At 38.1% G+C, this 42,969-nt stretch carries 31 protein-coding genes and 2 pseudogenes; 20 read left to right on the plus strand and 13 right to left on the minus strand.

The annotated features are described in order from the left end of the window. Positions 1-218: 218 nt before the first annotated feature. The 6 genes from H6G59_RS25070 to H6G59_RS25095 form a co-directional block, all read right to left on the minus strand. A complete protein-coding gene (locus H6G59_RS25070) occupies positions 219-1,703 on the minus strand; it encodes a glycosyl hydrolase family 57 (protein ID WP_190720232.1) in 1,485 nt (494 codons plus the stop codon). A gap of 122 nt (positions 1,704-1,825) precedes the next feature. Continuing rightward, complete coding sequence (gene rsmH, locus H6G59_RS25075; protein WP_190720235.1) at positions 1,826-2,728, minus strand: 16S rRNA (cytosine(1402)-N(4))-methyltransferase RsmH; 903 nt, start codon at positions 2,726-2,728, stop codon at positions 1,826-1,828. A gap of 34 nt (positions 2,729-2,762) precedes the next feature. Then, a complete protein-coding gene (locus H6G59_RS25080) occupies positions 2,763-3,215 on the minus strand; it encodes an HNH endonuclease (protein WP_190720152.1) in 453 nt (150 codons plus the stop codon). Positions 3,216-3,217: 2 nt separating this feature from the next. Next, positions 3,218-3,448, minus strand: a complete 231-nt coding sequence (locus tag H6G59_RS25085) for a hypothetical protein (RefSeq protein WP_015213125.1) — start codon at positions 3,446-3,448, stop codon at positions 3,218-3,220. Positions 3,449-3,734: 286 nt separating this feature from the next. Next, entirely contained in the window at positions 3,735-3,914 is a 180-nt protein-coding gene (locus H6G59_RS25090; RefSeq protein WP_199332155.1) for a hypothetical protein, read from the minus strand. 74 nt (positions 3,915-3,988) lie between these two features. Beyond that, positions 3,989-7,183: a type ISP restriction/modification enzyme gene (locus H6G59_RS25095; RefSeq protein WP_190720155.1), complete on the minus strand. Its 3,195-nt coding sequence runs from the start codon at positions 7,181-7,183 to the stop codon at positions 3,989-3,991. A 371-nt stretch (positions 7,184-7,554) separates the two neighbouring features. Between H6G59_RS25095 and H6G59_RS25100 the strand changes: the two genes are divergently transcribed. The 5 genes from H6G59_RS25100 (at position 7,555) to H6G59_RS25120 (ending at position 13,901) form a co-directional block, all read left to right on the plus strand. Continuing rightward, entirely contained in the window at positions 7,555-8,739 is a 1,185-nt protein-coding gene (locus H6G59_RS25100; RefSeq protein WP_190720158.1) for an NAD(P)H-quinone oxidoreductase subunit H, read from the plus strand. Between the two features lie 456 nt (positions 8,740-9,195). Further along, entirely contained in the window at positions 9,196-9,735 is a 540-nt protein-coding gene (locus tag H6G59_RS25105; RefSeq protein WP_190720164.1) for a GAF domain-containing protein, read from the plus strand. Positions 9,736-9,920: 185 nt separating this feature from the next. Further along, positions 9,921-11,276, plus strand: a complete 1,356-nt coding sequence (locus tag H6G59_RS25110; RefSeq protein WP_242038974.1) for a dicarboxylate/amino acid:cation symporter — start codon at positions 9,921-9,923, stop codon at positions 11,274-11,276. A 215-nt stretch (positions 11,277-11,491) separates the two neighbouring features. Beyond that, positions 11,492-12,697 carry a class I SAM-dependent methyltransferase gene (locus H6G59_RS25115; RefSeq protein ID WP_190720167.1) on the plus strand — a complete coding sequence of 402 codons (1,206 nt, stop codon included), beginning with the start codon at positions 11,492-11,494 and terminating at the stop codon, positions 12,695-12,697. Positions 12,698-13,022: 325 nt separating this feature from the next. Beyond that, positions 13,023-13,901: an NAD(P)-dependent oxidoreductase gene (locus H6G59_RS25120; protein ID WP_016949074.1), complete on the plus strand. Its 879-nt coding sequence runs from the start codon at positions 13,023-13,025 to the stop codon at positions 13,899-13,901. An 88-nt stretch (positions 13,902-13,989) separates the two neighbouring features. On the opposite strand, the gene H6G59_RS25125 is transcribed toward H6G59_RS25120, so the two are convergent. The 3 genes from H6G59_RS25125 to H6G59_RS25135 form a co-directional block, all read right to left on the minus strand. Beyond that, the gene (locus H6G59_RS25125) at positions 13,990-14,523 is read right to left on the minus strand and encodes a single-stranded DNA-binding protein (protein WP_190720170.1); all 534 of its coding nucleotides are present in this window, start codon (positions 14,521-14,523) and stop codon (positions 13,990-13,992) included. A gap of 63 nt (positions 14,524-14,586) precedes the next feature. Then, positions 14,587-14,928, minus strand: coding sequence for an RRXRR domain-containing protein (locus tag H6G59_RS25130; RefSeq protein ID WP_242038975.1), 342 nt, complete (start codon positions 14,926-14,928; stop codon positions 14,587-14,589). 496 nt (positions 14,929-15,424) lie between these two features. Continuing rightward, positions 15,425-16,639: an FAD-dependent oxidoreductase gene (locus H6G59_RS25135; RefSeq protein ID WP_190720173.1), complete on the minus strand. Its 1,215-nt coding sequence runs from the start codon at positions 16,637-16,639 to the stop codon at positions 15,425-15,427. A gap of 162 nt (positions 16,640-16,801) precedes the next feature. On the opposite strand from H6G59_RS25135, the gene pheT reads away from it, so the two are divergent. The 3 genes from pheT (at position 16,802) to H6G59_RS25150 (ending at position 20,312) form a co-directional block, all read left to right on the plus strand. Continuing rightward, positions 16,802-19,237, plus strand: a complete 2,436-nt coding sequence (pheT, locus tag H6G59_RS25140; protein ID WP_190720176.1) for a phenylalanine--tRNA ligase subunit beta — start codon at positions 16,802-16,804, stop codon at positions 19,235-19,237. Positions 19,238-19,363: 126 nt separating this feature from the next. Next, positions 19,364-19,567, plus strand: coding sequence for a type II toxin-antitoxin system HicB family antitoxin (locus H6G59_RS25145; protein ID WP_199332156.1), 204 nt, complete (start codon positions 19,364-19,366; stop codon positions 19,565-19,567). Positions 19,568-20,090: 523 nt separating this feature from the next. Further along, the gene (locus H6G59_RS25150; protein ID WP_190720179.1) at positions 20,091-20,312 is read left to right on the plus strand and encodes a hypothetical protein; all 222 of its coding nucleotides are present in this window, start codon (positions 20,091-20,093) and stop codon (positions 20,310-20,312) included. Between the two features lie 100 nt (positions 20,313-20,412). Here H6G59_RS25150 and H6G59_RS27505 read toward each other — a convergent pair. Then, positions 20,413-20,589 (minus strand): annotated as a pseudogene (locus tag H6G59_RS27505) (ParM/StbA family protein); the annotation flags it as partial. A gap of 855 nt (positions 20,590-21,444) precedes the next feature. Between H6G59_RS27505 and H6G59_RS25160 the strand changes: the two are divergent. Further along, complete coding sequence (locus tag H6G59_RS25160; protein ID WP_190720185.1) at positions 21,445-21,714, plus strand: YciI family protein; 270 nt, start codon at positions 21,445-21,447, stop codon at positions 21,712-21,714. Between the two features lie 42 nt (positions 21,715-21,756). Here the strand turns inward: H6G59_RS25160 and H6G59_RS25165 are convergent, their stop codons facing one another. Continuing rightward, positions 21,757-21,948, minus strand: coding sequence for a hypothetical protein (locus H6G59_RS25165; RefSeq protein ID WP_127051966.1), 192 nt, complete (start codon positions 21,946-21,948; stop codon positions 21,757-21,759). Positions 21,949-22,648: 700 nt separating this feature from the next. Between H6G59_RS25165 and H6G59_RS25170 the strand changes: the two genes are divergently transcribed. Next, the gene (locus H6G59_RS25170; RefSeq protein ID WP_190720187.1) at positions 22,649-25,177 is read left to right on the plus strand and encodes a mannose-1-phosphate guanyltransferase; all 2,529 of its coding nucleotides are present in this window, start codon (positions 22,649-22,651) and stop codon (positions 25,175-25,177) included. 305 nt (positions 25,178-25,482) lie between these two features. Further along, positions 25,483-27,054, plus strand: a complete 1,572-nt coding sequence (locus tag H6G59_RS25175) for a synaptonemal complex protein 1 (RefSeq protein ID WP_190720191.1) — start codon at positions 25,483-25,485, stop codon at positions 27,052-27,054. 6 nt (positions 27,055-27,060) lie between these two features. Here H6G59_RS25175 and H6G59_RS25180 read toward each other — a convergent pair whose 3' ends face one another. After that, positions 27,061-29,124, minus strand: coding sequence for an NAD(P)/FAD-dependent oxidoreductase (locus H6G59_RS25180; RefSeq protein WP_190720195.1), 2,064 nt, complete (start codon positions 29,122-29,124; stop codon positions 27,061-27,063). A 173-nt stretch (positions 29,125-29,297) separates the two neighbouring features. Between H6G59_RS25180 and H6G59_RS25185 the strand changes: the two genes are divergently transcribed. The 7 genes and pseudogenes from H6G59_RS25185 (at position 29,298) to H6G59_RS25215 (ending at position 36,095) form a co-directional block, all read left to right on the plus strand. After that, a complete protein-coding gene (locus H6G59_RS25185; protein WP_190720197.1) occupies positions 29,298-29,531 on the plus strand; it encodes a hypothetical protein in 234 nt (77 codons plus the stop codon). 216 nt (positions 29,532-29,747) lie between these two features. Then, positions 29,748-29,930, plus strand: a complete 183-nt coding sequence (locus H6G59_RS25190) for a hypothetical protein (RefSeq protein WP_190720200.1) — start codon at positions 29,748-29,750, stop codon at positions 29,928-29,930. A 361-nt stretch (positions 29,931-30,291) separates the two neighbouring features. Next, positions 30,292-31,998 (plus strand): circadian clock protein KaiC, encoded by a 1,707-nt coding sequence (gene kaiC, locus H6G59_RS25195; protein ID WP_190720203.1) that lies wholly within the window; start codon positions 30,292-30,294, stop codon positions 31,996-31,998. 257 nt (positions 31,999-32,255) lie between these two features. Further along, positions 32,256-32,564, plus strand: coding sequence for a circadian clock KaiB family protein (locus H6G59_RS25200; protein ID WP_190720206.1), 309 nt, complete (start codon positions 32,256-32,258; stop codon positions 32,562-32,564). Positions 32,565-32,657: 93 nt separating this feature from the next. Further along, positions 32,658-33,017 (plus strand): annotated as a pseudogene (locus H6G59_RS25205) (circadian clock KaiB family protein). A 93-nt stretch (positions 33,018-33,110) separates the two neighbouring features. Then, complete coding sequence (locus tag H6G59_RS25210) at positions 33,111-35,708, plus strand: PAS domain S-box protein (RefSeq protein WP_190720209.1); 2,598 nt, start codon at positions 33,111-33,113, stop codon at positions 35,706-35,708. Between the two features lie 6 nt (positions 35,709-35,714). Next, positions 35,715-36,095, plus strand: a complete 381-nt coding sequence (locus H6G59_RS25215) for a response regulator (RefSeq protein ID WP_190720211.1) — start codon at positions 35,715-35,717, stop codon at positions 36,093-36,095. A gap of 149 nt (positions 36,096-36,244) precedes the next feature. On the opposite strand, the gene H6G59_RS25220 is transcribed toward H6G59_RS25215, so the two are convergent. Then, positions 36,245-38,110, minus strand: coding sequence for a response regulator (locus H6G59_RS25220; protein ID WP_190720214.1), 1,866 nt, complete (start codon positions 38,108-38,110; stop codon positions 36,245-36,247). Positions 38,111-38,671: 561 nt separating this feature from the next. On the opposite strand from H6G59_RS25220, the gene H6G59_RS25225 reads away from it, so the two are divergent. Both H6G59_RS25225 and H6G59_RS25230 read left to right on the plus strand, forming a co-directional pair. Beyond that, entirely contained in the window at positions 38,672-42,331 is a 3,660-nt protein-coding gene (locus H6G59_RS25225; protein ID WP_190720226.1) for a GAF domain-containing protein, read from the plus strand. Between the two features lie 27 nt (positions 42,332-42,358). Next, positions 42,359-42,736 carry a response regulator gene (locus H6G59_RS25230; RefSeq protein WP_190720229.1) on the plus strand — a complete coding sequence of 126 codons (378 nt, stop codon included), beginning with the start codon at positions 42,359-42,361 and terminating at the stop codon, positions 42,734-42,736. The last annotated feature ends 233 nt before the right edge of the window (positions 42,737-42,969 follow it).

The following is a 42,969-nucleotide window of genomic DNA, read 5'->3' on the forward strand; positions in this document are numbered from 1 at the left end:
ATTTATTTAACATTAATTTCAGAAAAATATTTTAGCGATGCCTGTTTTTAACTTGGCGATCGCACTTTTTTTGCCCCACCTCACAAAATCGCGTTGCTCCCGTTCTGTTTTGTCATCTGTTCAGTAATACTGTTTTCATACTGAGTCAATCATTAAATCAAGCCTACAAGCGGAAACCGAAGAAAATCGGTAACTCAGTTATAGGCTTTTTGTTTTATCTAATCTAAAGCTTGTAGTAAATCTTTACCACGTTGGTAAATTTCCCGTGCGTAATCAGTCCAAGCACCTTGTCCCCAATATCGAAAACAACTTGTTTGCAGCAACAAGTTATGTAATAAAACTTGGCGGTAGTGAGTTTGTCTGGTGATAGGTTTATCTGAGTTGGTAGACAATAACTGCTCAAATTTATGATGAAATAATTTGCTTAATTCATACATGGGAGATAAAACATTTTCGTATCCTTGCACCCAACTAATATGATTAGTCCATGACGCGCCATCCAGATGAAAATTGGGGTTAATCTGTTTTATTTCTTGAATGGCATTTTCTACAGCCTCTGGTTGAAAATTATCTGCTGAAATTCGCTGCCAAATTTGATGTTGTCCTACTGGTTGACAAGAGGGAAAGTCTTCAGGTTGACAACCAGCCGCAGCCAATAATTCTAAATATTCTGTTCCACAAACCCCGACAACACCTGTTTTACCTATTTGTCCCCAAGCTTGTTTGAAACCGCTGGGAAATTCATTCATCATCACACCTCCATTTTCACCATCACCTATTTGGCTGACGATTGGTGGTACTAAAACATTTCCTAATTGTTGTTTAGATAAGGTTTTAGCTTCATAGTATGGCTGCATTTGAGCAACTAATTTAGTATCTGAACCTTGGGTTTTAATCAAGGCTGTAATACTAATTGTTTCCCCTTGGGAATTACGAGCGATTAAACGATGTGGTAGATGTTTTTGGGTGATAGGTTCACCACTGATTTGTTCTATCGTATGTTCTTGAACAAGTAACCAGCGATATCCACATTCTTTGAGGGCTTTGATAAATGCAAATAAGGTATCTGGGTGATTTGGTAGGTGCATTTCTGGAGGTGAAAATCCTTTCACTCGTCCTAATGCTTCCCAACCAAAAATTGCCGCAAACTGATGTTGCCAAGCGATGATGTGCAGTTTAATATCTGGTATGGGGGTGGAAGGAATGACGGCATGACTCCACATTGTTCCCAACCACTCTACATAAGGCTGATAAGTAAAATCACAGGTGATGCGTTTAAGATTGTCGAGAATGTCACTCCGTCCCATTTGCCGAAGTCCCCACAAAAGATTACCAGAATAGTCCAACATCACACGGGGGTTACAGCCTTGATTGACTAATTCAGGAATAAAGTCTCCCATACGGCTGTAACAATTGGCAAAGGGTCCAGCATTATGGTTGTCTCCTTCGTGCTGATGTTCAAACATATATTGCAGATTGCTGATGTATGAACCGTTATGTCCAGCTGGTATAGTTGGTTGGTGCATATGCAGTGCGATCGCAAATACAGCATTGACATCTGCTAATTTGATATTAGTTGTTGGTAAAAATACGGGCGCGTCATGATTAACTACAGAAAGCACTTCTGTTTCCCAACCAGAAATATTTGGTAAATCATCGATGATTTCGGGTAAAGATGGGAGATTGGTAAGGAGTTTCAGCATTTCTGGTTTTTCCGCAACGATGTCTAACTCCCAGATATTCCCACCTTTGGGTTCTACTTCTTGATGAAGTTTGTTTACCAATAAGTCTCCTCTTCTTTGCGTCCCTCCCCCCGCGTCTCTTCTTAAACAGCCACTACTCTTTCTGCTATCCTTAATTTAGCGGAGCGCGATCGCACATTTTGAGAAATTTCTTCTTCACCACCAATAATTGGCTTTTTTGTCAATACTTTTAACATGGGAGAATTTCTTAACCCGTGTTTCACTAATCTATCTTCCAAACTGTGAAAACTAATAATGACCATTCTTCCACCGGGAACCAGTGCTAATGGGGCTTTTTCTATCAAGGTTTCTAGCACTTTTAACTCATCATTGACAGCAATTCGCAAAGCTTGAAAAACGCGGGTAGCGGGGTGAATTCTCCCATGACGGTATTTAGGGGGGACAGAATATGCGATCGCATCAGCCAATTCTGTAGTAGTCTGAAATGGGCGTTTCTCCACAATTCGTCTCGCAATCCGTCGAGAAAGTCTTTCCTCACCATATTGAAAGAAAATATCTGCTAATTCTTTTTCATCCCACTCATTAATAATATCCCCAGCAGTAAGCGTCTGTTGCTGGTTCATTCGCATATCTAAATTTGCAGTATTTCTAAAACTAAAACCTCTGTCTGCATTATCTAAATGATAGGAACTCACACCTAAATCAGCTAAAATACCATCACAAGTATTGTCTGGAAAATGATAATTAGCAAAATTGCTGTGAATAAAATTCACCCTATCTCCAAATTCGGATAAATTATCTTTTGCCGCTTTTAAAGCATCTAAATCTTGATCAACAGCAGTTACTTTTACATCTTCAGCAGCTTCTAAAATTAACCGACTGTGGCCACCACCACCAACAGTTAAATCTAAATAATGTCCACCAGGGTGGATATTTAAACCTGTAATCACTTCTTGACTGAGAACAGGAATATGAGAAAATGTAATTTCTTCTGAATCTATTAGGGTTTGTAAATCTGATTGCATCATTTATTTATTAATAATATAAATTAAGCATTTTTTATTTTTCTTGACATGGATCATCTATAGGTGGATGCCAACCGGCTGTTAACCAAAGTTGGCGAGAACTTAGAATAAACCCATCATCATGATTTTGATCATTAAAATCAAAACGATTACAAGTTGCACGACCTATAGGAGTTGTCCCAATGATATTTAACCCATTTTTTGTCCATATAAAATGATCTGACCAATTTTGATTTCTAGGATTAAATAATGGAACTTCTGTTTGTGTTTCTGTATCAATCCCAGTTCTAAAATTATATCGCCTTTGATTACAACGATGACAAGCTAAAGCTAAATTATTCAGGTCATCTGATCCCCCTAAAGATTGGGGAATAATATGATCAATGGTAAATGGTGTTGCATTTGAGCGTTCTGGTGAGTGACAATATTCACACAAGTATTTTGCCCTTTTGCGGACGTTTAAACGAACAAAATTATTAATAACCACAATTAAGAAGCAAGTTTAGCGTTGATAAAACTGAAGATTTTTTCTAATTCCAATAAACCAGCTAATTCTGCTTGTTCATCTGGATTCAGTAAATTTTCTTTATTCTTTTCTAAGAGTTCCTCTAAACGAATCTGTAACTCTTCAGTAAAGGAAAAAGGTCGAAATTGATCTGAAAGATTCAAGTTTATTCCATTTGGAAGCCAAGATGATGGTTGTTTCATTAATTCTTTCATAGAAATCTCCTTAATTGACAATTTTGGTTAGCTAAGTTTAGATAATACGTTTGACTTATTAAACTGTAACTGCTTTTTGCTGTGCAATGACAGGATTGAAATCAATTTCCTTCCAATCTTTAAATAATTCAGCAATTTTTTTCAGGTGTAGTAAAATCTTTTGTGAAATTTTGATAATGAGTTAGTAGGGTGCGTTAGTGATAACGTAACGCACCGTCTTTAGTTATGAAACTTCCATGAAAAAGCTGTTAAAGGTCTATCAATCCTGTATTTATTCATCCAATGTCTATTTATTATTTTGCTGTTTGATTGCTTGTTTTACCACTTCGATATCTAACTCAAATATCCGAGCAATTTGTTCTACAGTTAGTCCCTCATTTAACAGTTTAGGAATCGTTTCTAACTTCGTTTCTTCTTTTACTTCCTGATAAAATCGAGTTTGCTGCCATTCTGTTAATCCAAACATTGCTTCTAACTCCTGACGGCTATTGGAGTAATGTGTAAAATATCGTGTCTGTCTTCATATCTTGTTGTTAACTATTATTCTAACGGAAAACCGCCATATTTTTCAATTATTTTATCAACATCTGCCATCGTCTTGATAGTTTCCGATATTATAGAAATAATATTTTGATAATGAGTAAGATCATCAAAAGTTAATTCTCTCCCTTTCCTATCTTTCAGCCATTTTTGACAAACTTGATAACCACCTATATAAAAATTCCATATTTGTGGCGGAACTTGATCAAAATACTGTTCAGAATTTATCCAAACTCGTTGATTAGGTTCATTATATTTAACTTGTTCTACAATATTAGAACCAGCAATAGGATAAGTAGAAATTTCTAATCCTGCTTCTTTCATTAGATGTAATTTTACTAATTTATCTCCTTTTCCGACTAACTCCCAAAAAAGCACAGAATTGGAAGTTAAAGGAACACGGGGAAAATCAATTTTCAAAAATTCAGCGTAGCGTTGTCGGTAAGCAGGAGAATGAAAGACAGCGTAAATGTAATTTAAAATATCCTCTGGACCAAAGGTTTTAGATTTATTACCTTTTCCATCAAAAATAAATTCTAAACCTAGTTTTTGGGAAAATTCTGTGATAAATTCTGGTGATAAATTTGGTCTACGTCCTCCAGGTGCATTAGTGGGTTGGTGGTCAAATAAAGTTGGAGTATCGGTTGGGTAAAGGTAGAGAGGGAAAATATTTGCATTATCCAAAGATGAAATTATACATTTATCGGTAATCTTATCACTAACAAAAAAGTTAGCAGCAATTTCATTTCGTGGTCTTCTTAAAGTGGCTAAAGCCAAGTTTTCACTTTTAATCATATGATTCATAATATCACTTCTAGGCATACAGTGAAAGCCTCTACTTTTTCCTGTATAGTAAGTAAATCTATTATCAAATGGTCGATATAGGATTGGAAAAATTTGTGATTTAGATAAGCCTGAATCTTTAATGTCTTCTCGTGCTAAAATTATTGTCCAGTCTCTTGCATCTTTTTCTAAATCAAAGTGAATTCTAGCATCCTCTGGTGATAGTTCAACAAATTTATTTATAGTTTTCCAAAGTTGATCTTGTGTAAAGTGAATCGCCAATTTATCTCTTGCTGTATATAAACCTACTGAATTTTTGGAAATAATTTCAGTTATGCTTAAGTTTCGATTATATTCAATTTGTAAATTAATGTCGTTGGTTTTAAATAAATAAAATTTAGTATCAATGTGCAATTGCTCCCAATCAGTCGAATTAATATCATTTTCTGCTAACCAATGATACTTACCACCAACTAACTGTTTACTTTCATTATAAATCTCTCTCACACCCCACAAATCAGCATGATAAACCGTTGCTGACTTTTGCTGACTATTTTGATATTTAATAAAAATACTGATTGCTACACCTTGCTGAATATCAAAAACGTTTTTATCCGGTGAACCGTCAGGACAAACTTCTTTCTTCTTACTATTACCATGTAAATCTAAAACATAAATTTCATCAAAAGTTTGCATCAAATTTTGACGCATACCCCGAAACGTTGGATTATCTAAATAACCATGATTCGTAATTAAAGCCACAATACCATAACCAGTTTCCGAAACTCGATGTTGAGCAAAACGGATAAACTTTACATAATCATCTAATAATCCTTTAGGGTTTCTTTCTCCTAAAGGTTTCCCGTCTACTTGATAATAATCCCTAACTAATCCGACAATCCAAGGGTCAGTATTTACAGATTCATAAGAATAAGGTGGATTTCCTAAAATTACCATGACAGGAACATCTTGTTTTACATCCTTTGCTGCTTCTGCTTCGTCTCGAATCCTGTTCATAAAACCATCAGCAGGTGGAATCTGAAAACCTTCTTGTAAAGTATTAGTTAAATAAATCCTTAACCGTTCATCAGAACTAAAATCATAACCCAACTCTTGCAACTGTAGCCCTAACTTCATGTGTGCTACAGTATAAGGAGCCATTAATAATTCAAACCCAAATAATCGGGGTAATAAATGCTGACTCACATAACTTGACCACATCCCCTTTTGAGATTTAAAATTATCATAAATATAATCAATAATACTGTGCATAAAAGTTCCCGTACCCACAGCAGGATCGAGAATCAAAACTTGATGAGTTTCCATAGTTCCCTCACCTTGAGGATTAGGAACTTTAATCTTTTTAGAATCTGCTAAACCCTTACTAATATTAAACTTATTTTTGAGAATATAATCAACACTTTTAACCATATAAGAAACCACAGGTTCAGGAGTATAATAAACCCCGCGTGATTCCCGCATTTTCGGATCATATTCCGCCAAAAACGTTTCATAAAAATGAACAACAGGGTCTTCTTTGCGGCTACGTTTACCAAAATCCTTCAGAATTTCTGCCATTTCCGTTTGGTGCAGAATATTCGCTAAAGTATCCACAGCCCAATTAATTCTTTCATCTAAATCTGGTCCAGCAATTTGTCCAAATATACTTCTTAGAAACGGGTTAGTTTTTGGTAACTTAAACGCTGCTGTTTCCCGTGAAAAATTACTGGAATTATCCGTATTACATCTGGCTGCAAACAACCCATAACAAATAGTTTGGGCGTACATATCTGCAAATTGTTCCCCAGTTAAATCCTTAATTAATACTCTTTCAAAAGATTCTAACTGCTGACGTAACATTCCCCCTTTATCCACATCATTTAACGCCGTTTTAATCGCATCTCGAATCAACTGCGCCAAACCACCCATCCGTTTTGCTAAATCCTTCGGAGTTGTAACTTTAGGAACTTTAGTTAATAAAAATTGCCGCAAAAGTTGCTCAACTTGTTGCATCCCTTTAGCATCAACTTTGATTTTCTTATTTTTATCAATTATTCCCAAAGATGCAGATAACCTTAACTCTCCCTGGACATACCAACGAAATTCCAAATAATCAGTTAAAATCAAATTACCCAAAGCATGAAAATAACGCCCCAACTGCGTCGTTTTTTCAACTTTCTTAAGAGAAATACCAACATCTTTAGCCTCAATATGCCCAACTTCCAAACCACCTTGCATTACCACAAAATCCGGCGCACCGCAAGCAATTCGTTTAGGTTCATTAATAGCTTGAATACTAGAATCTAAAGACTCTATTAATTTATTCAAAGCTGGACGATAACTATGCTCAGTAGCATTTTGACCTTGATAAATTTGATTAACTTCTTGAAAGTATACTTGCAAATAATTCATAATTTGATCACAACTATTAAAAAACTCTGCTTCTCTTACTTTGCGCCTAACGTACTTCGTACTTCGCTTCGCTAATGCGCCTTTGCGTGAGATAACAAAATTTAGCCAATTTACTATATCCCACAGGTAGAAGAAAAAAATCAGCACTCTTGATCGCTTATAGATCAGGCTTACCTATAATAATTTAAGAAGTGCAACACGATAAAACATCAAGTACAAATCCGACCCTGCTATCCTCTCTTCAACATCACCCTGTAGAGACAGCAAGATTATCCCTACAAGCTAAATTTTGGCAGATCCGATAAATCTTGTCTGGTTAGCATCTTGGCGGTTCAATTCAAAAATGGCAATAACGGGAGAACAGCAAATCTATGAGTAGAATAGAAACCCGCACTGAACCAATGGTGCTAAATATGGGGCCTCATCATCCCTCAATGCACGGAGTTCTGCGGCTAATTATGACACTGGATGGCGAGGATGTCGTTGACTGTGAACCAGTCATTGGCTACCTGCACAGGGGAATGGAGAAAATTGCCGAAAACCGCTCAAATATCATGTATGTCCCCTACGTCAGCCGTTGGGACTACGCTGCGGGGATGTTCAACGAAGCAGTCACTGTTAACGCACCGGAAAAATTAGCAGGTGTGGCAGTTCCTAAACGCGCCAGCTACATTCGCGTGATCATGCTGGAACTAAACCGCATTGCTAACCACTTGCTATGGTTTGGCCCTTTCCTCGCTGACGTTGGCGCACAAACTCCCTTCTTTTATCAATTCCGGGAACGGGAGATGATTTATGATTTGTGGGAAGCAGCCACAGGTTATCGGATGGTAAATAATAACTACTTCCGCGTTGGTGGTGTAGCTGCTGATTTACCCTACGGTTGGGTAGACAAGTGTTGGGAATTTTGCGAATATTTCATCCCTAAAGTTGATGAGTATGAACGCTTAGTTACCAATAACCCGATCTTCCGTCGCCGTATTGAAGGTTTGGGTATTATTACTCGCCAAGAAGCAATTAACTGGGGACTTTCTGGCCCCATGTTACGCGCTTCGGGTGTGAAGTGGGATTTGCGGAAAGTTGACCACTACGAATGTTACGACGACTTCGACTGGGATGTACAGTGGGAAACGGAAGGTGATTGTCTTGCCCGTTACATGGTACGGATGCGAGAAATGCGCGAATCCGTGAAAATCATCAAACAAGCCATCCAAGGTTTACCGGGCGGACCTTACGAAAACCTGGAAGCCAAGCGGTTAATGGCTGGGAAGAAATCTGAGTGGGATGCTTTTGATTATCAATTCATTGGTAAGAAAGTTTCACCTTCATTTAAAATTCCTACAGGTGAAATCTACTCCCGTGTAGAAAGCGGTAAAGGTGAACTGGGAATTTATTTAGTTGGTGATAATAACGTTTTCCCCTGGCGGTGGAAAATTCGTCCAGCAGATTTCAACAACCTGCAAATTCTCCCTCATTTATTACGGGGGATGAAGGTTGCCGACGTGGTGGTAATTCTCGGTAGTATTGATGTGATCATGGGATCTGTTGATAGATAATTAATCACCGCATTAAGCCACTGTTTACTTTAGTAGAGACGTGTTCACTCGCGTCTCTATGTTTTTTGTATAAAAAATATTTGTATAGCAGGAGTCAGGAGTAAAACCCTCTTGTAGTGCGAGTTTCATTATCAATTGATGTCCTAACCACCCTGTCCACGGCTATGCTTTAAAATACGGTTATATTGTTTAATATAAATTAATGTACTGAAATTAATATGTAAATCAATTTGAGAATGGACACCAAAATTTAATATTTATATGGATAAAGATTAATGCTAATAAAATTAATTATTTTTTAATATTTAGGAATATAATTGATATTAAGCCATAAAAATAACACACTTCACTACTGTATAAGACAACTTATATTAGGTTCTGAGTGATTTTTTCTGAAAGGTCTGATAAGTTACTATATAAATTCGAGAATCTTTACTCAATAGTTATTTTAGACCTGTGCAAATTCACCCTCACTCAAAATTTGAACATATCTCGAATCGGCATAATCAACAGGGTATGCAAAGATTGCTGAATCGCCTTGTGAGAAAAATGCAGCGGGATGAGTTAGTTCGACAAACAACAAATCAACTCCGAGAATCACTCCAAGTTGATCGCGTAGTCTTATATTACTTTTATGAGCAATGGCATGGTCAGGTGACATTTGAATCTTTGATTTCTGATGAATTTTCAATTTTGGGTTCAACGGGAGCCGATGATTGTTTTAACAATGAATACGCCGCTTTGTACTTAGGCGGCAGGGTAAATGCGATCGCTGATATTGAGTTAGAACCTATTGCACCTTGTCACCGCGATTTCCTCCGCAGTTTGCAGGTGCGCGCCAATTTAGTCGTACCGATTTTGATTCCTAGAGGTTTATGGGGACTACTAATAGCTCATCAGTGTCATAAAACTCATGCTTGGTCGCCAGTAGAGATAGAATTAATGCAAACAGCCGCCCACACACTGGCTACAGATCCTAACATCTTAGAAAGTTAACACCGTCTGCAACTTTTTGAAAACCTTGAATTTAGAAGCTAAAAGTTGTCACTCCTGTGAAAGTGTAAAATTTTGTAACCGATTAGATAAGTGATGGGATTTGGACAGACAAACAAATCGAAGGGGTGCTTTAAACCACTTCTGTCAGATTCCAAATCACAAACCTGATCTGCGGGAAACCAAGCATGGATAAAGTGGCGCTGAAAAAACACCTTTCATGGAAGCATATTCCTTTAGCATTGCAAATAGCGATCGCAATTATCCTGGCCGTAATCATAGGAAGTTTACTGAGTAGTCAAGCCACAAATAATGCCGACTATATCAACCATTTAGCAATTCCCTGTAACTTAATACTCAAGGCGTTGCGGGCTTTAGCAACACCACTAATTATGTTAGCCGTACTCCACGCCTTTCTCACCGCTGATATTCCAGGTAGATCCGGTCGTCGTCTAACAGTGCTACTACTGACCAATACCACTGTAGCCATTTTCATCGGTCTTCTCGTCGCCAACGTTTTACAACCAGGTTCATGGGGTCGTCTTTCTGCACCCTCTAGCACCGAAGCATCTAGCAAAACTCTCGACCCTTGGGGACTAGTTCAGGACATCGTACCAGATTCTATCCTCAAACCTCTGGTTGACAACAATGTCATTCAACTAATTTTTATCTCCTTGGCTTTCGGTGTAGTTTTGCGTGCCTTGAAAGCACAACAAATAGCTGAAAGCAAAACATATTACCAGGCAATAGAGGGCGTAATTACAATATTATTTGAGGCAGTCATCCGCATCCTGCACTGGATTATAGCTTTAGTGCCATTAGCAGTCTTTGGCATCGTTGCTAAAACCGTTGCCCTTCAAGGCTTTGCCCCCTTTAAATCCTTAGGAGCATTTATTTTAGCAGTATTGTTAGCTTTAAGTTTACAAGCCTGTTATTACTTGCTGCGAGTGAAATTTGGTTCTTGGGTAACTCCCAAAAACTTCTTAGCAGGGGGTTCAGAAGCTTTATTAACAGCTTTTTCCACAGCTTCCTCAACAGCCACAACACCAATTACTTTTGAGGCTTTACTATCTAAAATCGGTTTGCGGGAATCTTCTGCTTCTTTGGGGGCGCTAGTTGGTAGTAATTTTAATAATGATGGAACTGCCCTCTATGAAGCAATGTCAGCGCTATTTATTGCCCAAGTATTAGGTTTACATCTTTCTTTACCACAGCAGTTGATTGTTGTCATCACAGCTATTTTTGCTTCTGTTGGTGCAGCAGGTATACCAGAAGCTGGTTTAGTAACAATGACCCTTGTATTTACTTCCGTCGGTCTGCCTACTCAATACATAGCATTGCTAGTGACAGTGGATTGGTTTTTAGATCGTTGTCGCACTGCTATTAATGTCATGGGCGATATGACTGTTAGCTGCCTACTTGACGGAAAGAAGCCTCTAAATACTCATATCGACACTTACAGCAGGGAACAGGTGACCGAAGAGGACGCGGAGAGTCGCCTGTGTCCGACGTTCGACGCAAATGGTTTCAAGCCCCCGACTTGAGTCGTGGAGGAGAAAAAAGACATTCCTTGCTGGAATCCCCTGGCTTTAGACATGGGGTGTCCCCGTGTCTTCTTCAAAGGTGACTCTTGACAGAGTTGAAAGGCTATTTGTGTTTTTGCGTCTGTCCATTTGTATCAACCTTATAAATGATAAACACTGTCTGTGCGTCCCCTACTCCCCGCGTTCTTTAACTTTTACCTGAAATTGCAAATTTTATGGATTCCCATCCCGCACTGTGTCAAGCTATAGCCAATCGCATTGTCACCAATCCTCAGAAACGAATTACCTTTGCTGAATACATGGATATGGTGTTATATCACCCCGAATATGGCTACTATTCCAGTGATACAGTCAAAATCGGGTTTCAAGGTGGTGATTTTTTCACATCTTCCAGTCTTGGGAATGATTTTGGCGAATTACTGGCTGTGCAGTTTTTCCAGATGTGGCAGATTTTAGGGCAACCAACGCCTTTTTCTTTAGTGGAAATGGGAGCAGGTTTTGGTATTTTGGCATCTCACATTCTCAATTACCTAAAATTACAGCACCCAGATTTTTTTACCGTACTCGAATACATCATTATTGAGAAATCGCCAAGTTTAAGGCAAGAACAGCAGCAAAGGTTACAAGACCAAAATGTTCGTTGGTGCAATTTGGAAGAAATAGCTCCCAACTCAATTATTGGTTGCTTTTTTTCTAATGAATTAGTAGATGCTTTTCCCGTTCATCAATTCACTCTAGAAGCAGGAGAATTGCGGGAAATTTATGTGACTACGTCGCAGAACCTAACCCCCGAAACCCCTTCCCTGTTAGGGGAGAAGTCAAATATTGAATTTATTGAAGTATTAGGTGAACCATCTACGCCGCAGTTAGCAGCATATTTTGATTTGGTGGAAATTGAATTAAGCCAAAGTACTTATGCAGATGGTTATCGCAGTGAAATTAATTTAGCTGCTCTTGATTGGTTGAGTATAGTGGCAGACTGCTTGCAACGCGGGTATGTGTTAACAATTGATTATGGCTACCCTTCCAGCCGTTATTATAACCCCAGGCGATCGCAAGGAACATTACAGTGCTACTACCATCATCGTCATCATGATAACCCTTACATCAATATTGGGCGACAAGATATCACCGCTCATGTTGATTTTACAGCTTTAGAATCTTGGGGTAAAAAGTGCGGTTTAAATTCAGTTGGTTGGACACAGCAAGGTTTATTTTTGATGGCGTTGGGTTTAGGTGAACGACTAGCCACCCTTTCATCTCAAAACCAACCTCTATCACAAGTGCTAAACCGACGGGAAGCATTACACCAACTAATTTCACCCACGGGACTGGGCAGTTTTGGAGTTCTAGTTCAAAGCAAGGAATTAACGGCAAAACAAGCCTTGCAATGCTTGAAGGGATTAACCATACCAGGGTAGAGGTTAAGGTAAAAGGTTAAAACTCTATTTAAGAATCCTGTATTAGTCTTTATTAGACTAGCATAACAGTGATTACCTTCAACTCTCAAACCTTAATTTAGTAATAACTATGACTGCTCACGACCTACTTGTGCTAGTAACTCTACTTAGTCCCGGACTCCTGCTTTCAATTATAATCATGGCTACTTTTGCCGCAGGTGGCTGATGTCTGGAACATGAAAAGATGGGGAAATGGCGCGAATAAATAATTAAATAATTACTTACTTCCCGGTTCCCATTCCCCAATGACCAATGACTAATGACCAATGACAAAGGAACGTAAAACATGAAGGTTGCATTTCTGGGAACTGGATTGATGGGACTACCGATGGCTCAAAGGTTATTAGCCGCAAATGTAGAGCTAGTGGCCTACAACCGCACCCCAGAAAAATTAGCACCACTACAAGCAGCAGGGGCAGAAATTGTCACAAAACCACGTCAAGCAATTCGCTCTGCTGATTGTATAGTTCTTATGCTATCTAATGCCGCAGCTATTTATCATGTCTTGCTCACAGATACTTCTTGGCACACTTTATCAGGGCGCAGTGTCATCCAAATGGGGACGCTGACTCCTCCAGAAAGCCAAGAAATCAGAGATGCAGTAGTTGCAGCAGGTGGTGAATATATAGAAGCGCCCGTACTCGGTAGCATCCCGGAAGCTGAAACGGGTAAGTTAATTGTGATGGTAGGTGCGGAACCAGAACAATATCAACGTCACGTCAATTTACTTCAACATTTTGGACCAGAACCATTACACATCGGTCCTGTGGGATCTGCCTCAGCCCTGACACTGGCACTAAATCAACTCATTGCTTCCCTCACTACTAGCTTTGCTCTCAGTTTGGCTTTTGTCCAGATGCAAGGCATTGATATAGACTTGTTTATGCGAATCCTGCGCGATAGTAAACTGTACGCGCCTACCTTTGATCAAAACCTGAAACGGATGTTAGATGGCAATTACACTAAAGCGAATTTGCCCACAAAACAATTGATCAAAGAAATAGATTTATTTATCTCTGAAGCTAAATCCCTTGGTTTGAATCTCAGCAGTATTGAGGGTGTAAGGCATATCTTACAGTCAGCAATGAAAATGTCATATCCAGAAGATGATTACTCTTCCGTCTTTCCCGCAATTCGGGAATGGGGTGAAGTTAGTGGTGGGTGATTGAAGGCAGAAGGCAGAAGGCAGAAGGCAGAAGGCAGGTAATAAAAATCAGTAGAAGTTATTCTCCCCCTCTGCCCCCCTGCTCCTCTTAAAATGGAATGTCGTCGGGATCGGGTTCGGCTTCTGTGACGGGCTGATAGGATTGACGTTCAAAATTTGCCGGTTGATAGGTGGGTTCGGGGGTGATTGGCTGGGGTACTGTACCTGTAAAAGTTGTCGCTGGGGTTGGTGCTGGCTGGGTTGATTGGTATGTTTCTGGAGGACGCTGTGCTGGTGGTGCTACAGTCGCCACTGGTTGTGGACTCGGATTCGGATTCATACTTTTGCCGATAGCATGAATACGTTGTACTGTCAACTCAGCACGTTTTTCTTTGAAACCTTCGGGACGGTCAAAAGTATTCATCCCTAAGCGCCCTTCGATGATCACGCGATCGCCTGATTGGTAAGTTTGATGAATTTCTTTTGCTAAATTACCCCAGCCGACAACTTTCAAAGGGTGTGAAGGGTCATCTGGTCGCACTCCCGGAACATGAACGATCATTTCCGTAACTTCTAACCCATCGGGTGTGTGACGCAGTTGGGGCGCGTCATAAATTTCTGCCATTAAAATACAACTGTTCATTTTGTTTTCCGCGAGATACCCCATGTTCAGCGAAGCAACATGAGGAGGGATAGCGTGTTTAATTTAATGGTTCGATGCCATTAAATTAAACATTTTCCGAGTTGACAACACGATTAATCCCGTGTTTCGCTGTATCAATCGGACTTTCTTAGCTGTACATTGCCCAAACCTTTTCCAGTTACAATCACTAACTGAAACGTGTTTTTCTGTGTCGCCGCTTACCCAACCAAAAAATGATTTCTTTTGAGTCTGAATATCAGATGGTTCGGCTATTAATTGAACATAAAAAATACCTAGTTTGTTAAATTTGCCAATTGCAATACCAGATTTAATCCAACGTCTAGCGCGACTTGGCTTTGTTGGCATTAACGGAATATTTTTTGCTGCAATCACAGGTACTCGCATAAAGAGATAATCCTTGGAGTAAGCGAAAAACGCGGTCTTGGGCTTTGCCCAAGTGGAGCGATTTTCCCAGACAAGTTTAAGTCCCCTCGCCCAATCAATCCAGAATGTCTTGTCTTTAAACAACGACTGAACAAACAGTCTTGCAGATAATCCAAACTGGGGAAGTATTTGGAAGTGCGTATCAGGATTGATCTCAGTGGGCTAGTCAAACACGTAAGATTTGTTTCTTACAAGCCCCATCCCTCTTCAGGGTGGGGTTATTGACATATTTCTCCTCATCAGTCAAACTTTACAATATTTCCACATCATAGATTTATCTATGGGGTTACTTAAGGATTTAGCACTTCTAAACTTTATAGCAGGAGATTAAAACCACATTTGATCACAAAAGTCAAGTGAGAACTTTGAACAACTATAAACAGCTGTTCATGAACTGCACCTGACTGAAACGAGCATTTTATTCTGCATTGAGTAGTACTAATTTACCATTAAAAGATTAAATCTGGACATGAACTGGAAAAACACCTAGAGCAATTAACCTTGCCGGCAGGTCACGTAAGATAGGTAAACGCAGCAGCCAAGGCGGTTGAAATGTTTGATTTTCCGTAAGAATGGGGGTAAAAATCTGTTTTTGAATTAAATTTTGAAAAGCTTGAATCAGACGTGTTGGTAACTCTCGACGCTGCTGTACTTGGGCTAAATCGCTGACTTCTACATAACGTTGCTTGAGTGATTTACTGAGGACATTGGCAGTCACCACAGCATCTTGAATTGCGTAGTTTATGCCTACACCACCTACAGGGGACATGACATGGGCAGCATCACCGATGAGTAGCAGTCCGGGAAGATACCAGCGTTGAACACGGCTAGACTCTACTGAGAGAAAAGCTACCTGTGACCAATCTTGTAAATTTTGGATACGATTATTTAGTTCTGGGATTATCTCCACAATAGACTTTCTCAACGCCTCTAAACCAGCGGTACGCAGTTGTTGATAACCACCTTTAGGAATAACATAGGCGATTTGCCATTCTTCACCACGATTTAGCATAACGACAATGTGACCAGCAGCAAAGCGCCCCATTCCTCCCGCAATTTCTTCTGACTGACGGGGAAGACGAAACCAAAGCACATCCATTGGTGATGAAGTTTCAATTGACTCAAAGCCGCCTAATTGCCTTAAGCGTGAGTGTCGTCCATCTGCACCAATTGTAAGTATGGCTCGGACTTCATGCCAGCCACCTTGTCCACGATAACGCACACCTTGAATTACACCATTTTCTGCAATTAGTTCTTGGACATTTGCTCCCATGACTAAGTGAAAATTAGGGTATTTTTGGGCTTCTTGGGTGATGAACTCCAAGAATTTTACTTGGGGAAGCATCATGATATAAGGGTAGCGGGTTTTCAGGCGGCTAAAATCTGCTAAAGTCACAGTATCTTGGGGAGTTTGTATCTGAAGGCGGTGCATTTTCGTGTGAGGTAGTTGTAAAATGCGATCGCTCAAACCCAACTCTTCCATAATCTGCATTACCGACGGGTGAATAGTATCACCTCGAAAATCCCGGTCAAAATCCTTGTGTGCTTCTAACAGCATCACAGAAATCCCCTGACGCGCTAACAGCAGAGAAAGTACAGCCCCCGCCGGTCCACCACCAACAATGCAACAATCAGTAGTTATTACGTCTACGATCTCGTGAGCATCATTCATAAAACCTCCTGAAAACTAAGGAGGGAAACTTCCAATTATACCTTGTCACAATAATTTTAATAAATTAGACCTTGGCATCTGGAGCATGAGATAAAAACCTAATCATCTCCACCTAACATATAAAATTAAAGCAAAAGACAAATCTGAACAAAATCACACTCCATGCGTATTTCTCTAAATTGGCTACGGGAACTAGTAGAAATAAAACTTACTCCAGAAGAACTAGCCGAAACCTTGACAATGGCAGGTTTTGAAGTTGAAGATATTGAAGATCGCCGAACTTGGGCAAATGGCGTAGTTGTAGGAAGAGTGCTTGAGCGTCAACCTCACCCCAATGCAGATAAACTCAGCGTTTGTACAGTAGACATTGGTGCAGATGAGACTTTAAATATTGTCTGTGGTGCTGCTAATGTCTGTGCAAATATTTTTGTCCCCATTGCCACTACAGGGACTTATTTACCAAATATCGATTTAAAAATTAAACCAGCCAAACTACGCGGTGTCCCATCTAACGGGATGATATGTTCTTTAAAAGAACTTGGTTTACCCACTGACATAGATGGTATTCATATTTTCACCGCAGACAATCTCACCTTGGGTAGTGATGTACGTCCCTTGTTAGGTTTAGATGATGTGATTTTAGATGTGACTGCGACTGCTAACCGTGCTGATGCTTTATCTATGGTGGGTATCGCTAGGGAAGTAGCAGCTTTAACAGGTGGAAAATTATCTATTCCCGAATCCACAAAAGTAGAAATTATCAAAGGTACAGGAAACTTAACTTTAAAAATCTCTGAACCAGAAGCTTGTCCGGCTTATATCGGTACGGTAATAGAACAGCTAAAAATTGCTCCTTCTCCAGAATGGTTACAACAGCGTTTGCGTTCTGCTGGAGTCAGACCAATTAATAATGTAGTTGATATCACTAACTACGTTTTGTTAGAACGGGGACAACCTCTCCACGCTTTTGATCAAGAACGGTTAAAATCTGTAGCTGGGGGTGAAAAATTAACTATTGGTGTGCGCTTTGCTGATGTTGGCGAAACTCTCAAAACCTTAGATGGACAAACTCGCAATTTATCAACTCAGAATTTGTTAATCACCGCTAATAACAAAGCAGTGGCTTTAGCCGGTGTTATGGGTGGAGAGGAAACGGAAGTTCATGAAGGTACGCAAAGCCTAGTTTTAGAAGCGGCTTTATTTGATTCTGTAGCTATTCGTCGTTCTTCTCGGAGTGTAGGGTTAAGAAGTGAGGCTTCGGGTAGATATGAACGCGGCGTAAATCGAGCAGAATTAGAAATCGCTTGTCACCGGGCTTTATCATTAATCAGTGAATTAGCAGCAGGTGTAATTGTTCAGCAAGAAACTGCTGATAGTCGTCCTGAATCTTCTACTTGGTTCCATTCTATCGCCCTGCGTTTAGATCGAGTCAATGACGTACTCGGACCGATTGATTTGGGAGAAGAAACAGGAGAATTGCAAGCAAAAGATGTAGAAAAAATTCTGACTGCACTAGGATGTGAGTTGGTGAATACTGGTGAACGTACTTGGAAGGTGACAGTACCTCCCTATCGTTACCGAGACTTAGAACGGGAAATTGATTTAATTGAAGAAATTGCCCGTCTTTATGGCTATGATAAATTCTGCGATACTTTACCAGAAAAAACTGAACCTGGTTATCTATCTTTAGATCAGGAGTTACTTCGGAAGTTACGCGCTTCTTTACGGGCTGAAGGTTTAACAGAATTAATTCATTATTCTTTAGTTAAACCTGGAGAAAGTCAGCAAATAGTTTTAACAAATCCATTGTTTGCCGAATATTCAGCATTAAGAACAGATTTGATATCTGGGTTAATTGATGCTTGTCAATATAATGTAGAACAGGGAAATGGGGCGCTAAATGGTTTTGAAATAGGGCGCATTTTCTGGCGCGAAGAAGATGGTTTGCAAGAAACTGATATGCTGGCTGGGATCATTGGTGGTGATGCCTCTTTGGGTAAATGGTCAAGAGGTGGTCGTGAAGAACCTATCACTTGGTTTGAAGCTAAAGGCATTTTAGAAAGTGTGTTTCAACAACTTGGGTTACAGGTGGAATTTCAACCAGACAACCGCGATTCTCGATTGCATCCTGGACGCACTGCTTCTTTGTGGGTGGGGGGAAACAGACTGGGGACTTTTGGGCAAGTTCATCCTCAATTGCGACGAGAAAAGGGTTTACCAGAAGCAGTTTATGTGTTCCAATTAAGTTTGGATGTGCTGTTGAACGGGTTGGATAATGATGATTTGCTAGTTCCTAAATTCAAGTCATATTCTACCTATCCAGCCAGCGATAGAGATATTGCCTTTTTCGCACCTGTGAAAGTCACAGTTTCGGAAATTGAAAAGGTGATTACCAAAGCTGGAAAAGGTTTATTAGATTCTGTCGAGTTGTTTGATGAGTATCGCGGTGAACACGTTCCAGTAGGACAGCGGAGTTTAGCCTTTCGTTTAGTCTATCGTGCCAGCGATCGCACTCTCACAGAGTCTGAAGTCCAACCAGTCCACGATAAAGTCCGTAGTGCTTTAGTAGAAAAATTCGGCGTAAGTCTGAGAAGTTAATACCTGGGTAATTGGTAATAAGTAATTGGTAATTAATTAGAATTGTTTGATTTTATTAATTACCAATTCTCATTATCATTGCTATGATAGATATTAAACAACTGCTAAAGCTAAGGAGGAAAAATTTTGTACACAGCAGTAATTAAACACTCTGGGGATTGGTGGTTGGGTTGGATTGAAGAAATTCCTGGTGTAAATTGTCAGGAAGCAACGCGAGAGGAATTATTAGAAAGTTTACGCATTACACTGTTAGAAGCACTAGAATTTAACCGTCAAGATGCTAGAGAAGCTGCGGGTAATGATTATGTTGAGGAAGCGATCGCACTATGAAGCGGGGAGATTTATTACGCCATTTACAGGAGTGCGGTTGTGAGTTTATTCGTGAAGGTTCTCAACATTCTTGGTGATGGAATCCTGATAAAAACAGGAGATCAGCCATTCCTCGACATCAAGAAATTGATGATATTCTGGCTAAAAAGATTTGTAAGGATTTAGGGATACCTTTTACCAAATGACAGGATAAGAAATTTCACCTAAATATAATGCTTGGGGAAAAATAACTACTAAAGAATCAATTCAAGCAGCAATTACAAGAATGCAGCAACTTAGAAAATAAGTTAATTTAGATAAAAGTTAAATTCGAGAAAAGATTGAGAAAGGAAGAAGATTTTAATGCAGTTTGTTTGAGATAGTAGAGTATTACTAAGTAAAATTCAACCTAAAAATTTGTTACTTAATTGGTTAAATTACGGAATTTTCGCTAGAAAATACGGTTAACCGTATGGCAGATGTATTAGATTTTATCTAGCATAGGGAGAGTAAATAACAAATCAAACTAAAGTAGGTGCAAATTATGATGGTGAAAAACCTTAACAAATATAAATTAATGGACAAAAAATTAGATGATGTAATTCAGTATTTAAAAAATGAGATATTAGAAGAATATGAGCTAAGAATTTCACTTTATGACGGTATTGATGATAATAAATTTCATAAAGAGCCACTAGAAAAACCTATTATTCTTTTATTGCATAGAGACAATATAGTTAAGTGGGTAGATATTTATTGTAATTAATGAACTTGCTCAAATAGAACTAATAGTTAAAGGAGATTAAACAAAAGTTCACACCCTTAACCGTTTGACATCAACAGTTAAGGGTTTATTTTATCATTGATCATTTTTCTGACCTAACAGCGCGAATCTGCCGTAATTGACCTTCTCCATAAAGATACTGCCCTAAAGCATTAGCTTGGCGAGAAGGTGCAGCTAAATACGCATTTACCTTCTTTTCTTTCAACAACCTTTGCAAATCTTCCCAGAAAAACTCTCCACCACCACCCGTAATAATTACATGGGATTTGCTTGATGTTAGCAGAAATAAATGCTACATTACCTGGCTCACGACTAACACAGGCTTTTGTGCTGGTTCTACCTAAGTCAATACTAAGAATATTTTTAAGTAATGGTTCTCTATGGTTATTCGTTACACTCTCTAAAAGAGTCTCATAATAATCATCAGGAATAATAATTAAGTTCTCTTCTATTTCTTCAAGTTCTGTCTGTAAATTGGTATGTCTATCAGTTAATTCATTAATAATTTTAGTTTTTTCTGTGATTAATTCTTTTTGCGTTGTATTTTCCGCAGTAAGTTCATCATATTTTTTCTGTAAATTATCATATTTAACGGTAAAATCAGTGATAAATTGTTTATTTCTGTTAATTAATTGTTGAGAATTAGCTAAATTATCAAGATGTTGTTTATTCTCATCAGCTACTTGATGATATTCTTGCTCTAGATTTTCATATCTACTCGTTAATTCATCAATAATTTGTGTGTTTTGTGCAATTACTTCCCTAGCCTGATTTAATTCATCAATCTTTTTGGTATTTTCATCAGTAAGTTGATGATATCCTTTTTCTAAATTGGTATATTTATCACTTAATTCATTAGCAATTTTTTTGTAATGTTTAGCTGCTTGTCTATTCTTACTTTCCGCAGCATAAGCAGCAAAAGCACCCATAGCAAGACCCATAACACCAAATAAAAAAGGAATCATCGGTATCATACAATTTTTAATGTATTATTTGCTATTTCTCCAGGAGAGATTAATACTATAAATTATACTAAATAATCCCTACTTATAATTGACTACAACTCACAATACATCTACAATAAATCTTTCACCAAGACAAAAATAACAACACCATGCCTAAATACATAATGTGGGGAACTTACTGCGAAGATGTCTTAGCAAAACGTGACCCCTATCGTCAAGACCATTTAGACGGATTAGCCAAACAGAAAGAAGCTGGTGTTTTGATTACCCTTGGTCCGACTAAAGATGTCACACAAGTTTTTGGCATTTATGAAGCCGAAGACGAAAACACCGTTCGTCAATTAGTGGAAGCTGATCCCTATTGGCAAAACGGTATTTGGACTGAATATTCTATTAAGGAATGGATTCAAGCTTTTTAGTCAATCATAATTCATAATTTGTAATTAATTACGAATTACGAATTATCCTTTAAGTGCTTTTCTAAAATTACGCCGATAGGATGGATTAGCAATAAACAAAGCTGGCCATAACAAAGAAAAACCAATGCGATTTGGCAGACTTTGATTAAAGTTAGTTTTATTGAATCCAGTCCAAAATTTCCAAGCCCCACCGACATAAACCACTATCAAGCCAAGAATAATTAATTTACCCATTTCCATCAACTCCCTTAGTAACTGACAGAATATTAGCTAAGTAGAAAGGCATAAATCAAGATAAATCTTGTGAGAAAGATGAACACAGTTCAAACTTTATGCCAATGCTCAATATTTACGCCGACTGACATAAGTATGCCTCACTTATGTAGGTTTTTTGTAGCCTGCATTAATCAGTCCTTTAGTTTGAGACTACTTATTTATCTGATTGTAGTGTAAGTTAATCTCATAAATTTCAGCTAGTACAAAAATCGGCGTTGCTGATTAAGAGTATGATTTTGTTTCACGCAAAGGCGCAAAGTCGCAAAGAGTAAAAGTTTGAAACCATTGATTTTTTAATTTCATACTTCAGTTCAGCAATGCCCAAAAATCTAATAGTTAAAAAATTCTCTCCTGAATCAAAGAGTATTGCTATAGTTTAATGAGTAATTAAACTTATTTCTCACTAGATGCATCTAGTGGAAGTTCCTCAAAGATTAACATCCATAGGAGACTTAAGTAAGTAGGCGAAAAGAAATCAAACTATGTTAATTCAGGTAACAAATTTTGAAATTGGCTCGTAGTCAGGGCTTCAGCCCTACTTGGAGGTCTAAAACCCTCTCTACAAACCTTTAATTATTTACGTTACTCTACTTAATAAAGAATAACATAAAGTTTATAACGGATACTAATGCAGTTCAAGCTGCAAATAGGAGGGTTTATGCGTGCAGTATTGATGGCAGGGGGTTCAGGGACAAGGTTACGTCCCTTAACTTGCGATTTACCAAAACCGATGGTTCCTGTATTAAATCGACCTATTGCTGAACACATCATTAATCTTCTGAGAAGACATAAGATTACGGAAGTAATCGCAACGTTACATTATTTACCAGATGTTTTACGGGATTACTTCCAAGATGGCAGTGATTTTGGTGTGCAGATGACTTATGCTATCGAAGAAGACCAGCCACTGGGTACAGCAGGGTGTGTAAAAAATATTGCTGAACTGCTGGATGAAACTTTTTTAGTGATTAGCGGCGATAGTATCACAGATTTTGATCTGACAGCAGCGATCGCATTTCACAAACAAAAACAGTCAAAAGCAACTTTGGTTTTAACCCGTGTTCCCAACCCGATAGAATTTGGAGTGGTGATTACTGACCAAACTGGAAGAATACAGAGATTCTTAGAAAAACCTTCCACCAGCGAAATTTTTTCTGATACTGTCAACACTGGTACTTATATATTAGAACCTGAAGTTTTAGAATATCTACCAGAATACACAGAATGTGACTTTTCCAAAGATTTATTTCCCTTACTACTCACCAGAAATGAGCCAATTTACGGTTATGTAGCTCAAGGTTACTGGTGTGACGTAGGTCATTTAGATGCATATCGGGAAGCGCAATATGACGCACTAGCTAGGAAAGTAAAACTTGATTTTCCCTACCAAGAAACTTCTCCTGGTGTGTGGATTGGTCAAAATACCTTTATTGATCCTACAGCTAGAATTGAAACACCTGCTGTAATTGGTGACAATTGCCGGATTGGGGCGAGAGTACAAATTGAGGATGGGACTGTAATTGGCGATAATGTCACCATTGGTGCTGATGCCAACTTAAAGCGTCCCATAGTTTGGAATGGCGCAATTATTGGCGATGAAGCCCAGCTATCGGCTTGTGTAATTTCCCGTGGGACTCGTGTAGATAGACGCGCTCATGTATTAGAAGCTGCCGTAGTCGGTTCCCTTTCCACCGTGGGAGAAGAAGCCCAAATTAGCCCCGGTGTGCGGGTGTGGCCGAGTAAAAAGATTGAGTCGGGTGCAATCTTAAACATTAACCTGATTTGGGGCAATACCGCGCAACGCAATTTGTTTGGTCAACGTGGTGTCCAAGGTTTAGCTAATATTGATATCAGCCCAGAATTTGCGGTGAAATTAGGGGCTGCTTATGGTTCAACTTTGAAACCAGGTTCTAAGGTAACAGTTTCCCGTGACCAACGTAATGTCTCACGGATGGTGACTCGTTCTTTAATTGCTGGTTTGATGTCCGTAGGTATTGATATTCAAAACCTTGATTCTACAGCTATTCCTATTACCCGCACAGTGATCCCCACTATGGGAGTAGCTGGGGGTATTCATGTGCGTGTACACCCGGATCGCCCTGATTATATCCTGATTGAATTCATGGATGCCAAGGGAATTAATATCACTAAAGCCCAGGAAAAGAAAATTGAGGGGGCTTATTTTAAGGAAGATATGCGGAGGGCGCAAAGTCATGAAATAGGGGATGTGGCCTATCCCAGCCAAGTAATAGACCTCTACTGCACTGCTTTTGAGAAATTGTTGAATGTGGGAACACTTCGTAACAGTCGGGCAAAGGTAGTGATTGATTATGTTTATGCTGTGTCTGGGGCAGTTTTACCGCAAATGTTAGATAAATTTGGTGCTGATGCGGTGGTGCTAAACGCGAGTTTGAATAAAACATCAATGTCAACTACTAACCGCGAAGGACTACTGACACAATTAGGTCATGTGGTGGAAGCACTAAAGGCTAATTTTGGTGTTCAGGTATCAGCTAATGGGGAACAACTGATTTTAGTTGATGAATCTGGCTACCCGGTGCGAGGGGAGACGCTGACAGCGCTGATGGTAGATATGATGTTGACATCTAACCCTCGATGTTCAGTAGTTGTCCCAGTCCACGCTTCTAGTGCTGTAGAACAAGTCGCTCGTCGTCATGATGGTAAAGTCATTCGCACCAAAGCAAATCCGACAGCTTTGATGGAAGCTTGCCAAAAAAATCCGAATGTAGTTTTAGGTGGTAGTGGGGAGACTGGTTTTATTTTTCCCCATTTACATCCGGGGTTTGATTCGATGTTCTGTATTGCTAAATTAATTGAAATGCTGACTATCCAAGAGCGATCGCTGGCATCTGTCCGCGCCGAATTGCCTCGCGTTATTCATAGAAATTATACTATCCGTTGTCCTTGGACTGCCAAGGGGGCGCTCATGCGTTATTTGGTAGAAACTCACCCAGCCCAAAACCTGGAATTAATTGACGGGGTAAAAATTTGTCAGCCCTATGATGATAGTTGGGTGTTAGTTTTGCCAGATGCTAGTGAACCACTGGTACATTTATTTGTCAACAGTAGCGATCGCGAATGGGTAGATGACAACTTGAGAAATTACCGCAACCGTGTTCAGACATTTGTGGAACGAGAACAGGAACATTACGCAGCTGAAGTCTAAACTACCCTAACGTCGGCTATGTCAAGCAGGTTCAAACCCTTTACCACTTGCGGACAAAAATACTACATGATGCCTACGGCAGCAATAACTAAACAATTAGAATATATGAACATTACAGTCATTTGCCATTTGCTTTCTGCCTATTTGCCATCTTGTACTAGTCACTCATGCTAAACGAGAGTTAAACTTGGCTTCTAGAGGAAATTTTGATTGCTGACGGCAGTCCCTCAAGCAATGGAACGCAGTTGAACAGCAATGCTGACACTAGCATAGCTGAATACTTTTAAGCAGGTGGGTCAAGAGTGATGAAAATAGCTGACACCTCAAACAACGGCACTGTGATTGAACCCCTAGATTCTGTAAATTCGCCACAATCGGAGCAGGCGAGTTGTCCCTTTTACTCAGTTGTGCATTATGAAAATATGGCCGTGACTAATTTACCACTCCTGAACCCAGCCGCAGATGTTGACGACGGGCTGCACCCACAGCAAAATGACACCACCGTTGTAGAAGACTTGAACGATAATATCCCACAGGACTGGGTAGCAGAACCTGACAGTGATCAACAAGCACTTGTAGACTCGGAATTTCAAAAGTTACTAGGATTGAATGAGGAGTTAACTACAGCTAACGGTGATTTGTACAGTCAAGTAGAGCAGTTAAAACAAGAATTAGCTGAAGCAGAAAAGATTTTGCAATGGCAAAAAAAGCGCTCCAGCGTCACCGATTCGATGCTAAATCAACAAACTCAGGAACTTGCAGCCGCCCAAGAGCAAATTCAGTCTCTCTTTCAACAGTTAGAAGCTGCTGTACAAACTGTTCAACGTCAGGAAATTTTTATCGACACCCACAAAGCACAATTACAAATTAGTCAACAACGCCTAGCTCAATTAGAGCGCGAATGTTCATTGCTACAAACTAACTACAATGAAAAGTCTCAGCAGTTATCCCACTCAGAAAATACTTGTCGAGAATTGCAAAGTAGACTTATGCGCCAACAACGCCAAACTTTGCAATTTAAAGCCGCGTTAGAAAAATGTTTAGATACATCTGTCCCTAACTATGACACTTTAGAGGATACAGCCCATCAGCCACAAGGCGTAACTGGTGGACAGACAAGATTCTCTAGAAAAGCGCGGTCTTTATTTCCTAATGCACAGCCCATTAAACCTTGGTCAGCAGAAGCAGATATTATGGGTGGTTTCTGCAACGGGCTACACCAAAATATAGATAATTCCTGGGCAGAACCTTCAACACCATGCTCACAGGAAAACAATGATTCTGCTCCCACTTCCCCATCTTCTGAGCATAGCTTAGATGAGGAATACACCCTGACACCAACACAACTAGCGGCCTTGTCAGCAGTTGATAATTCTGTAATTCAATCAGAAACTGTTTCTACTCCTAATGGCTCAAATATAGATCAGCAATTGGAGAGTTTGATTCAAAGGTTTTTTGTCTCCCAGTCGGTAGATGATGTACAAAGTCATCAAGCTGATACACCTATCTGGGAACCCTCAGCATTTACTTTGGAGAATAGTGAAAAACCAAAAGTTACCAGAGAAGAGAATCTAGCGACAGAAGATTTGCGGTTTTCTCCAACTCAGGAACCTCCAGTTACTCCCACTTCTCGACACCAAGAGACAAATGCTGTAGAAAGCGAGGACTATTGGTCAGAAGTCTCACCCTCTACATCGTCAAAATTGCCTTTGCACAATTTTTTCCCAGAACCATTGGGTGAATATCCGCAAGATCAAAAATCACCTTCCCCAGTGATTTATCCCCAACGTCCACCCAAAGGACGCAAATCATTAGCCTCTGTAGAATTGCCTAATTTTCGCCCCCATAGTCATGAATCAACAGTTAGTGACCAATAACTAATGTCAATGACTAATTTGAGTGACGGCTTTTGGGTTAACTGGGACTACCTGATTACGCCATAGTGGTTTGCCGGTAGAAATCGCATAATTAATGGTTAACAACTGTAACCACAGGGCTGGATAGCGGGATTCTAACCAAGTTTGGTTCAATTTCAGGAATTTGGGGAACCATTTACTCAGCACAGCACTGACTAAGGCATGACAACCGAAGTTGAAATAATTACCCAACCAGCGGACTAAATCCCGAAACCCAGCTAGTTGCCAAATCCACAGCAGCAAGGCTGGATTTTTCGTAGCTGCTTTTATTGCTAAACGGTTAAATGTCAACCAATCGCAACGATCCTTAATGAAATTATCTGCCACTTCTGGAGGTTCGTCTGCTAATAAGCCAAAAAAGGTATTAAGCATGGAGTTTACCCGTTGGGGAGCGATAAATTTGCCTGTGGGAACCATCATTCCTTTGGAAAATAGCCACGTTACGGAAACATTACTTTGGTAGGCGCGAATTTGATTTAAGTGGCGGAAACTGAGTAAGTTATGTTTCAGGGCAGTGTTTAAAAGTGTTGTTAACCGCTCTAAGTTGCGAACTAGGGAACCAAACCCGGTAAAGATTAGGGGTGACTGGAGTGAGGCAGCATCACCCATAGCAATTAATCTATCAAAGGCAATTGTGCGATCGCTACTACTAACACTAAAATGCCCCGGTATATATCCAAAAGTCGGCTTTTTCCACACCAATTTGTCCAGATCGCAGCGACGATACTCTGGCAAAATCGTGAAAAAGTCCTCATACATCTCCAACAAAGAACCGGGATTTTTCACATTCACCTCATGGTAATGAAATAAATAAATCGTCAGTTCTTCCCCAACTCCGGGAAACAATTCCCAAATCAACTGTCTACCGCGAGAGATATCGCCGTGACTGTAGAGAACATCTCCATACTGAGAATCCCACACACCTGGCTCAAACCCTTTCTCAATTACTGCTCCCACCGTCGGACATACACTATCAAAAGCCCTACCACCATTTAATTGCCAAGCAATAGGCGAAGCCGTACCCATTGCATCTACTAACAATCTGCCACTCACTTGCTTTTCATTACCACTAGGTAAATGCTTGACTAAAACCTTAACTTGTGTATCACTGACATCTGCCCGAATAAATTCCGTTTCATCCCAAATATCACCACCAGCAGCTTGTAGCTTTTCTCCACAGATTTGCAGCAATTTCTCAGAATCTAAAGCTATATTCAGCACATTCGGCGTGTGTAAAATTGGTGATCTCAGGTGAGAGGGATTATTGCCATCAAAAAACTTATTAAATCCGTCTTTGTATTCCCTAGCAATAATTGTTTCCAATTCAGCATTTGTCAGCAAACCCAAATTTACCAAACATTGAATTTCATCACGGGAAATATTCCATTCTCGATTCATTCTTCCAAAGGGCAATCTTTCCACCAGCAGGACTTTATAGCCCAACTTAGCCATCACAGCCGCATGAATCGACCCTAAAGCCCCACCAATGTAAATCAGGTCATATTGGAGATGGGGATTTCTTTCTTCCTTGTTGCCTTCATAAAACACCACCTGACGAGGCTGCTGGGGATTTCTCACCCCTTCTCGCCAACGTTGCTCCCACCAGTAAGCACGCTGGAGATCATATTCCCCATTGGGCATTTTTTGAAAGTACTTGACAGTTAGGGGATAATAAGGTTCTAGCTGTAGAAAAATCGATTTTTGAGGATCAATCTCTGGTGGTTCTGGATAACTATGGGGAAAGCGGCTTCTAATTCCTGTAGTTAGGCGTTGGAGAATTTGTCCCTCATTAGCAAAAGGTTTATCAGCCCAACGGAAGACCTTGAGATAAGTAGTGCGCTGTACCGACCAGACAAATACAGAAAGTTCATCTGCCAAATTTTCTTCAACAGACACAACAGGGTTTCTCAGGCGAAAACCGTCTACGGTCAACAATTTTTCTCCATACCCTGGTGCAAAATCTATTTGCAGCCAACTGCGTACAGCCACAGTATCGGTCGTAGGAATTTCTAAGTAAAGAACTTCTTTCATATTCCGCTCACATCTCCCATCGATTTACTCACTACGACAGATTTAACAAAGGCAGAAAGTGCGCTAGACTCCGCCCTATCAGTTGCATCAAAAAAATTTAATTAAGAAAATTAAGAAATTTTAATAGTTTGTTAATTTTATTATTCATTTTAGAACTTCTGTAAACTCATACCATGAATTATCCTATCCCAGACAGTCCCCAAGAAATTTTTGCACTTCAACAACAGCCAGTTGATGAAGAACTGGTAGCGGCGGTAATTGCCGGCGTAGTCAAGCTTGTGCGCTCTCAGGGTCAATCTTTGGAAGAATTAACTGCCCAGGTGTTAGCGGAAGACCCGATGTTAGATAGACAACAAAGACGCTGGCTAAGTACATTGGTTGCCCAAGCGTGGGAAAGTTTTCCTTAATCCTCTTCTCTTTTGGCATTTTACCCTGTATGGACTAGTCCGCAGAGCAGAATTAAAAATTAAAAATAGAGCTTCCGGACTCCTTAAGGGATACAAAATTCAAATATGTTAGGAGTTACGCATTGACAAAGTAGTAAAATAGTGTATTGATAAAAAGTATCATCTACTTACCAGATATCAGACGATTAGAGAAATCAGCAAACCTTCCGCAGCACAATGCAATCTGGAACATTACACTCTGTTTTTGCTATCAGAAGTGTAGTCATGTCTTGGCCAGAAGGGGAAAAGCTGCGGGTTAGTCACAATGCAGATTTGAAAGTTTATATTTATCGAGAACGATGCACACACCATCTGTTGCAGGAATGGGAGCAGCAGAATGTAGAGAACCTATGGCTCTGACTTTAAGACTGAATTTACCATGTATTACATGGAAAAATGAATTTTCTACTTTGACTGTTTTTTTGACCCATAACGTGAGCTAAAAGCCCATTTTTTCATTCAAGTCACAGGATCTACCATCACGCTACATTTTGAATAGCACCATTTACTTCTGTAATTGCTCCATCACCACCTAAATCATGTTTCAATCTTCAAAAAATCTTTAAAATTTAGAGATAATATTTCCAAGAGAACACAGCTAGAAGTTTGGCTGTTAGTTTGGACATCACCCAATTAGCGATTAGCACTGTTTACCATAGCAAAAAATAAAACATGAATAGAAATAAAACTCAGTAGATTTTTCTTAGTTAATTTAGAGCTTATGGTTATACAAAATACAACTACAAAAAGTAATCAGAAATCTTTGCCTAAATCGCCAACTGGCATTCAAGGCTTAGATGAAATTACTGCTGGTGGACTACCTCAAGGTCGTCCCACATTAGTTTGTGGTGCTGCTGGCTGTGGTAAAACCTTAATGGGAATAGAATTTTTAGTCCGTGGTATAACCGAGTATGGAGAACCAGGAGTATTCATTTGTTTTGAAGAAAACCCCGAAGAACTCATACAAAATGTTACTTCTTTGGGGTGGGATTTAGAACAGTTAATTCTTGACAAACAATTAGCTATTGACCACATCCAGATCGACCCCCAAGAAATTATTGAAGCAGGTAGCTATGATTTAGAAGGTTTATTTCTTCGCATCGGTCTAATGGTAGATGCAGTCAAAGCCAAACGAATAGTATTAGATACTATCGAATCCTTATTTGTCGGTTTAAGTAACGCTGCTATTATCCGTGCTGAATTACGTCGTTTATTTAACTGGCTCAAACAAAAAGGATTAACAGCCATTATCACTGGAGAACAGGGGGAAAAGACCTTAACCCGGCAAGGTTTAGAAGAATATGTTTCTGACTGTGTAATTAAATTAGATCAACGAATTTATGAAGAATTAGCCACACGAAGACTACAAATTATTAAATATCGAGGTTCACAACATGGTTCTAACGAATATCCTTTCTTAATTACTGATGATGGCATTTCTGTCTTACCTATTACTTCCATTGGCTTAGAACATCAAGTCACAACAGAACGTATTTCCTCTGGTATTCCGCGTTTAGATAGTATGCTGGGGGGCAATGGATTCTTCCGGGGTAGCAGCGTTTTAGTTACAGGTACAGCAGGAACTGGTAAAAGCACTATAGCTTGCCATTTTGCTGCGGAAACTTGTCGTCAAGGAGAAAGGTGTTTGTACATAGCTTTAGAAGAAGCACCGCAACAAATTATTAGGAATATGCGCTCAATCGGTTTAGATTTAGAGCCTTATTTACAACAGGGGTTACTCAATTTTCAAGCATTTCGTCCTACTGCTTATGGGTTAGAAATGCACCTGGTGAATTTACATCACTGGATACAGAAATTTAAACCTTCTACCGTGGTTATAGATCCCATGAGCAACTTGATATTAAGCGGTACAATCAATCAAACTAAGATGTTTTTTATGCGGTTGATTGATTTTCTCAAATCGCAACAAATAACAGTGTTGCTAACTAACCTAATTCCTGGTCATGGACTAATTAATCAGACAGAAATAGGAGTTTCTTCCCTTATGGATACTTGGATTGACCTACACACTTTAGAAAGCAACGGAGAACGTAACCGACTCTTGAATCTTCTCAAATCTCGCGGTATGGAACACTCTAACCAAGTACGGGAATTTTTAATCACCAAACAAGGTGTAGAACTGCTAGATGTATATTTAGGGCAGGGAAATGTTTTAACTGGTAGTGCTAGAATTATTCAAGAAGCACAAGAAAAATTAGCAGCCAATCAACGCCAACGATTATTAGAGCAAACAAGACGCGAATTAGAATACAAAGAAAAGTTAGTTTCCACGCAGATTTCTGCATTACAGGCAGAATTAGCAGCAGAACAGGAAGAATTTCGCATTCTTACAGAACAAGAAACTATTAATAGTCAGAATTTAAGGCAATATAGCCAAAAACTAGCTCAATTACGAAAAGCCGATTAGCCTGTTTTTTCACTTTTGTTACAGAAAAAATCTGACTCTATTCTAGGTCTGAGTACCCTTGATAATTAGAAAATTAGATCAAGGTTTCTATTTTAGAACATCGGACAAGGCGTTAATTTAAAAACTGATAGCGCAGGGTGGTGTAAGGGACTTCCAGAAATTAAATTATTTAATTTTAAGTATTTAATTTTAAGAGCGAAGATGAGTATGAGATTCTTTCTCGACTATGATAATAAAAAATCTCAGGAAATTCTTTTATGGAAGAACACAATATATTAGACGAATCAGCGATATGGAAATTACGGCTATATGTAGCTGGACAAACACCAAAATCTGTGGCTGCATTTGCCAATTTAACAAAAATATGTGAGCAAAATCTTTATGGTAAATATCAAATTGAAGTAGTGGATCTAATGCAACATCCTCATCTAGCACGAGAATATAACATCTTTGCTATTCCCACTTTAATCCGTCAGCTACCAGTTCCTCTCAAGCAAATTATTGGTGATTTATCTGACCAAGAAAAAGTATTAGTCGGTTTAGAAATCAAGCCAGTTATAAATTAGCAATCATCTAGTAATTATGGCTGACGCTACACGGCTAGATGAGAAACCACACTCAATTTCTATATGATATTCATCGTTTGGGGGGAATAAGTTATGAATAATCAAAATGGACAAGAGGATATAGAAGATTTAAGTGCTGAATTTAAACAACTAATTACAAAATCAGAAAACCCAATTTTTTGTTTACGACTTTATGTGGCAGGTGCTAATTATAATTCTCTGAAGGCTTTACAAAATATAAAACAGATATGTGAAAAATATTTACCTGGTAAGTATCAGTTGGAAGTAATTGACATTTATCAACAACCTGGCTTAGTTTTGGTAGAAAATGTATTCGCTGTACCCACATTAGTGAAATAATTACCTCCACCAGTAAAAAAAATAATTGGTGATTTATCGAATACTGTCAATGTGCTTATAGGTTTAAATATTGCATCCGATAACAGGGAATAGGCTAGAAAATCTTTTGATATATCCCTTTATTATGATATTTTACCTCCTGTTACCTCAATTTCCTGCATATCAGATGAAAAGGAAAATTAAAAAATGAATTTAGATAATTATTCAACCGAAGAATTATTACGAGAAATTCAAGTTCTGCAAACAAGGTTAAAAACATCTGAAGATACATTAGAAGCAATACATCAAGGTGCAGTTGACGCTTTTGTGATTGCTACTCCAGAAGGTGAAAAAGTATTTACGCTCCAAAGTGCAGATTACACCTATCGTTTGCTAATTGAGCAGATGCATGAAGGAGCAGTTATTGTGACATCAGATGGAGGAATTTTATATGCTAATCAAGCATTTGCTAATTTAGTTCAGCTTCCTTTATCAAAGATTATAGGGTCTAAATTTCAACGATTTATTTTAGAGCGAGATGTTGATAATCTTCAAGCTTTGATGAAAATAAAAGATCAAGATTTAGCAGCAGCAGATGAATTCTCGCTCATCAATATTAATCAACAAGAAATATCTGTTTACATTAATGCCAATAGCTTGAATATTAATAGTTATGAGATTACTTGCTTTATTGTGACAGATTTAACCGAAAGACACCAAAATGAACAAATTATAGCTTCAGAGAGATTTGCTAGATCAATTTTAGAACAAGTGGGTGAATCTATAGTAGTTTGTGACGAAACTGGGAAAATTATTCGTGCTAGTCAAGTTTTTAATAATTTATGTGGAACAAATCCTCTTTGGCAAAATTTTGATAATTTAATATCCTTATTTTTCTCTCATTTAGATTCAAATATTATAGCTAACATTATCCAATCACTGCCAAATGATGTTCCAGATATAATGCTCGAACATCGCTTTCATATCAATACAGTTTTACAGGGTCAGACTTATAATGGAGTAGAAGTTTATTTTCAACGTTCTGACGGTCAGCAATTTGATTTATTTCTTAATGCTCGTCCTTTATTAAACTCAATTGGAGCAATTATTGGCGCAATTGTCAACCTTACAGATATTACAGAACGTAAACACCAAGAAGCAGAAATACACCAGGCCAAGTTGGAATTAGAAATAAGAGTTGCACAACGCACTGCTGAACTAACTGAACTGAATAAACATCTACTTATTAGCTTAGATGAGATAGAAAAAAAGCAACAAAAGCTTTTGGAACAATCTCAACTTTTGGATTTGGCTCATGATACAATCTTGACCAAAGATATCAACTCCTCAGTTATTACCTTTTGGAACAACGGAGGAGAGAAGATGTATGGTTGGACAAAAGCCGAAGCCATAGGAAAAGTATCTCACAAACTTTTAAAAACCCAATTTCCGCAGCCATTAGCTGAAATTAAAGCTCAAGTTCTAAAATTAGGATATTGGGAAGGAGAATTAATTCATAGTGATAGAAATGGCACTTCTGTAATTGTTTCCAGTCGTTGGGTACTACAAAAAGACGAGTCTGGTAAACCTGTTAAAATCCTGGAAATGAATAATGATATTACAAAACAAAAGCAAAAAGAAGCAGACCTGAAGAACAGTGAAATCAAGTTTCGTTCACTCACGGAATGTTTACCTATAGGTGTATTTCTGACTGATAAAGAAGGAAAAATTATTTATGTTAATCCTTATTATCAAATTTTTTCTGGACTAACTATGGCAGAAATTATAGGAGAAGATTGGTTAAATTTTATCCATGCTGATGACCGAAAGAAGATATTAAAAGAATGGTTGATGATTTTAAATAATGCACCGAGAGATTTTTGTGAGTTAAATTTTTGTCATGAAGTAAAATATTTTCATCAAGATAATCAAATCCATTATGCACGAATTCATTTAGCCCCAATGTTGATAGAGCGGGAGAAAATGAGTGGTTATATCGGAATTGTAGAAGATATAACTGAAATTCGTGCAGTTGAACAAATGAAAAAAGATTTTATCTCTATTGCTAGTCATGAATTGCGTACTCCATTAACAGCAATAAACGGTGCTTTAGGATTATTAGCAGGTAAAGTTTATGATAACAATCCTGACAAGCGTACCCAAATGATTAATATTGCTGCTGCTCAAACAGCGCGTTTAGTTAGGTTAGTGAATGATATTCTAGCGTTACAGAAATTGGAGTCTGGTAATACAATTCTGGTAAAACAAAGCTGTGATGCAGCTGAATTAATTATAGATTCTGTCAATCTCATGCAACCAGAGGCAGAAAAAAATCACATAAATTTCCAGATAAATACTATCTCAATCGAAATTTGGGTTAATCCTGACGCGATTATTCAAACTTTAACAAATCTGTTGAGTAACGCCATCAAGTTTTCTGCACCTTGTACTACTATTACTGTTAGTAATATCTTAGTTGATAGCCAGGAAACTCAAGCACAAATATTTGCTCATTTAACTAATAATTATTTACTTAATGTTCTATGTCCACCCTATGTCATGTTTCAGGTACAAGACCAAGGAGAAGGAATTCCAGCAGATAAATTAGAAACTATATTTGGTTGGTTTCAACAAGTTGATTCTAGCGATGCCAGAGAAAAAGGTGGTACAGGTTTGGGTTTGTCAATTTGTCGGAATATTATCCAACAACATGAAGGACAGATTTGGGCAGAGAGCAAATTAGGTCAAGGCAGCACATTTTTCTTTACATTACCACTGCGAGAAAATCACAAAGAGGATACTTAAGAAGTCATGTCTACGAAACGGGTGCTAGTTATTGATGATGAAGAGGCAATTCAAGCTGTAATTCAGGGTTGCTTAGAAGATATTGCTGGATGGAAAGTTTTATTAGCTAGTTCAGGTAAAGAAGGATTGCATTTAGCTGAAGTTGAGAAACCAGATGGTATCTTATTAGATGTTTCCATGCCGCAGATGAGTGGTATTGAGGCACTCAAAAAATTGCAAGTAAATCCTCTGACTCAAAATATTCCGGTCGCTTTTTTGACTGCAAAAGTGCAGTCTGAAGACAAAAAGAGATTTTCTCAGTTAGGGGTTGTAGGTTTGTTAACTAAACCCTTTAACCCAATGAATCTTGTGAATTTAGTGGCTGACTTATTCGGTTGGGAAATTTGACTAAAAATTAATAAGTTGTCTTAAAATGACTCCTGAATTTTAAAAATTAAGTAGTCGTGAAAAATAAATTTCATAGTTAGGAGAGGGAACAGGGAACAGGTAAGGTTTACAGAGATTTTTTCTTCAATAACTATGTGCAGCCTGGGTACTTAACATTTTTGTAGTCGTTGCCAAATTCTTGTAGCTATTTCATTCTTATTCATGGATTTACTAAAATAATCATCTGCACCTGCGGCATAAGCTTGAGAAATTATCTCAGGTTTACTATTAGTTGAGATAAATGTCACTGGTAGATTATGCCATTGAGGGTCTGTTCGTACAACTCGGCACAAATCTATGCTACTAAATCCAGGCATTTGTTGATTTAAAATTACTAAATTTGGCTGATTGCGATTTAATAATTGCAGAAAATTTTGAGCATCAGTACAGATGAATACTTCAATTTTATAGCTAGTTAATAGATTAGACAATTGGTGAAAAAATTTGTGTTTATTATCTAAAATTAAAACCCGATATCGGTAATTTTGGAATAGTGGTTGAATTAGAGTATTTACAGCTTCTAACACTGTCGATATAGGTAAGTTTTTATTCACAAAGAAACATCCACCCCAACGAGTAAAATCTACTCTATCTGTGAGCGTATCTTTGGCTGTAAAAGCAACTACGGGAATTTTTGGTGTGTGAGTTGATAGTTCTTGCATGAAATTTCGACCATCTTCACCCCTACCAGAGATGTTTAAATCTAATAAAATTACATCAGGTGGGGTTTGAGTAATCATTTTCCGGGCTACGTTGATATCTGTGGCAATTTCTACCCGCCATGTCCATTTATTCGTGTTAGCTTGTCTAGTTATACTCATGACCTCAATGCGGATTTGCTCGGCCAGCATCAAATCCTCGTCTACAATTAACAATAATGGTGAATAGGCTATAAATTCAGTATTTGCTTGTGTTTTTGGTTCTAGAACAGTTGAAACTTTGCTAACTTCTTGTTGTATAGCTGTGCTTAGTTCCCTTGCTTGCTGGATGTCATCAGGATTCAAAACTGTCGGTTGCAATAAAATTTCTAATTGTTTTGCTTGTTCGGATATGTTTATAAAACCCAAACTTCCCAAACTTCCAGCTAATTTATGAGCAATCTGTTCAGCTTGATTTTTTAGTTCTATATCTGGTTGTATTGTTGATAAAGTAGCTGTAATTTGTGATAATTTATTTGTTTCCTCTACGTAATATTTTTGAAATTTCTCCCATACTTTTGATGTAATGATTTGGGCGTTTTCTTCGGTATGTGTTTGCACACTCGCAGTATTTGACTGGGTAGGAGGTGAGAATTGCTCAGATTCACTGAGAGTTTTTAAGCGATATCCCAGACCATATACAGTTTCAATTGGATCTTCTGCTCCCACTGCTTTTAACTTTTGGCGCAAACTCTTAATATGGGTACTTACAGTCCCTTCACCGGGAATTTCAGCAAAATCCCAGAGCCGATCTAAAATAGCTTGACGGCTAAATATTCGTTTAGGGTTCAGTAGAAATAATTCCAATAAACAATATTCTTTGGGTGTGAGATGTATAGATTGATTACCAGAATATACTCTTCCACTAGCTGAATCAAAGTGAATACCGTCCCAAATTATTTCCTGGGGAATAAAAGATTTACTGCGGCGTAGTAAAGCATGAATTCTTGCTAGTAATTCTTCTAAATCAAAAGGTTTAGTAACGTAATCATCTGCTCCTGCTTCAAGTCCAATAATTCTTTCTGTAACTTGATTTTTAACCGTAATTAGCAAAATAGGAGTCTGACAGCCTTGATGTCGCCATTGTTTACATATACTGATGCCGTCTAATTTAGGCAGGACAATATCTAATATTATTAAGTCATACTCACACTGTTCTTGCAATTCTAACGCCATTTCTCCATCAGTAGCTAAACTAACTTGGTATTCATGAGCGGTGAGAAAGTTAGCTATTGTTTCACGGGTGATGCTGTCATCTTCTACTAATAGTATTTTCATAACTTTTGTGGTTATATGGGTTATTTTTGAGAAAATTTAGAATAAATATATGTTTTTTAGGCGATAGCAGAAATATTGATGTTAAACAAGATGAATAAATCCATATTACACAATATTTTTTAATCTGTTTTATGAGATTTAGGTTTATATTTTCTACAATAGAAAGAAAATGTATTGATTAAAGATTAATAACTTCAAAACTTGGCTTTTATGTTTAAAAATATCAATTTTATAGCGAAATATGCAAATTTTTCCCTCTATCAGGCTTAAAAGCATAGGTTTTTATATCAATTCTATGTGAAGTTGCAATATATCCATGTAGGGGAAATTCATGTAGCTTGCTTCCCGCAGGGTACGCGGATGGATGCTGATCAACGCAGATAAATCAATTGATGGTATTTAAAATATCCTTCTACCCTGAGAAGAATCAAAAATGTTAAGTTTTTTATCATTTTTATAATCTTCATAAAATCTTTAATTTTTCTTTTCATACTCAAGAAAATAGAATACTTTGTTGTCTTTCTTTTAGCACTTATCTTTATTATCTCTTGTGAGTCATTTATGATCGAAACTGAGTTTTTAGCAAAAAAAACACCAGTAGACTTAACTAACTGTGATAAAGAACCTATTCATATTCCTGGCTTAATTCAGCCTCATGGTATTCTCTTGGTTTTACAAGCACCTAATTTAAATATCATTCAAGTTAGTGAGAATATTTTTGATATTCTTGGTATTCCTAGTGAGGATATATTAGGTAAAACACTCAAGATATTATTCAATAGTAAGCAAATCCATCTCATCAAACAATCTTTAGCGGAATTATCTGAAACAATTAACCCATTAGATTTACATATTGATACTCAAACAGGCAGAAAGAACTTCGACGGGATTATTCATAAATCATATGGATTCATCATTCTTGAGCTAGAACTTGTATCTCCAAAACATGATAATGGTGATTTTTTGAGTTTTTACAGCTTATTACAACCTGTGATTTGCAAATTGCAAAAATTGTCTTATTTGGATGAATTATGCCAAATCATTGTTAAAGAAATTCGTAATTTAACAAGTTTTGACAGAGTAATGGTTTATAAATTTGATTCTGAAGGTGCAGGTGAAGTTATAGCCGAAGCTAAATTAGAAAGTTTAAGTTCTTTTCTTGGTTTACATTATCCACCTTCTGATATACCTAAACAAGCTAAACAATTATATACTCTTAATCCTTTGCGTCTCATACCGGATGTAAATTATCAAGCTGTAAAAATTATAAATATTGACAATTCAGTTAATGATATACCTTTAAATCTCAGTGGCAGTGTTTTAAGGAGCGTTTCTCCCATACACGTTGAATATCTGAAAAATATGGGTGTAACTGCTTCAATGTCTATTTCATTAATCCGCGAGCAAAAATTATGGGGTTTAATTGCCTGTCATCATTATTCGGCAGCTAAATATGTTCCCTATAAATTGCGTACTGTTTGTGAATTACTCGGCAGGGTGATGTCTTTAGAAATTTCAGCGAAAGCAGAAAATGAGTATTTAGATTACAAAATTATTTTGAAAGAAATTTTGTCTGATATTTTATCGAAGATTATCAAAAATGAAAATTGGATAGAAGTTTTAAGCGAAAACAGAAGTAAATTATTAGCATTAGTTGGTGCTGAAGGGGTAGCCATTTGTGATGAAAATAAGGTGATTATGATTGGAAAAACACCTGTATTAAATGAGATTAACAATATTTGTAAATTTTTAGAAGCAGATATTTTTCATCAAGGGGTAAGTGATTATCTTTATGAAATAGATTCTTTGGCGAAGATTTACCCAGAAGCAGAAAATTTTAAAAATGTTGGTAGTGGTCTGCTGGCAATTATGATTTCTCAGGAATATAAACAGTATATTTTATGGTTTCGTCCAGAGGTGATTCAAACTGTTAATTGGGCAGGTAATCCTCATAAACCAGTAGATATAAGTGAAGATGGTACTGTGCGTTTATCCCCACGTAAATCTTTTGAATTGTGGCAAGAAACAGTAAAGTTAAAATCTTTGCCTTGGCAGCGATGTGAAATTGAAGTAGCTAAAGAGTTAAGAAATATAATTGTGGGAATAGTTTTACAAAAAGCTGAGGAGATTTCTAAAATTCATCAACAATTAATGCTGGCTTTGAAAGCTGCAAAAATGGGAGTATGGGATTGGGATTTACGGCAAGATCGGATTGTTTGGTCAATTGGTCATGATCAGTTATTTGGGTTAGTAGAACCGGAAGCTATTGTTTTAAAATCTTTGGTTGATCCACGAGATTGGCAATTTGTAAATTTAGCACTTAATCAGGCTTTTGTGGAGCAGCAAGATTATTATCAGGAATTTCGTGTGGTTTGGCCGGATGGGAGTATTCATTGGATTGAAGGTAGAGGTAAATTTTTCTTAAACGATGCGGGTCAAGCGGTGCGATTTTTGGGAACTATGGTAGAAGTGAGCGATCGCAAACTGGCCGAAATTAAACTCCAAGAACTGAATGCAGACTTAGAAAACAGGGTGCAAAACCGGACTTTAGACCTAGAAAAGTCCCAAACGGCACTGCAACAACAAATCGAACGAGAACAAATATTTATGAGGCTGACGCAACAAATACGCCAGTCTCTGAATCTGGAAGAAATTCTCAATACTGCTGTGACACAGGTACGGAATTTGCTGGCAGTAGATCGAGTTTTATTCTATCGCATCACTGAGAATAGTAGCGCCTCTATTATTGCTGAGGCTGTTAGTAATCCATCCTTGAGTATTATCAACTCTGTTCATGCTCTAGATGTTCTTCCTCCAGAGTGTTACCAGCACTATCTCAACGGAGAAGTGACTATTTTCAATAATTGCCAGAATCAGGAAGTAATACCTTGGTGGGCTGCTAATTTAGGAGTAAATCAAGTTACAGCCCAGTTAGTAGTGCCGATTATTCAAGAAAGTCATCTGTGGGGACTCCTAATCACCCATCAATGTAGCGATCGCACAAAATGCAGTGCTGAGTGGCAACCTGGGGAAATTGATTTACTTCAGCAGTTAGCTAATCAAATAGCGATCGCTATTCAACAATCAGAACTATACCAGCAACTAGAAACAGAACTGCGGCAACGTCAACAAATTGAAACAGCCTTGCGACGCAGCGAAAATTTGTTTCGTTCTCTCAATGAATTTGCCCCTGTTGGTATTTTTAAAACAGATGCTCAAGGAAAAATGCTCTATTGCAATCCTTGCTGTCAGGAAATTTGTGGCTTTACCCTCGAAGAATCACTAGGAGATGGCTGGAAAAAATTTATTCACCCAGAGGATTTAGCAGTTTTTTTACCCCAATGGAATGCAGGAGTTGACACATACCAACAACTCTCTACTGAATTGCGTTTCATCCATGAAAATACAACCTTTCGTATTTGTCAGCTAGTTGCTGTGCCTATTTTTTCTGATAGCAGTAATTGTATGGGATATGTCGGCACTGTAGAAGATATTACAGATGCTCGAAATATGGAGAAAATGAAAAATGAGTTCATTTCTATAGTCAGCCATGAACTGAGAACGCCATTAACTTCTATTCGTGGATGTTTAGGATTAATTACTGCCAGTACAATCAGAAATCAACCAGAAAAAATGCAAAAAATCTTACAAATTGCTACTAGCGATACAGAACGATTAACCAGATTATTAAATGACATTCTTGATTTAGAACGCTTAGAAAATAACAAATTTATCCTCAATCAACAATATTGCGATGCCAGTAACTTAATCAATCAAGCTATGGACTCGATGCAAACAATAGCACAAGAAAATCACATTGATTTGCAAAGTTCAGCCATTTCTTCTCAAGTTTGGGTAGATGCCGACAGAATCATACAAGTTCTTGTCAACTTAATCAGTAATGCCATTAAATTTTCTCCTGCTCATACTCAAGTAAAACTAAGTGTTGCAGAAATGCCAGAGAATTATTTATTTAAGATTCAAGACCAAGGTAGGGGAATTCCTAGCAATAAAATAGAAACCATTTTTGGCAAATTTCAGCAAGTAGATGCCAGCGATTCTCGCCAAAAAGGAGGCACAGGTTTAGGTTTAGCTATTTGCAGTCGAATTATTCAGCAGCATGGTGGCAAGATTTGGGTCGAAAGTGTTTTAGGAAAAGGTAGCACTTTTTATTTTTCTCTCCCTAAACAGTCCCAGCAGAAAATAGCACCCAATTTGTAATTAGCAACAGAGGATATAAAAATAACAATGACAAAAAAACGTATTTTAGTCATAGACGATGAATATGATCTGACTCTGATAATTTCAATTTGCCTAGAAGAATTTGGAACTTGGGGAACATTAACTACTCAGAGTCCTCATGAAGGTATTACTTTAGCTCAAACTGAAAAACCAGATGCCATAATTTTAGATGTAATGATGCCGGATATGGATGGTGTAACTTTATTTAATTATTTAAAAAGTGAACCCAATACTCAAGAAATTCCAGTAATTTTGATGACTGCTAAAGTACAAAGCTCAGACTTAAAACTTTTTAACAGTTTAGGAATTAAAGGTGTAATTAGCAAACCATTTGACCCCTTGAAATTGGTAGAACAAATAACAGAACTTCTACAATGGAAATAATGCTCTATGTATAGCCTGATAGAGTTTTCTAGTCTTGTGATGTACAAAATACCCTGCGGGTTCGCGCTAGCGTCTTGTAAAAGAAGAAAGCTATATCTACGTCTATCTACGTTTAATTATTAATGCTCTAATCAGGGTAAGCTCATCTAATTTGGTATAGTATGAACTTGACAAAAGAAACAAGATAAGCAGCAGGAAGCAGAGAAAAATTTTACTTGACATGACAGCAAAAG

It is taken from the genome of Anabaena lutea FACHB-196, from assembly GCF_014698305.1.
Classification (GTDB): domain Bacteria; phylum Cyanobacteriota; class Cyanobacteriia; order Cyanobacteriales; family Nostocaceae; genus Anabaena; species Anabaena lutea.

What these genes read in the sequence shown, in the direction of transcription:
- kaiC (WP_190720203.1), top strand. Translation starts at nt 30,292, where the DNA reads ATGGTTATACAAAATACAACTACAAAAAGTAATCAGAAATCTTTGCCT.
- H6G59_RS25130 (WP_242038975.1), bottom strand. Translation starts at nt 14,928, where the DNA reads ATGCGAGTACCTGTGATTGCAGCAAAAAATATTCCGTTAATGCCAACA.
- H6G59_RS25200 (WP_190720206.1), top strand. Translation starts at nt 32,256, where the DNA reads ATGGAAGAACACAATATATTAGACGAATCAGCGATATGGAAATTACGG.
- H6G59_RS25135 (WP_190720173.1), bottom strand. Translation starts at nt 16,639, where the DNA reads ATGAATGATGCTCACGAGATCGTAGACGTAATAACTACTGATTGTTGC.
- H6G59_RS25165 (WP_127051966.1), bottom strand. Translation starts at nt 21,948, where the DNA reads ATGGGTAAATTAATTATTCTTGGCTTGATAGTGGTTTATGTCGGTGGG.
- H6G59_RS25100 (WP_190720158.1), top strand. Translation starts at nt 7,555, where the DNA reads ATGAGTAGAATAGAAACCCGCACTGAACCAATGGTGCTAAATATGGGG.
- H6G59_RS25170 (WP_190720187.1), top strand. Translation starts at nt 22,649, where the DNA reads ATGCGTGCAGTATTGATGGCAGGGGGTTCAGGGACAAGGTTACGTCCC.
- H6G59_RS25090 (WP_199332155.1), bottom strand. Translation starts at nt 3,914, where the DNA reads ATGTTTGGATTAACAGAATGGCAGCAAACTCGATTTTATCAGGAAGTA.
- H6G59_RS25150 (WP_190720179.1), top strand. Translation starts at nt 20,091, where the DNA reads ATGATGGTGAAAAACCTTAACAAATATAAATTAATGGACAAAAAATTA.
- H6G59_RS25160 (WP_190720185.1), top strand. Translation starts at nt 21,445, where the DNA reads ATGCCTAAATACATAATGTGGGGAACTTACTGCGAAGATGTCTTAGCA.
- H6G59_RS25115 (WP_190720167.1), top strand. Translation starts at nt 11,492, where the DNA reads ATGGATTCCCATCCCGCACTGTGTCAAGCTATAGCCAATCGCATTGTC.
- H6G59_RS25175 (WP_190720191.1), top strand. Translation starts at nt 25,483, where the DNA reads ATGAAAATAGCTGACACCTCAAACAACGGCACTGTGATTGAACCCCTA.
- H6G59_RS25215 (WP_190720211.1), top strand. Translation starts at nt 35,715, where the DNA reads ATGTCTACGAAACGGGTGCTAGTTATTGATGATGAAGAGGCAATTCAA.
- H6G59_RS25220 (WP_190720214.1), bottom strand. Translation starts at nt 38,110, where the DNA reads ATGAAAATACTATTAGTAGAAGATGACAGCATCACCCGTGAAACAATA.
- H6G59_RS25210 (WP_190720209.1), top strand. Translation starts at nt 33,111, where the DNA reads ATGAATTTAGATAATTATTCAACCGAAGAATTATTACGAGAAATTCAA.
- H6G59_RS25095 (WP_190720155.1), bottom strand. Translation starts at nt 7,183, where the DNA reads ATGAATTATTTGCAAGTATACTTTCAAGAAGTTAATCAAATTTATCAA.
- pheT (WP_190720176.1), top strand. Translation starts at nt 16,802, where the DNA reads ATGCGTATTTCTCTAAATTGGCTACGGGAACTAGTAGAAATAAAACTT.
- H6G59_RS25120 (WP_016949074.1), top strand. Translation starts at nt 13,023, where the DNA reads ATGAAGGTTGCATTTCTGGGAACTGGATTGATGGGACTACCGATGGCT.
- H6G59_RS25085 (WP_015213125.1), bottom strand. Translation starts at nt 3,448, where the DNA reads ATGAAAGAATTAATGAAACAACCATCATCTTGGCTTCCAAATGGAATA.
- H6G59_RS25070 (WP_190720232.1), bottom strand. Translation starts at nt 1,703, where the DNA reads ATGCTGAAACTCCTTACCAATCTCCCATCTTTACCCGAAATCATCGAT.
- H6G59_RS25110 (WP_242038974.1), top strand. Translation starts at nt 9,921, where the DNA reads ATGGATAAAGTGGCGCTGAAAAAACACCTTTCATGGAAGCATATTCCT.
- H6G59_RS25125 (WP_190720170.1), bottom strand. Translation starts at nt 14,523, where the DNA reads ATGAACAGTTGTATTTTAATGGCAGAAATTTATGACGCGCCCCAACTG.
- H6G59_RS25230 (WP_190720229.1), top strand. Translation starts at nt 42,359, where the DNA reads ATGACAAAAAAACGTATTTTAGTCATAGACGATGAATATGATCTGACT.
- H6G59_RS25180 (WP_190720195.1), bottom strand. Translation starts at nt 29,124, where the DNA reads ATGAAAGAAGTTCTTTACTTAGAAATTCCTACGACCGATACTGTGGCT.
- H6G59_RS25225 (WP_190720226.1), top strand. Translation starts at nt 38,672, where the DNA reads ATGATCGAAACTGAGTTTTTAGCAAAAAAAACACCAGTAGACTTAACT.
- rsmH (WP_190720235.1), bottom strand. Translation starts at nt 2,728, where the DNA reads ATGCAATCAGATTTACAAACCCTAATAGATTCAGAAGAAATTACATTT.
- H6G59_RS25190 (WP_190720200.1), top strand. Translation starts at nt 29,748, where the DNA reads ATGCAATCTGGAACATTACACTCTGTTTTTGCTATCAGAAGTGTAGTC.
- H6G59_RS25185 (WP_190720197.1), top strand. Translation starts at nt 29,298, where the DNA reads ATGAATTATCCTATCCCAGACAGTCCCCAAGAAATTTTTGCACTTCAA.